Below are 57507 nucleotides of genomic sequence, written 5' to 3'. Positions count from 1 at the left end.
GTCGATCAGGGCCTTGGCGAAGCCACGCGGCGCATCGGCGAGCCTGGCGAGGTTCTCGAGTTCCGCCAGGGAAACCCGCGCGCTGCGCTCGGCAACCTCTTCAACCTTGCGGGCAAGGATCTTTTCCAGCACGGTCGGTACGCTCATGCTTCATTCTCCTGCTTGAATACTGCGGTAAAGGCGCCGAGCTCCTGCAATTTTTCCCAGGCAAGGCCGGTATGCAGCACGTCATGGGCCAGCTCGACGCCGGCCTTGAGGCTCATCGCCTCGTCCGCCGCATACAGGGCGGCACCGGCATTGAGCACGATCATTTCAGCCGCCTTCTGGCCGATTTCGGTCTTGCGACGGCCCAGGGCATCGCGGATCAGTTCAAACGATGCCTGCGGACCGTCGACCGCCAAGCCATGCAAGCTCTGGCTTTTCATGCCCAGGTCTTCCGGCTCGACCCAGTATTCGGTGACCTGGTCATTTTTCAATTCCGCCACGAAAGTAGGCGCGGCCAGGCTGAACTCGTCCAGGCCATCCTTGGAGTGGACCACGAGTACATGCTTGCTGCCCAGGCGCTGCAGGACCTCCGCCAGCGGGCGGCACAGGGCCTGGTTGAACACCCCGACCACCTGGTGCCTGACGCCGGCCGGATTCGTAAGCGGGCCCAGCATGTTGAACAGGGTGCGCAGGCCCAGGTCACGTCGCGGGCCGGCGGCATGTTTCATGGCCGAGTGGTGGGTCTGGGCAAACATGAACCCGATCCCCAGGCTGTCGATGCAGCGGGCTACCTGGACGGGTGTGAGGTTCAGGTAGATACCTGCCGCTTCCAGCAGGTCGGCACTGCCGCTCTTGCCCGACACCGCGCGGTTGCCGTGCTTGGCCACCTTGCAACCGGCGGCGGCCAGGACAAAGGACGAAGCGGTGGAAACGTTGAAAATATTGGCGCCATCGCCACCAGTGCCGACGATATCGACCACACCGTCAAGGCTTTGCAGTTCGACCTTGTGCGCCAGCTCACGCATCACCGACACAGCACCGACGATCTCGTCGATGGTCTCGCTTTTCATGCGCATGCCCATCAGGAAGGCGCCGATCTGCGCCTCGGTGCATTGTCCGGTCATGATCTGACGCATGACGTCGCGCATTTCTTCGGTGGTCAGGTCCAGCTGGGCAACCACACGGCCCAGCGCGCTCTTGATATCCATGATCGATCCTTAGCGGCGGCCGCCGGTCTGCTTGAGGAAGTTGGCGAACAGTTCGTGGCCCTGCTCGGTCAGGATGGACTCGGGGTGGAACTGCACCCCTTCGATGTTCAGGGTCTTGTGGCGCAGGCCCATGATCTCGTCGACCGAGCCGTCTTCCAAGGCCGTCCAGGCGGTCACTTCAAGGCAATCGGGCAAGGTGTCGCGCTTGACCACCAGCGAGTGGTAGCGGGTGACTGTCAGCGGATTGTTCAGCTCGGCGAATACGCCGAGGTCGCGGTGCAGCACCGGGCTGGTCTTGCCATGCATCACCTGGCGGGCACGGACCACCTCGCCTCCAAAGGCCTGGCCAATGGACTGGTGCCCCAGGCACACACCCAGAATCGGCAACTTGCCGGCAAAGTGCAGGATGGCCTCGATGGAGACCCCCGCTTCGCTGGGCGTGCAAGGCCCTGGGGATACGACGATGCGTTCGGGGTCGAGAGCTTCGATCTGGGCAATGGTCATTTCGTCGTTGCGAATGACCTTGACCTCTGCCCCCAACTCGCCGAGGTACTGCACGACGTTGTAGGTAAAGGAGTCGTAGTTGTCGATCATCAGTAACATCTGGGGTCAACCTCTTGAATCTACTGACCTGGAATTCGCACCTTCTTGCTGCCGGCCACGACCGTGGACATCCCGCGCGAGGCGGTGGGAAAGCAGGAAGGCAAGGGAGGACGGGCCGGACAGACCGGCAAAGATAAAGTCAGGCGCGCCAACGCCAACGGGCGTGGGCCTTGATTACGCGCATCAAGAGTTTGCTGACGATCAACACGGGGTAGTTCTCGCTCATACGTGACCGCACAGTAGCCTACCGGGGCGGCGGGCGCAATATGGCCGGGAATACGGCGCGGCGAAGGGACTTCCTTGCAATGCCCGGGCCTTTGCTATGTTTAGTCGGTTCACGCCGAAAACAACAATGAAAAGGATCCGCCGCATGCGCAAACCTCCACTCTTGCGTTCCCTGCTCGGCCTGCTCACTTTGGCCTGCAGCCAGGCGATGGCCGCGCCCTCGCCCTACTCCACCCTGATCGTATTCGGCGACAGCCTCGCCGATGCAGGGCAGTTTCCCGACCTTGCGGGTTTATCCGACGGTTTGCGCTTTACCAATCGGGATGCCAACGGCCGCTACGCGCCGGTTTCGCCGATGATCCTAGGGTCGCGGTTGGGCTTTTCGGCGACTGAACTCGGGCCATCCACCTCGGTATTGAACGAAATCACAGGCCTGCCCGATGGCAACAACTGGGGGGTCGGCGGCTATCGCACCGACCAGGTACTCGACTCGATCACCGACACATCCGAAGTCGCCTTGCCTAACGGGTTCGTCCTGCGAGACCGCGACGGCTACCTGGCCAACGGCCTGCGCGCAGACCCCAACGCCCTCTACTACCTGACTGGCGGCGGCAATGATTTCCTCCAGGGCCTGGTCAACAGCCCGGCCGAGGCGGCGGCAGCCGGGACCCGTCTCGCGGCCAGCGCCCAGGCGTTGCAACAAGGCGGCGCGCGCTACATCATGGTCTGGATGCTGCCGGACCTGGGCCTTACCCCGAACTTCAGTGGCACGCCCAACCAGGGCGCAGTCTCGCAGTTGTCCCAAGTGTTCAACCAGGCGCTGCTCAGCCAGCTCGGGCAGATCGATGCCGAGATCATTCCGCTCAACATCCCCTCCCTGCTCAATGAGGCGGTCTCCGACCCAGCCCGCTATGGCCTGGCCACCGGCCAGAACCTGATCGGTACCTGCTACAGCGGCAATGACTGCGTGGAAAACCCGGTCTACGGAATCAGCGGCGCAACACCTGACCCTACCAAGTTGCTGTTCAATGACTCGGTGCACCCGACCATCGCCGGCCAGCAACTGATCGCCGACTATGGCTATTCGATCCTCTCGGCCCCGTGGGAGCTGACCCTGTTGCCGGAAATGGCCCACGCCAGCCTGCGCGCGCAACAGGATGAACTGCGCAACCAGTGGCAGACTCCGTGGCAGCAAGTCGGGGAGTGGCAGGCGATCGTCGCCGCCGGCGCCCAGGACCTGGATTACGACAGTCAGAACAGCGCCGCCAGCGGTGATGGCCGGGGCTACAACCTGACACTCGGCGGCAGCTACCGCTTGACCGAGGCCTGGCGCATTGGCTTGGTGGCGGGTGCCTACCAGCAGAAACTGGAAGCGGGCCCGGCCGACTCGGACTACAAGCTGGACAGCTACCTTGCCACTGTCTTCGCCCAGTTCCAGTACAACCGCTTGTGGGCCGATGTGGCACTGACGGGCGGCCACCTGGACTTCAACGACCTCAAGCGCACCTTTGCCCTGGGCGTCAACGACCGTACCGAAAAGGGTGATACCGATGGCGAAGCCTGGGCTGCGGCCGGGCGCCTGGGCTTCAATCTGGCCGCCAGCGGCAGCGCCTGGCAACTCTCGCCGTTCATCAGCGCCGACTACGCGCGGGTGAAGGTCGACGGTTATACGGAACAGAGCGATCGCTCGACCGCCTTGGCATACGATGAGCAGGACCGGACTTCACGCCGGGTCGGTGCCGGGCTGCTGGGTAGTGTGATGTTTGGCCGGAGCACCAAGCTGTACGCCGAGGTGGCGCGAGAGCATGAGTTCGAGGACGACAGTCAGGACCTGACGATGCACCTGGTCTCGGTGCCGGGCAATGATTTCACCCTGGTTGGCTACACCCCCGAGAGCAACCTGACCCGCGCCAGCCTGGGCTTGAGCCAGGCGCTTGCGCCCGGCCTTACCCTTCGCGGCAACTATACCTGGCGCAACAGCGACGAGCTGACCCAGCAAGGCGCGAGCCTGGCCCTCAGCCTGGACTTCTGATCGGTGCAGAAACAAGAACGGCGCTCACCTGGAGCGCCGTTTTCGCTTATGCCTTGGGCGGCTGTTCCGCCAGCGCCACCGCGCGGAACATCGCGCGGCGCTTGTTGATGGTTTCTTCCCACTCCAGCGCAGGCACCGAGTCGGCGACAATGCCGCCACCGGCCTGCACATGCAGCTCGCCGTCCTTGATCACCGCGGTGCGGATGGCAATGGCCGTGTCCATGTTGCCGTTCCACGCCAGGTAGCCCACGGCCCCTCCGTACACACCACGTTTGACCGGCTCCAGCTCGTCGATGATCTCCATGGCACGGATCTTCGGCGCGCCGGATAACGTACCCGCCGGCAGGATCGCCCGCAGTGCGTCCATGGCCGTCAGGCCCTGGCGCAATTGCCCGGTGACATTGGAAACGATGTGCATCACGTTGGAGTAGCGCTCGATGACCATCTTCTCGGTCAGGCGCACCGAACCAGTCTCTGAGACCCGCCCGGTGTCATTGCGGCCCAGGTCGATCAGCATCAGGTGTTCGGCAATTTCCTTTTCGTCCGAGAGCAGGTCGTCTTCGAGGGCCTGGTCGGCCTCTTCGGTCGCGCCGCGTGGCCGGGTACCGGCGATCGGCCGCACGGTGACCATCTTGTCCTCGACGCGGACCAGCACCTCGGGCGAGCTGCCGACCACATGGAAGTCGCCGAAGTTGAAGAAGTACATGTACGGCGTCGGGTTGAAGCAGCGCAGCGCCCGGTACAAGTCGATGGGCGCGGCCTTGAAGTCGATGGACATGCGCTGCGACGGCACCACCTGCATGCAGTCGCCGGCCAGGATGTATTCCTTGACGGTGTCCACCGCGCGCTCATAGTCCTGCTGGGTGAAGCTGGAGCGGAAGGCAGGCTCCGCGGCAAGCGGACCGCTCAGGTCCAGGCCACGGCGCGGGGTGATCGGCTCGCGCAGCTTGGCCAGGAGTTGTTGCAGGCGCGCTTGGCCCTGCTCGAAGGCCTGTTCGTCAGCGGGGTCGACAAGGACGATGGCGTGCATCTTGCCTGCCAGGTTGTCGAACACCACTACCGCGTCCGAGACCATCAGCAGGATGTCCGGCACGCCCAAGGGGTCGGGATTCGGGCACTTGCCCAAGCGTTTTTCAACGTAGCGCACACAGTCGTAGCCGAAGTAGCCGACCAAGCCACCGTTGAAGCGCGGCAAGCCAGGGATGTCGGCAACCTTGTAGCGGTCCTTGAAGGTCTCGACAAAGGCCAGCGGGTCTTCCACTTCAAGGCTTTCGATCTCTTCACCGTCATGGGTGACGCTGACCTGGTGATCGTGCACGCGCAGCACGGTGCGCGATGGCAGGCCGATCATCGAGTAGCGGCCCCACTTCTCGCCGCCCTGGACCGATTCGAGCAGGTACGAGTTGGCCTGGTCGGCCAGCTTGAGGTAGATCGACAGCGGGGTGTCGAAGTCGGCCAGGGTTTCGCAGGCCAGGGGAATGCGGTTGTAGCCGGCAGCGGCCAGGCGCAGAAATTCTTCGCGGATCATGGGTAGCCTCGGAGGCAAGCAGCAGTGGGTCGGGCAAGCGGACGGGCCGGCGGGCGCCAGCAGGCGGTTGTCAGGCTCGCCAGCGCCAACGCGCCAGGGCCTTGATGACTTTCATCCAGAATTTGCCGGTCACTGCCACGGTGGACTCTCTGTCTGCTGAGGCTTGAAGATCCGTCAACGTTATCCCAGTGGCAGAACGTACGCAACCAGGCAGCAGCGTGCGCAGGTCATCGATGACCAGGCTGGGCGATTCGTCGTTGATCGGACGACCATGGTTGTAGCCGTAGGTCAGGCCAACGCACTTGACGCCGGCTGCCTTGGCCGCCAGCACATCGCTGCGCGAATCACCCACGAACAGCGACTGCTCGGCCGACACGCCGGCCATCTGCATGACGAACAGCAGGGCCGCAGGATCGGGCTTTTTCTGTGGCAGGGTGTCGCCGCCGATGATCCAGCGAAAATGCCGGCCGATCTTCATCTGGTCCAGCAAGGGGGCGACGAATCGCTCGGGCTTGTTGGTGATCAGCGCCATTTCCACGCCTTGCTTGCTCAGCCACTTGAGGGTGTCGCGCACCCCCGGGTAGACCACGGTCAGTTCATGGCTGTCGGCATAGGCCTGCATGAACAGCTCAAGACCCCGCTCGGCCTCTGTGTCATCTACCGACTCATGCTCCTGGGCGCCGGCCAGGGCACGGCGCACCAGGATCTGGGCGCCGTTGCCGACCCAGTGGCGGACCGCCTCGAGACCTGCTGGCGGGCGCCCCATTTCGAGCAGCATGCGGTCCACGGCCGCAGCCAGGTCAGGCACGGAGTCGATCAGGGTACCGTCCAGATCGAACATCACAAGCCTGGGCAGCGTTCCGGGAAACAGCTGCTCGAAGCCGCTCATGGGCGGGCCTGGGCCAGCTCGGCGCGCATCCGGTCGATCACTTCGCGGTAGTCGGGCGCGTTGAAGATCGCCGAACCGGCCACGAAGGTATCGGCGCCAGCCGCGGCGATTTCGCGGATGTTGTTGACGTTGACGCCGCCATCGATCTCCAGGCGGATATCACGGCCGCTGGCATCGATCAGCGCACGGGCTTCGCGCAGCTTGTCGAGGGTGCCAGGGATGAACTTCTGGCCGCCGAAGCCTGGGTTGACGCTCATCAGCAGGACCATGTCGACCTTGTCCATCACGTACTTGAGTGCATCCAGGCTGGTGGCCGGGTTGAACACCAGGCCCGCCTTGCAGCCGCCGTCACGAATCAGCTGCAGCGAGCGGTCGACGTGCTGGGACGCTTCAGGGTGGAAGGTGATGTAGGTCGCGCCCGCTTCGATGAAGTCGCCGATGATGCGGTCGACCGGGCTGACCATCAGGTGCACGTCGATCGGCGCGGTCAGGCCGTACTTGCGCAAGGCGGTGCAGACCATCGGGCCGATGGTCAGGTTGGGTACATAGTGGTTGTCCATCACATCGAAGTGAACGATGTCGGCGCCAGCGGCGAGCACTTTGTCGACGTCCTCGCCCAGGCGGGCAAAGTCGGCGGAGAGAATGGAGGGGGCAATAGCGTAGGGCTGCATGGCGCACCTGTAGGGCAGAAATCACGGTGGCGCGCATTGTAACCCAGGCGGGGGGATTGGCGCTGACTGGTGTCAACCATGGACTCTATGTTGAGACCACTGGCCTCTTCGCTGGCAAGCCAGCGAAGAGAGCAGCACCGATCAGGCAGGCTGCTGCGTCCTCAGCTTCTCGCTCCGCCCGCGCAGCCATTCCAGCGTCAGCAACAACACGACCGAAAACGCGATCAACAGCGTTGCCGCCGCGGCAATCGTCGGGCTTAGGTTCTCTCGAATCCCGCTGAACATCTGCCGTGGCAGGGTCGCCTGCTCGGGCCCGGCCAGGAACAGCGTCACCACCACTTCATCGAACGAAGTGGCAAAGGCAAACAGCGCCCCCGAGATCACTCCGGGGGCAATCAGCGGCAAGGTGACCCGGCGGAAGGTGGTCAGCGGCGAAGCACCGAGGCTGGCCGCTGCGCGCACCAGGTTCTGGTTGAAGCCCTGCAGGGTCGCCGAGACGGTGATGATGACGAACGGCACACCCAGCACCGCATGCACCAGGATCAGCGAGATGAAGCTGTTGCCCATTCCCAACGGCGCGAAGAAGAGGTAGCTGGCAACACCGATGATCACCACTGGCACCACCATCGGTGAAATCACCAGCGCCATGACCAGCGACTTGCCGGGGAAATCGCCACGGGTCAGGCCGATCGAGGCCAATGTCCCGAAGACCATCGCGAGCGCCGTTGCCGCAGGCGCAACAATGATGCTGTTGGTCAGTGCGCGCATCCACTCGGCCGAGCCGAAGAAGTCCTGGTACCACTGCAGCGAAAAGCCTTGCAGCGGGTACACCAGGAAGCTCCCGCTGTTGAACGACAACGGGATGATCACCAGTACGGGCAGCACCAGGAACAGGAGGACCAGGCCGCAGAGAATGCGCAGGGTATAGAACCAGACCCGCTCGACGGGCGACATGTACGGACTCAGCATGACAAGGCTCCTCAACTCAGGCGCAGGCGGCTGGCGCCGACCAGCCAGCTATAGATCAGGTACAGCAGCACCGTCGCCAGCAGCAACAGCCCGCCCAGCGCGGTGGCCATGCCCCAGTTGATGCTGGTGTTGGTATAGAACGCCACGAAGTAGCTGACCATCTGGTCGTTCGGGCTGCCAAGCAGCGCAGGGGTGATGTAGTAACCGATGGCCAGGATGAACACCAGCAGGCAGCCTGCGCCGACACCGGCATAGGTCTGCGGGAAGTACACTCGCCAGAAGCTGGCGAACGGATGGCACCCTAGCGAGATCGCCGCCCGCATGTAACTTGGCGAGATACCTTTCATGACGCTGTACAGCGGCAGGATCATGAACGGCAGCAGGATATGGACCATCGAGATATAGACCCCGGTGCGGTTGAACACCAGTTCCAGCGGCTGATCGATGATACCTGTGGCCATCAGCGCGCTGTTGATCAGCCCTCCCGATTGCAGCAACACGATCCACGCCGCCACCCGCACCAGGATCGAGGTCCAGAACGGCAGCAGCACGAGGATCATCAACAGGTTGCTCTGGCGTGTCGGCAAGTTGGCCAGCAGGTACGCCAAGGGGTAGGCGAGGACCAGGCTGATCACCGTGATCACAACGCCCATCCACAGGGTGCGGGCAAAGATATCAAGGTAGATGGCCTGGTCGGGCGTGGCCTTGGCCAGCTCGCCCAGGTCATCGATGCGATGGTCGACCGAGGCCAGCAGGTAATAAGGAGTGACAGTACTGGTGTTGCGGCGGATGGCCTGCCAGTAGGCCGGATCACCCCAGCGCTCGTCGAGGGTCTGCAAGGCTTCTTTATAGGAAGCGGGTTCGCTCTTGAACGGCAAGGCGCGGGCGGTCTTGGACAGCAGGCTGCGATAGCCGGCCAGCTCCATGTTCAGCCGCTTGGACAGGTCTCCCAGGGTCTGGTTCTTGCGCGCCTCGGCCAGGTCCTGGCCCAGTGCCTTGTAGACATCCTCACCGGGCAGGCTCTTGCCGTCCCACTGAGCCACGGCCTCGACGGTGCGCGGCAGCCCGGCTACCACCTCAGGGTTGCCCACGCTCTTGTACAGCAGCGCGGCGATCGGGACGAGGAACACCAGCAACAGGAACAGCGCCAGTGGGGCGATCAACGCCTGCGCCTTCCAGCGGTTGACCCGCTCGGCACGCGCCAGGCGCTGCTTGAGGTTTGAACCGGCGCCTTCTTTGAGGGGCACTGCGATGGCCATAGCGAACTCCGGAAATCGGGAAAACAGGGAGCGCCACCCCAACGGAGGGCGCCCCAGAGGTGCGGCTTACTTGCGGGCTGCCCAGGCGTTGAAGCGCTGTTCCAGCTGCTCGCTGTTGTCGGCCCAGAAGGCCACGTCGATCTGTACCTGGTTGGCGATGTTTTCCGGGGTGGTCGGCATGTCCTTCTTCACGTCGTCCGACAGCAGGCTGACGGCCTTGGTGTTGGCCGGGCCGTAGGCGATGTTCTGCGAGTAGATCTTCTGCTGCTCGGGCTGCACGCTGTAGGCGATGAACTGCTTGGCCTGCTCGGCAGACTTGGCACCCTTCGGAATGGCCCAGGCATCGAAGTCGTAGATGCCGCCATTCCACACCACCTTGAGGTTGCTCTCCTTCTGCACCGCGGCGATGCGGCCGTTATAGGCCGAGCTCATGACCACGTCACCCGAAGCCAGGTATTGCGGCGGCTGGGCGCCGGCTTCCCACCACTGGATGCTCGGCTTGAGCTCGTCGAGCTTCTTGAAGGCGCGGTCCTGGCCTTCCTTGGTGCCCAGCACCTTGTAGACTTCCTTGGGCGCCACGCCGTCGGCCATCAAGGCAAACTCCAGGGTGTACTTGGCACCCTTGCGCAGGCCGCGCTTGCCCGGGAACTGCTTGGTGTCCCAGAAATCGGCCCAGCTGGTGGGAGCGGTCTTGAGCTTGTCGGCGTTGTAGGCCAACACCGTGGACCACACGAAGAAGCCTACGCCGCATGGCTGGATGGCACCGGGCACGTAGTCGGCTTCATTGCCGAACAGCGCCGGGTCGAGTTCTTCGAACATGCCTTCGTCACAGCCACGGGCCAGCTCAGGCGATTCGACCTCCACCAGGTTCCACGACACGCTCTTGGTATCGACCATGGCCTTGACCTTGGCCATTTCACCGTTGTATTCGCCAGCGACGATCTTGCCCTTGCCGGCTTTCTCCCACGGCTCGTAGAACGCCTTGACCTGGGCGGCCTTGTTGGCGCCACCGAAAGAGATCACCGTGAGGTCGGCGGCCAGGGCTTGGCCTGCGGCGAACAGGCCCAGAGCCAGGGCGGTCAGTTTCAACTGCTTGCGCATTATTATTCTCTCCACAGTACAGGGTTGGTGAAGCTGTCGATCAGTGAGCTTCGCCAAGCGGGTCGAGCGCGCGGGCGTGCTCTACCTCCCAGCCAAGCGGTACCACATCGCCCACCGCCAGCGCTGGATCAAGCTCGGCGATGGGCTGTTTGACGAAGAAATCGGTCTTGCCGCAGACCTCCAGACGCACCCGCACGTGGTCGCCCAGGTAGATGAACTCGGCCACCCGGCCCGAGAAACGGTTGATGCAGCTCTCGCTGTGGCCATTGAGGCGCACCCGCTCGGGACGGATCGACAGGGTGACCGGCTCGCCGGCCTCGCCCACATTGACCGCCAGCGCCTCGACCCGCTCGCCACGGGGCAACTGGACCTGGCAGCGGCCACCATTGCGGCCGAGCAGGATGCCGTTCAGGCGGTTGTTCTCGCCGATGAAGTTGGCCACAAACGTGTTCCTGGGCTCTTCATACAGGGTACGGGGGTCGGCGATCTGCTGGATCTCGCCCTGGTGGAACACCGCAACGCGGTCGGACATGGTCAGTGCTTCGCCCTGGTCGTGGGTCACATAGACCACGGTCACGCCCAGGCGCTGGTGGATATGCTTGATCTCCATCTGCATGTGTTCGCGCAGCTGCTTGTCCAGCGCCCCGAGCGGTTCGTCCATCAGCACCAGCTGCGGCTCGAACACCAGCGCCCTGGCCAGCGCCACACGCTGCTGCTGGCCGCCGGAAAGCTGGCCTGGGTAGCGCTTGGCGAAAGCATCGAGCTGCACCATGCCCAGCACCCGTTTGACGCGCTCGCTGATGTCGGTCTTGCTCAGGTTGCGCACGCTCAAGGGGAAAGCCAGGTTCTCGGCCACGGTCATGTGCGGGAACAGCGCGTAGTTCTGGAACACCATGCCGATGTCACGCTTGTGCGGCGGCACGTTGTTGATCGAGCGCCCGCCCAGTTGGATCTCCCCGGCGGTCGGTGTCTCGAAGCCCGCCAGCATCATCAGGCTGGTGGTCTTGCCCGAGCCGGACGGGCCGAGCAAGGTCAGGAATTCGCCCTTGCGGATATCCAGGTTGAGGTCTTTGACGATCAGCGATTCGCCGTCGTAGCTCTTCTGCACACCACGGAAGCTGACCAGCACCTCACCGGTCGCAGCATTCGAATTCGCCTCGCTCATACCCGTACCTTCTTGTTGGATGACTGCTGGGCGAAGACTAGACAGGCCTCAGTACCGGCGAAATCGGGAGGACTGAGAGAATGACGTAGGGATTGCCCTACAGTGATGACGGTTTTCAGCATCTCCAACCCGCCCGCGGTCCCTTGTAGGAGCGGCCTTGTGTCGCGAAACGGGCCCAAAGGGCCCGCTGGGTCAGTCACCGCAATGTGTCAGACAGACTGCGATTGCAGACCCAGCGGGCCATTCGGGCCCGTTTCGCGACACGAGGCCGCTCCTACAAGGGGGGGTGGGGGACGATTGCAGTCGTGTCGCTTTCAGAACACCTACACCAGCTTGTGCTCCATCGCATATTTCACCAGCTCCGCCAGCGAACTGACCTTCAGCTTCTGCATCAGGCGCGCCTTGTGGGTGCTGATGGTCTTGTTGCTCAGCGCCAGCTGCTGGGCGATGTCGTTGACGTTGGCGCCCTGGGCCAGACGCTCGAATACCGAATACTCGCGCTGCGAGAGCAGCGTGTACAACGGCCGGGTCTCGGTCAGGCCAACCTCGAAGACCATGCGGTCAGCCAGCGCCGGGTCGATATAGCGACTGCCGCCCGCCACCCGGCGAATGGCCGTGAGCAGCAAGGCAGGATCACTGTCCTTGGTGGCGTAGCCGGCGGCGCCGATCTTCAGGGCGCGCGCCGCCATCTGCGCCTCGTCATGCATCGACAGCACCAGGATCGCCGGCGGATTGGTCAATGCGCGTATCCTCGGGATCGCCTCAAGACCGTTCACCCCCGGCATCGAAATATCCAACAAGACAACTTCGCACAAGGTGTGGCGCAGGTTCTCCAGCAACTGCTCGCCATTCCCGGCCTCGCCCACGACCTGCATGTCCTTGGCCAGGCCGATCAACTGCTTGATACCTTCGCGGACAATCGTGTGGTCTTCGGCTACAAGCACTCGAATCACGTTCGCACTCCCAATTCCATGCCCTGATCCAGGGGGATAGCCACGCTCAGGCTTGTGCCCTCCCCTGGCTCGCTGTCCAGGGTCAGGCTCCCGCCGAGCATCAGTACTCGCTCGCGCAGGCCTACCAGGCCGAAAGACGCCGGCCGCGTCTGCTGCATGTTGAAGCCCAGACCGTCATCGATGACCGTCAGTTGAAGACGAGACCCCTGCAGCACCAGCTCGATCTGCACCGTATGGGCCTGGGCGTGGCGCATGACGTTGGTCAGCGCCTCCTGCAGGATGCGGAACAGACCGGTGGCCTTGGCATCGCTCAGGGCTGGAAGAGTATCCGGAACCCGCACCAGGCAGGGAATCTGCGTGCGCGCCTCGAAACGGCGGGCCTGCCATTCGATGGCAGAGGCGATGCCCGCGTCGAGGATCGGTGGGCGCAGTGCACTGGCCACATCGCGTACCTGCTGGAACAGCTGGGCGATCAGGCGCTTCATGCTGGACAGGCGCTCGTTCAGCCCTGGGTCCAGCTCGGCGTAGGCCAGTTCGCACATCGACACTTCCAGTTTGAGCACGGTCAGCATCTGCCCCAGTTCATCATGTACCTCACGCGCGATGCGCGCCTTTTCCTCTTCGCGCACGCTTTCCAGGTGAGCCGACAGTTCGCGCTGCGCCGCCAGGGCGCGGAGCCGCTCAGTGATATCGGTGAGGAACACTACCAGGTACTCGGCATCACGAAACCGCAGGAAACTCAGCGACAGATCCACCGGCAGCAGTGCACCGTCAGTGCGCAGGCAATAGGTCTCGAAATGTTCCGCCTCTCCCCCGGCGGCCCTGGCGCGGTTCCAAACCTCGAGCCAGCGGTCCATCTGCAGGTTGGGTTCGAAGTCGGTGAAGGGCCGATCGAGCAACTGGCCCTCGGGGTAGCCAAGCATGCGTTCGGCGGCGTGGTTGGCGTAGCGCACGTGGCTATCCCAGTTGACCCAGAGGATGCCGAGCGCGCTCTGGTCGATGGAGAACTGGCTCAGCCGCAGCGCCTCCTCGCGTGATTGACGCTCATTGAGCGCCTCCCTCGCTGCCAGCAGGCTACGCTCCAGGCGACGCTGCTGTCGGCGTTGCCAGGCAAGGGTAGCGAGGGCGCAGAGGAGCAACAACGCAAGCCCTATGGCGAAGTTCCTCCACAGGCCGGTCGAATCGTTCAGGCGCGGATAGGTGGGTTGTAGCCAGCGCTGGTGCAATTGTTCCAGGTCCTTGGCCGGGATCGCCTGCAGGCCGCGCTGGATGATATCGCTGAGCATCGGCCAGTCGCGCCGAGAACCAACGCGCAGCAGTTGCGGCAGGCCGATATCACCGACCACGGCCAGCTCGGTGAATTCGTTCTCCCGCGAGAGGCGGCTGAGCTGTGCCTCATCGATCACGGCAAAGCTTGCCTGGTCGCTGAGCACCAGCTGGAGCGCCTGGCGCTCTTCAGGCACCCCCTGCAGGTTGAGCGCCGGATAGTTCGCCTGGAGATAGTCCGCCAGGGCACTGGGCATGCGTACCGCCACGCGCTGGTTGTCAGCGAGCGTTTCAAGGTCGACGGCGACCGCGCCATTGCGCGGGCCAACCACCCGTTGCGGCACACGCATGTACGGATCGCTGAACAGCCAGAGGCGCAGGCTCCTGGGGGTCTGGGTCAATCCAGGCGCCAGGTCCACCTCGCCCGCCTGCAAGGCATGTTCAAGGGCGGCCTGGTCGGGGAAATTGCGCCAGGTAAGGTCCAGCCCGAGGCCCCGCCCCAGCCAGTTCATCAGCTCGACGTTGACCCCATACAACTGCTGCAGGCGACGGTCGAATTGAGCGTAGGGGGCCTGCAGAACCAGCCCGACCCGCAGGCTGCGGTGCGCATCCAGCCATTGCTGCTGTGCGGGCTCCAACGCTACCGGAGACGGCGCAGGCGGAGCGGCCCAGGCCATCAAGGGCAGCCACAACCAGCCGATAACCCACAGGCGACGCACTCGTTTCATCTGACTCTCGTCTGGCAAGGACGGCCATGCGTGGCCGTCTCGGACAAATACCATTAGGCTGCCAGTACTATTCTGGCTTGGGTCGATCCATGTTCCTACTCTATCGCACGACGCTGGCAGCGTTCTGCCTGGCTTCGATATTACCCGTGACCGTCACTGCGGCCGAAAGCGACGCGGGCGCCGAGGCGCCAGCCGCGTCTACCCAGGCACCTTCGCCCCGCTTGCCTCTGGCGGAACGCAGCCAGGAGGACGCCCAAGCGCTGGAGCGCCAGGTGCCCAAGGTCGAGCAGCAGACATTGCAAGCGGGTAGCGAGAGCTTCCTGGCCTTGTGGAAGCCAGCCAATGACAGCGACCCGAAGGGTGCGGTGATCATCGTTCCAGGTGCGGGCGAGACTGCCGACTGGCCGAAGGCAGTAGGCCCATTGCGGCGCAAGTTTCCCGACGTCGGCTGGCACAGCCTGAGCGTCAGCCTGCCCGACCTGCTGGCCGACAGCCCGCAGGCACGCGCCGAGGCCAAGCCTGCAGCCACGCCTGAAAAAGGCGAAGGCCAGAGCGCACCTGCCAAGGACACCCCGGCCGACGCCAATGCCAACGTTGCCCAAGCCACCGCCGCCGAGGCCGATACCGCGCAAGGCACCGACGCCGTGGAGGCCAGCGACAAAAACGATCCAGCGGACGCCGAGCGAATCTTTGCCCGCCTGGAGGCCGCCGTGGCCTACGCCCAGCAACACAACTCGCGCAGCATCGTTTTGCTCGGCCATGGCAGCGGCGCCTATTGGGCGGCACGCTACGTCAGCGAACGCCAGCCGCCCCAGGTGCAGAAGCTGGTGATGGTGTCGGCGCAGACCCCGGCGCGGGTCGAGCACGACCTCGAGAGCCTGGCCCCGACGCTCAAGATCCCCACCGCCGACATCTACTACGCCACCCGCACCCGCGACCGCCACGCAGCCGAACTCCGCCTGCAGGCCAGCAAACGGCAGAAGGACAGCCAGTACCGCCAGATGCTGCTGATAGCCATGCCCGGCAACCCCTCGGCGGACCAGGAGCAGCTGTTCAGGCGCGTGCGAGGATGGTTGAGTCCGAGCGCGAACTGACCCCGGAGCGCTGCGGTGTTCTCAGAACCCGCGGCGCTTGCGGACCAGCGCGTAGGCCAGGTGCAGCTCCCGCGTGCGCTCCGTCGCTTCCCGCACCCGTGCTTCGCTTGCACCAATGCCCACCAGCTTGTCGGGGTGATGCCGGCTGACCAGCCGCCGGTAGGCCTGCTTGACCCGCTCCGCCTCGGTATCGACCTCGACGCCAAGCAGGCGCAACGCAGCGGCATAGGTCAAGGCAGCGCTCGCCTGGGGCGCCTTGCGTGGCTCGTACTCATGAGCCAGGGCCTGGACCTGCGGCCGAGTCAGCCCCAGTTCCTGACCCCACCCCAGCAGCAGCTCGCGCTCGTGCTGCCCTGCCTTGCCATCCGCCCAGGCCATCCGCCAGCAAGCCCGCAAGGTACCTTCTGCCGCGTGCGGCTGCTGCTTGAGGCGGCGCAGGTAGTGTCCAAGGCCAGCCTTGCCTGACTTGCCCCGGTTGAACGCAGCGATTGCCCGCAGGCGCGCAGGCTCGCTCATGCCCATCTGCTTCATTTCCTGGCGCGCCTGCTGGATATGGCCCTCGAGCACCCGTCCATCGCTCTTGGCCAGACGCCCCAGCAGCACGAACAGCACTTCGTCATCACCCAGGGCCGGCCGGCCTCCGAGCTTCTCGCGCATGTCCTCCCAGCCTTGCAACCGCAGTCGGCGGTCCATCGCCTGGCCCAGCAATGCACCTAGCAGCGCACCGGGGATGCTCGCCACGGCGAAGCCGGCACCTGCACCGATCACCGTGCTCGGCCACCACACGTCAGCCGCGCTCGCCGAGCAGGTGCTCGACTTCTGACAGGCGCTCAAGGGTGCCGACGTCGACCCAGTGTCCGGCGTGACGCTCCCCGCTCACCCGGCCGTTGGCCATGGCCTGACGCAGCAGCGGCGCAAGCTTGAAAGCACCGGCCTGACAATCAGCGAACAGCGCCGGGTCGAGCACCGAAATGCCGCTGAATGTGAAGTTCTCGGCGGTGTCATCGCCGTCGTGCACCTGCCCCCCGTCCAGGCGGAAGTCGCCTTTGTCATGGTGCCCCGGGTTATCCACAAGAACCAGATGCGCCAGCCCGGCCAGTGGCACCCGCAGCCTCGCGAAGTCGTAGTCCGTCCAGATATCGCCGTTGACCAGCAGGAACGGATCCTCCCCCAGAAGCGGCAGGGCCTTGAAGATGCCCCCACCCGTCTCCAACGGCTCGCCCTCGGCCGAGTAGCGGATACTCAGGCCGAAGCGGCTGCCGTCGCCCAGGTGATCCTCGATCTGCTGGCCGAGCCAGGCATGATTGATCACCACTTCGGTGAAGCCCGCCTGCGCCAGGGCACGCAGGTGATATTCGATCAACGGTACCCCCGCCACCGGCACCAGCGGCTTGGGCGTATGCAGGGTCAAGGGGCGCATGCGCTCGCCCTTGCCAGCGGCCAGAATCATTGCCTTCATGGACGCGACCCTGTGGTGGCCTGCAGTTCGGCGATCAACTGGCGGAGTTCGGCCAGCTCCGGACGCCGGCCGATCACTTCATCTATATAGGCAAAGAAACGAGGCACGTCGGCCAGGTAGCGCGGCTTGCCATCACGGTGACAGATGCGCGCGAAGATCCCGATGACCTTGAGATGGCGCTGCACACCCATCAGGTCGCTGGCACGCTGGAACGCCTCGAAGTCGGCCTGCACCGGAACGCCGGCCGCCTTGGCGTGCTGCCAGTAATCGCGCAGCCAGCCCTCGACGCGTGCCTGTGGCCAGCTGAGGAAGGCGTCTTTGAACAGGCAGGTGATGTCGTAGGTCACTGGCCCGTACACCGCGTCCTGGAAGTCCAGCACGCCGGGGTTGGGGGTGCTCTGCATCAGGTTGCGTGGCATGTAATCGCGGTGCACCAGCACTTTGGGCTGCGCCAGCGCACTGTCGATCAGCAGCGCGCTGATCCGCTGCCAGGCGGCCTGCTGGGCATCATCCAGGGTCAGGCCCAACTCGCGGCCGACATACCACTCGGGAAACAATTCGATCTCGCGGCGCAGCAGGGCGACGTCGTAGCTGGGCAGCGGCGCGTCCATTGGCAGGTGCTGGAAGGCCAGCAGGGCGTCGATCGCATCGGCGAACAGGGCGTCCGCGTTGTCAGCGTCGATGACGTCCAGGTAGGTCTGGTGGCCCAGGTCGCCAAGCAGCAGGAAACCGCGCTCCAGGTCCTCGGCATGGAGGGTCGGCACGTTCACCCCAGCGCTGGCGAGCAGGTGATCGATGGCGACGAAGGGGCGGCAGTTTTCCTGCGGGGGTGGCGCGTCCATGACCACGAAGCTGCGGCCTGCGGCCTGCCAGCGGAAATAACGGCGGAAACTCGCATCGCTGCTGGCAGCGGTCAGCTCGCCTTCGGGAACCGCGCCCCAGCCTTGTTTCCGATAGAGCGATTGAAGCTGTTCATCAAGCCAGACAGTCAGTTGTTGCAGGCGTGCATCATGATCGGGCATTACAAGGGTCTCCGACGGCCCTAGCCGTCAAGCGGGTCATGCTTTATTATCCAGCATCTTTTTCAGACCATCGAGAGGCGTGCGGCCCCACACGCGGGCAGATGGCACGCAGGAAGCCCGGACTAATAAGATGGCATTGAAATCCCCCGCGTTTCGTAGAAAATTTCCGTTGCTGGTGACCGGCGGTCTGCTGGCCCTGCAACCCTTTGCCACCTCTTACGTCGTGGCAGCCGAGCAGTTCGACTGCCAAGTGTCCGCCGCCGGTGGCTGGGACTGCAAGCCCAAGACTTCCGCGACCTCCCTGCCGCCGCGCCCGGTCCATGAGGGCGCAGCCGTCAGTTCCAGTGGCGAGGCCGCGGCCGAAGGTGGCGAAGCCGCCACCACGGACAGCGAGTCCAAGCCGGTGCTGGTCACCGAGAGCAAGGGCCGTGGCCTGAAGTCGCGCAGCGCCGACTACAGCCACCTGGACTGGGTCCCGCGCGACCAGCTCACTCCTGCCCAGCTGGCCGAGACCGGCCCGTACTGCGGTGGTGCCTATATCGAGCCGGTCCGCCCGGGCATGGCCGACACCACGCCCAAGGACGAGTCGCCGACCTACCTCAACGCCAAGGTTTCCAAGTACCAGCAGGAGCAGCAGATCGCGACTCTCGCCGGCGACGTGGTCATGCGCCAGGGCAGCATGCAGGCCGAGGCCGACGAGGCCAATCTCTACCAGGCCGAGAACCGCGGCGAGCTCAAGGGCAACGTCAAGATCCGTGACAACGGCTCGCTGGTAGTGGGCGATCGCGCCGAGATCCAGCTCGACACGGGCGAGGCCCAGGTCGACAACGCCGAGTACGTGATGCACAAGTCGCGCATACGCGGTAATGCCCTGTACGCCAAGCGTGCCGAAAACGCGGTCATTCGCCTCAAGGATGGTACCTACACCACCTGCGAGCCGAACAGCAACGCCTGGCAGCTCAAGGGCAACAACATCACCCTGAACCCGGCCACCGGCTTCGGCACCGCGACCAACGTCACGCTGCGGGTCAAGGACATTCCGGTGTTCTACACACCGTATATCTACTTCCCGATCGACGACCGCCGCCAGTCCGGTTTCCTGCCGCCGTCGTTCAGCACCAGCAGCGACACCGGCTTCATGCTGGTCACCCCGTACTACTTCAACCTGGCGCCCAACTACGACGCCACGTTGTATCCACGCTACATGACCAAGCGCGGCCTGTTGATGGAAGGCGAGTTCCGCTACCTGACGGAATCGAGCGAAGGCCAGGTCGGTGGCGCGTACCTGAACGACAAGGACGACGACCGCAAGGATCAGACTGATTACAAGGATCAGCGCTGGATGGTCAACTGGCAGCACAAGGGCGGCCTGGATTCGCGCCTGCTGACCGAGGTCGACTACACCGATATCAGCGATCCGTTCTACTTCCAGGACCTGGAGTCGGAGCAGATCGGGGTAGAAAGTCGCGACTTCCTGAATCAACAGGGTGCGTTGACCTACCGTGGCGAAAGCTACACGGCTCGCTTGAATGCGCAGGCTTACGAGCTGGCAACCATTTCGCAGATCACACCGTACGACAAACTCCCGCAGATCACTTTCAACGGGATGCTGCCGTATCATCCGGGTGGCCTGGACTTCAGCTACGAGACCGAAGCCGTGCGCTTTGATCGTGACCTGAAGGATGACCTGGTCTTCAACGAAGACGGTGAGCTCGATACCAGTATTGGAGGCGCGCCGGGGCGTCGCCTGGACGAGAGTGTCACGGGCATCGCGCGCGCCAACGGCACCCGTCTGAACGCTGCACCGGCCATCAGCCTGCCGATGCAGGCCAGCTATGGCTTCATCACACCCAAGCTCAAGTACGTCTACACCAAGTACGACCTGGACCTGGACAGCCAGGGTAGAGAGCAGGCGGTGGCCCAGTCTGCCAACTCGGCATATGGCAGCTACAGCAGCTCCATCAACCGCAGCATCCCGGTCTTCAGCGTCGACAGCGGCCTGTACTTCGACCGCAACACCCAGTGGTTCGGCAAGAATTACCGCCAGACCCTCGAACCGCGCCTGTTCTACCTCTATGTCCCATACGAGGACCAGAAGGACATCCCGCTGTTCGATACCGGCGAGTCGACCTTCAGCTATTCCTCGCTGTTCCGCGACAACCGCTTCAGCGGCACCGACCGCATCGGCGACGAGAACAAGCTGTCGCTGGGCGTGACCAACCGCTGGATCGAGGAAAACGGCTTCGAGCGCCAGCGCCTCAGCGTCGGCCAGGCCTATTACTTCAAGGACCGCAAGGTCCAGCTGCCTGGCATCGACTTCGATACTCGCCAGGACGCCCAGTCCGATGTCTCGCCGTACGCACTCGAGTACGAGTACAACTTCAACCGCGACTGGCGCTTCAATTCGGACTTCAACTGGGACCCGGACAGCCGCAGCACCCGTTCGGGCAGCGCGATGTTCCACTACCAGCCTGAAGACAATCCGAACAAGGTCGTCAACCTGGGCTACCGCTACCGCAACGACCAGATCACCTACGACTCGCTGACGGGTACCTGGAAGGTGGGCGGCGGTGACTACGGCACCCCGGGCGATCCGAACTACATCAAGGACTACTACAAGATCCAGCAGCACGACTTCTCGGTCATGTGGCCGATCGTGCCGCAGTGGTCCGTCATCGCCCGCTGGCAGCACGACTACAACCGCAACCGTACCCTGGAAGCCTTCGGTGGTTTCGAGTACGACAACTGCTGCTGGAAGCTGCGCGTGATCAACCGTTACTGGATCGACTACGACGACTTCAGCCAGGCTACGCCGCAAAACGAAAAAGGCGACCACGGTGTCTTCCTGCAGATCGTGCTGAAAGGCCTCGGTGGTGTAGTGGGCAACAAGGTCGAATCGTTCCTCGACCAAGGCATTCAAGGTTACCGTACACGTGAAGACCAAGCTTATTGATCGTCTGCGCCCGCTGATGCTGGGCGCCGCAATGCTGAGTGGCGCGGTGCATGCCGCGGTGCAACCGCTGGACCGTGTCGTGGCCATCGTCGACAACGACGTGGTCATGCAGAGCCAGCTCAACCAGCGTACCCACGAAGTGCAGCAAACCATCGCCAAGCGTGGCGGTGGCGTGCCGCCGGCCAGCGCACTGGAGCAGCAGGTGCTGGAGCGCCTTATCGTCGAGAACCTGCAACTGCAGATCGGCGAACGCTCCGGCATCCGCATCACCGACGAGGAACTGAACCAGGCCATCGGCACCATTGCCCAGCGCAATGGCATGAGCGTGGAGCAGTTCCGCGCCGCGCTGGCCCATGACGGCCTGTCGTATGATGACGCTCGCGAGCAGGTCAAGCGCGAGATGGTCATCAGCCGTGTTCGCCAGCGCCGGGTGGCCGAGCGTATCCAGGTCTCAGAGCAGGAAGTGAAGAACTTCCTCGCCTCCGACCTGGGCAAGGCTCAGCTCTCCGAGGAGTTCCGCCTGGCCAACATCCTGATCCCCACGCCGGAAAGCGCCAGTTCCGATGCTATCCAGGCTGCGGGCAAGCAAGCCGTCGAGACCTACAAGCAGCTCAAGAGCGGTGCGGACTTCGGTCAGCTGGCCATCGCTCGCTCGGGCAGCGAAAACGCCCTGGAAGGCGGCGAGATGGGCTGGCGCAAGGCAGCCCAGCTGCCACCTCCGTTCGATCGCCTGCTCAGCTCCATGGCCGTGGGCGATGTGACCGAGCCGGTACGCACTCCAGGCGGCTTCATCATCCTCAAGCTGCAGGAAAAGCGCGGCGGTGGGCAGATGCTGCGTGATGAAGTGCATGTGCGCCACATCCTGATCAAGCCTAGCGAGATCCGCAGCGAGGCCGCCACCGAGCAATTGGCCGACCGCCTCTACGAGCGTATCCGCAATGGCGAAGATTTCGCCGAACTGGCGAAGAGCTTCTCGGAAGACCCGGGCTCAGCGCTCAATGGCGGCGACCTGAACTGGGTCGATCCGAACAGCCTGGTGCCGGAATTCCGCGAAGTGATGGCCAACGCACCGCAAGGCGAGGTCTCCCGTCCGTTCAAGACCCAGTACGGCTGGCACGTGCTCGAAGTGCTTGGCCGCCGCGCGACCGACAGCACCGAGCAGGCTCGCGAGCAACAAGCCATGAATGTGCTGCGCAACCGCAAGTATGACGAGGAGCTGCAGACCTGGCTGCGCCAGATCCGCGACGAAGCCTACGTCGAGATCAAGCTGCCTGGCGCCGACCAGGCCACCCAGTGAAACATCCGCGCTTCGCCCTGACCCCGGGCGAGCCGGCCGGCATAGGTCCCGACCTGTGCCTGCTGCTCGCCGCCGGGGCCCAGCCCCACCCTCTGATCGCCATCACCAGCCGTGACCTGCTCGCCGAGCGGGCCATGCAGCTGGGGTTGGCGGTCAACCTGCTACCCGTCGCGCCGGGTGCCTGGCCAGATGTCCCGGCGCCCGAAGGCAGCCTGTACGTGTGGGACACACCGCTGGCCACGCCTGTCGTCCCGGGGCAACTGGACAAGGCCAACGCCGCCTTTGTCCTGCAGACCCTCACTCGTGCTGGCCAAGGCTGCCTGGACGGGTCGTTCGCGGGGATGATCACCGCCCCGGTGCACAAGGGCGTGATCAACGAAAGCGGCATCGCTTTCTCAGGTCATACCGAATTCCTTGCCGAGCTGACCCACACCTCCCAGGTGGTGATGATGCTTGCCACGCGCGGCTTGCGCGTGGCGCTGGTCACCACCCACTTGCCGTTGCGTGATGTGGCCGATGCGATTACCGCTGAGCGCCTGGAGCGAGTCACGCGGATCCTGCATGCCGACCTGCGTGACAAGTTCGGCATCGCCAAACCGCGCATCCTGGTCTGCGGTCTCAACCCCCATGCTGGGGAAAGCGGCCATCTGGGCCGTGAAGAAATCGAAATCATCGAGCCGGCGCTCGATCGCTTGCGCAGCGAAGGCATTGACCTGCGCGGCCCGTTGCCGGCCGACACCCTGTTTACCCCCAAATATCTGGAGCACTGCGACGCAGTGCTGGCGATGTACCACGACCAGGGCCTGCCCGTGCTCAAGTTCAAAGGCTTTGGCGCGGCGCTCAACGTGACCCTGGGGCTGCCAATCATCCGTACCTCGGTTGATCATGGCACTGCCCTGGACCTCGCCGGTACCGGCAAGGTCGACACCGGCAGCCTGCAGGTCGCGCTGGAAACCGCTTACCAGATGGCCGAGACCCAACTATGAACGAGCAATACCAACACCGGGCGCGCAAGCGCTTCGGGCAGAACTTCCTGCACGACGCGGGCGTGATCGACCGTATCCTGCGCGCGATCAACGCCAAGGCGGGCGAGCACCTGCTGGAGATCGGCCCGGGCCAGGGCGCCCTGACCGAAGGCCTGCTGGGCAGCGGCGCGCAGCTGGACGTGGTCGAGCTGGACAAGGACCTGGTGCCGATCCTGCAGCACAAGTTCGCCAATAGCGGCAATTTCCGCCTGCACCAGGGCGATGCGTTGAAATTCGATTTCAACCAGCTGGGCGTTCCCGCCCGCAGCCTGAAAGTTGTCGGCAACCTGCCGTACAATATTTCGACACCACTGATCTTCCACCTCCTCAAGCACGCAGACCTGATCCGCGACATGCACTTCATGCTGCAGAAGGAAGTGGTCGAGCGCCTGGCCGCGGGCCCTGGCGGCGGCGACTGGGGTCGCCTGTCGATCATGGTCCAGTACCACTGCCGGGTCGAACACCTGTTCAACGTCGGCCCTGGCGCGTTCAATCCACCGCCAAAGGTCGACTCTGCCATCGTGCGCCTGGTGCCGCACGAAACCTTGCCGCACCCGGCCAAGGACCCACGCATGCTTGAACGCGTTGTTCGCGAAGCCTTCAACCAGCGCCGCAAGACCCTGCGCAATACCCTCAAGGGCCTGCTCGACAGCGCCGCTATCGAAGCAGCAGGCGTCGATGGCAGCCTGCGGCCCGAACAACTGGACCTGGCCGCGTTCGTGCGCCTGGCCGACCAGTTGGCGGAGCAGGCTCCAGAAGCCTGATTCATCGGCAACGACGCCGCAACCGGTGGGAGCAGGCCAGTCACGACTGGCCTCCTCCCCCGCCAATGTCCTAGACTGCAGGCATAGCCGTATCCGCGTCTGTTTGTCCAAGGCCCCTTGCATGTCTGATCCTCGCTACCAGATCGACGTCAGCGTCGTGACCCGCTACCTCAAAGAACAATCCGATCCCGAGAACGAGCGCTTCGCCTTTGCCTACACCATTACCGTGCAAAACAACGGCAGTGTGTCGGCCAAGCTGATGTCGCGTCACTGGCTCATCACCAATGGCGATGGCCAGGTCGAAGAAGTCCGTGGGGCTGGCGTGATCGGCCAGCAGCCGCTGATCGAGCCCGGTCAGAGCCATACCTACAGCAGTGGCGCGGTCATCAGTACCCGGGTTGGCGCCATGCAGGGCAGTTACCAGATGTTTGCCGAAGACGGCAAACGCTTCGACGCCACGATAGCCCCATTCAGCCTGGCGGTTCCTGGAGCCTTGCACTGATGGCGGTGTATGCCGTGGGCGATCTGCAGGGTTGCTTGCAGCCGCTGAAGTGCCTGCTTGAGCGGGTTGGCTTCAACCCCTCCGTCGACCGCCTGTGGCTGGTCGGCGACCTGGTCAACCGCGGGCCGCAATCGCTAGAGACATTGCGCTACCTGTACGCCATGCGCGACTCGCTGGTCTGCGTGCTGGGTAATCACGACCTCCACCTTCTGGCCGCCTGGCACGACATCGAGCGCCTGAAGAAAAGCGATACCCTGCGCGAGATCTTCGAGGCACCCGATGCCGACCAGTTGCTCGACTGGCTGCGACGGCAAAAGCTGCTGCATTACGATGAAGCGCGAAGTGTCGCCCTGGTGCATGCCGGCATTCCGCCTCAATGGACCCTCGGCACGGCACTGGCGCTGGCAGGAGAGGTGGAGGAAGTACTGCGGGATGACACCCGCCTGAAGCTTTACCTCGATGGCATGTACGGCAATGAGCCGAACAAGTGGAGCAAGCAGCTGAGCGGCGTTGAACGCCTGCGGGTCATCACCAACTATTTCACGCGCATGCGTTTCTGCACGGCCGAAGGCAAGCTGGACCTCAAGAGCAAGGAAGGCCTGGACACCGCGCCAAAAGGCTACAAGCCGTGGTTCGCCCACAAGGGCCGGCGCTCACGCCATGTCGACATCATTTTCGGCCACTGGGCGGCCCTGGAAGGGCGTGTCAGCGAGCCAGGCGTCATCGCGCTCGACACCGGTTGCGTCTGGGGCGGTGCCATGACCTTGTACAACGTCGATACCGGCGCGTATCACCGCTGCGAATGCACCGGCGACGGCATGCCGCGCGTATCGCCTCAACCCGCTAGAATCAACGGCCAGTCCTGAAGGAGACCGCCCCCATGAGCGAATTCAAACGCATCCCTCCCGAGCAGGCCCACATACTGCGTGAGCAAGGCGCGGTCGTGGTCGACATCCGCGATGCCCAATCCTATGCCGCCGGCCACATCACTGGCGCGCAGCATCTGGATAACCACTCGGTCGCGGAGTTCATCCGCGCCGCCGATCTCGATGCACCGACGCTGGTGGTCTGCTACCACGGCAACTCCAGCCAGAGCGCCGCCGCCTACCTCGTCGCCCAAGGCTTTTCGGATGTGTACAGCATCGATGGCGGCTTTGAACTGTGGCGCAGCACCTACCCCGCGCAAACCGCCCAAGGCACCGCCGAATAAATTTTTCAAATTCCTGCAGCCCGCGTCCCGTACGGGCTGGCAGCCAAGCTGACGAACGGTCATGGGCAACTTCTCGGCGCCATGACCTTGACCTTGCGCAGAACCAACTATCCTTAAGCCCAGGCCATCCAAAAAGGGGAGAGCCGGTACACCGGCGTGCGGGTCATCGGTAGCGTTTCGAAGGTGTTCTGGGGGGTAAACAGCAACCGGCAACCCGGTTGCATGCCAGCATCAAGCTGACTGATCCGGCGTCGGCTCCACGTATCGAGCGAGGTGACGTCATGAGTATTTTTAGCCACTTCCAACAACGTTTCGAGTCAACACGCCAGGAAGAACTCACGCTGCAGGAGTACCTCGAGCTCTGCAAAGAGGATCGCAGTGCCTATGCTTCGGCGGCCGAACGCCTGTTGCTGGCAATCGGGGAGCCAGAGCTGGTCGACACCTCCAGCAATTCACGTTTGTCGCGGATCTTTTCCAACAAGGTGATACGCCGCTATCCGGCCTTTGCCGACTTCCATGGCATGGAAGAATGCATCGACCAGATCGTCTCCTACTTCCGCCATGCCGCGCAGGGCCTGGAAGAAAAGAAACAGATCCTCTACCTGCTGGGTCCGGTGGGTGGCGGCAAATCTTCGCTGGCCGAAAAACTCAAGCAGCTGATCGAGAAAGTGCCCTTCTATGCGATCAAGGGCTCACCGGTATTCGAGTCGCCGCTGGGGCTGTTCAACGCCACCGAGGATGGCGCGATTCTCGAAGAAGACTTCGGCATATCCCGACGCTATCTCAACACCATCATGTCGCCATGGGCGACCAAGCGGCTGGCAGAGTTCGGGGGCGACATCAGCCAGTTCAAGGTAGTGAAGCTCTACCCTTCGATTCTCAACCAGATCGCAGTAGCCAAGACTGAGCCCGGTGACGAGAACAACCAGGACATCTCGGCCCTCGTGGGCAAGGTGGATATCCGCAAGCTCGAGGAATTCCCGCAGAACGACGCCGATGCCTACAGCTACTCGGGCGCACTGTGCCGGGCCAACCAGGGCCTGATGGAATTCGTCGAGATGTTCAAGGCGCCGATCAAGGTCCTCCACCCATTGCTGACCGCCACTCAGGAAGGCAACTACAACAGTACCGAAGGCCTGGGGGCCATCCCCTATTCCGGCATCCTGCTAGCCCACTCCAACGAATCGGAATGGCACAGCTTCCGCAACAACAAGAACAACGAAGCTTTCATCGACCGTATCTATATCGTCAAGGTCCCCTACTGCCTGCGGGTCAGCGACGAGATCAAGATCTACGACAAGCTCCTGTTCAACAGCTCGCTGTCCAAGGCTCACTGCGCACCAGACACCCTCAAGATGCTGGCCCAGTTCACGGTTCTGTCGCGCCTCAAGGAGCCGGAAAACTCCAACATCTACTCGAAGATGCGTGTCTATGACGGCGAGAACCTGAAAGACACCGATCCGAAGGCCAAGTCGATCCAGGAGTACCGCGACTCGGCTGGCGTCGACGAAGGCATGAACGGCCTGTCGACCCGCTTCGCATTCAAGATCCTGTCCAAGGTGTTCAACTTCGACCCGCACGAGATCGCAGCCAACCCTGTGCACCTGCTCTACGTGCTTGAGCAGCAGATCGAACAGGAGCAGTTCCCGGCTGAAGTGCGCGAGCGCTACCTGCGCTACCTCAAGGAGTACCTGGCGCCACGCTATATCGAGTTCATCGGCAAGGAGATCCAGACGGCATACCTGGAATCCTACAGCGAGTACGGCCAGAACATCTTCGACCGCTACGTGCTGTACGCCGACTTCTGGATTCAGGATCAGGAATACCGCGATCCCGAAACCGGCGAGATCCTCAATCGGATCGCCCTCAACGAAGAGCTGGAGAAGATCGAGAAGCCGGCGGGTATCAGCAATCCGAAGGACTTCCGCAACGAGATCGTGAACTTCGTATTGCGCGCACGGGCCAACAACAACGGCAAGAATCCGACTTGGCTGAGCTATGAAAAACTGCGGGTGGTGATCGAGAAGAAAATGTTCTCCAACACCGAGGACCTGCTGCCGGTCATCAGCTTCAATGCCAAGGCGAGCAAGGAGGACCAGCAGAAGCACAACGACTTCGTCACCCGCATGGTGGAACGTGGCTATACCGACAAACAGGTACGCCTGCTTTCGGAATGGTACCTGCGGGTCAGGAAGTCGCAGTAAGCGGCAAGCTACAAGCCTCAAGCTGCAAGCCGAGCGTCGTGAAATCGAGATCCACGCCCGGCTTGCGGCCTTTGCGGTTGTCTTGTCTTGTAGCTTGCAGCTTGCAGCTTGACGCTGCCTAGCACCGGAGAGCCTATGAGTTACGTTATCGACCGACGCCTGAACGGCAAGAACAAGAGCACGGTCAACCGCCAGCGTTTCTTGCGGCGGTACCGCGATCACATCAAGAAGGCCGTCGAAGAGGCGGTCAGCCGCCGCTCGATCACCGACATGGAGCACGGCGAGCAGATCAGCATTCCGGGACGCGATATCGACGAGCCCGTGCTGCATCATGGCCGTGGCGGCAAGCAGACCGTGGTGCATCCAGGCAACAAGGAATTCACCGCTGGCGAGCATATTCCCAGGCCACAGGGTGGCGGGGGTGGTGGTGGACGTGGCAAGGCGGGCAACTCTGGCGAAGGCATGGACGAATTCGTCTTCCAGATCACCCAGGAAGAGTTTCTCGAGTTCATGTTCGAAGACCTGGAGCTGCCTAACCTGGTCAAGCGTCACCTCACCGGCACCGATACCTTCAAGACTGTGCGTGCGGGTATCGCCAACGAAGGCAACCCATCGCGAATCAACATCATCCGTACCCTTCGCTCCGCACATGCCCGGCGCATCGCGCTGACCGGCAGCAGCCGCGCCAAGCTGCGCGAGGCCCAGGCCGAACTGGCCCGCCTGAAGGTGGAAGAGCCCGACAACTTCACGGACATCCAGGAAGTAGAAGTCGAGATTGCCCGCCTCAGTGCGCGAATCAACCGCCTGCCCTTCCTCGATACCTTCGACCTCAAGTACAACCTGCTGGTCAAGCAACCCAACCCGAGCTCCAAGGCCGTGATGTTTTGCCTGATGGACGTGTCCGGCTCGATGACCCAGGCCACCAAGGACATCGCGAAGCGCTTCTTCATCCTGTTGTACCTGTTCCTCAAGCGTAACTACGAGCGCATCGAGGTGGTATTCATCCGCCACCACACCAGCGCCCGGGAAGTCGACGAGGAAGAGTTCTTCTATTCCCGGGAAACCGGCGGCACCATCGTCTCCAGCGCGCTGAAGCTGATGCAGGAGATCATGGCCGAACGCTACCCGGCCAACGACTGGAACATATACGCTGCCCAGGCTTCCGACGGCGACAACTGGAACGACGATTCGCCAATCTGCCGGGAGATCCTGACCAAGCAGATCATGCCGTTCGTCCAGTATTACACCTACGTGGAAATCACTCCCCGCGAACACCAGGCGTTGTGGTACGAATACGAGCGTATCGGTGACAGCTTCGCCGATACCTTCGCCCAGCAGCAGTTGGTATCGGCCGGAGATATCTATCCGGTCTTCCGTGAACTCTTCCAGCGCAGGTTAGCCACATGACCTCCAGAGCGCAGAAACGCCAACACCTCTCCACCGGGTCCGAGTGGACATTCGAGCTGATCCAGTCCTACGACCGCGAGATCAGCCGCCTGGCCGCGCGCTATGCCCTTGACACTTATCCCAATCAGATCGAGGTGATCACCGCCGAGCAGATGATGGATGCCTACGCTTCCGTCGGCATGCCGCTGGGCTATCACCACTGGTCATACGGCAAGCAGTTCCTCAGTACCGAGAAATCCTATACCCGCGGGCAGATGGGCCTGGCGTACGAGATCGTGATCAACTCCGATCCCTGCATCGCCTATCTCATGGAAGAAAACACCATGTGCATGCAGGCGCTGGTGATCGCCCACGCATGTTATGGGCACAACAGCTTCTTCAAGGGTAATTACCTGTTCCGAACGTGGACCGACGCCAGCTCGATCATCGACTACCTGGTGTTTGCCAAGCAATACATCAGCCAGTGCGAAGAGCGCCACGGCATCGATGCGGTGGAAGACCTGATCGACTCCTGCCATGCCTTGATGAACTATGGCGTCGACCGCTACAAGCGCCCCTACCCCATTTCCGCCGAAGAAGAACGGCGTCGGCAGAAGGAGCGAGAGGAGCATCTGCAACGCCAGATCAACGACCTCTGGCGGACCATTCCCAAAGGCGCGGACAAGGCAAGCGATCGTGATGGCGCACGCTTCCCCGCCGAACCTCAGGAAAATATCCTCTATTTCATCGAAAAGCATGCCCCGCTACTTGAGCCTTGGCAGCGCGAGATCGTCCGGATTGTCCGCAAGATTGCCCAGTATTTCTATCCACAGCGTCAGACCCAGGTCATGAACGAAGGTTGGGCCACGTTCTGGCACTACACGCTGATGAACGACCTGTACGACGAGGGCCTGGTGACCGATGGATTCATGATGGAATTCCTGCAGTCGCATACCAGCGTGGTATTCCAGCCAGGTTTCGACAGCCCCTACTACAGCGGTATCAACCCCTATGCACTGGGCTTTGCCATGTACCGTGACATTCGCAGGATCTGCGAACATCCCACGGACGAAGACCGGCGCTGGTTCCCCGACATTGCCGGCAGTGACTGGCTGTCGACCATCAAGTTCGCCATGAGCAGCTTCAAGGACGAGAGCTTCATCCTGCAGTATCTGTCGCCTACCGTGATTCGCGACCTGAAGCTGTTCAGCATCCTCGACGATGACCAGCGCGATGACCTGCTGGTCCCGGCGATCCATGATGACGACGGCTATCGCATCATCCGCGAAACCCTGGCAGCGCAGTACAACCTGGGCAACCGCGAACCCAACGTGCAGATCTGGAGCATCGACCGCCGTGGCGACCGCTCGCTGACCCTGCGCCACCAGCAGCACAACCGCAAGCCCCTGGGCGACTCTACCGATGAAGTGCTCAAGCACCTGCACCGCTTGTGGGGGTTCGACATCCATCTGGACACCGTGCAAGGCGACCAGATCATGAAGACCCACCACATGCCGCCCCGCGGCGAGCATGGCGAAGGCGGCGACTACGGGCGCATGGATCTGGCCGTGGTTCATCTGTAGCAGCCCTGCGTTGTTGCCCACGGGTTATCCTGTGGGCAACAACGGAGGCATTTCATGCAGATCTACAAAGTTGGCGGCGCCGTGCGCGATCGCCTGCTCGGCCGCCCGGTCCACGACATCGACTGGCTGGTCGTCGGGTCCAGTGTCGAGCAGATGCAGGCCTTGGGCTATCGCCCGGTCGGGGCAGACTTCCCGGTATTCATCCATCCCAGGAGCGGCGAGGAGTACGCCCTTGCCCGCACCGAACGCAAGAGCGGGCGAGGCTATGGCGGCTTCACTTTCCACGCCAGTCCCGACGTGACCCTGGAAGAAGACCTGACCCGCCGCGACCTGACCATCAATGCCATGGCCGAGGACGAACAGGGCAACGTCTGTGATCCGTACCAGGGACAGAAAGACCTTGAGGACCGTTTACTGCGCCATGTGTCACCGGCCTTTGCCGAGGACCCTTTGCGCGTTCTGCGCGTGGCCCGCTTCGCGGCGCGCTATGCCCCGCTGGGGTTTCGCGTAGCGGATGAAACGCTGGCACTGATGCGCCAGATCAGTGAGTCCGGCGAGTTGCAGGCTCTTACCGCCGAACGCAGCTGGAAAGAGATCGAGCGCGCGCTGATGGAGACCCAGCCGCAGGTATTCATCCAGGTGCTGCGTGATTGCGGCGCGCTGGGAGAACTGATGCCTGAAGTGGACGCGCTGTTCGAGTCGCCCGACAGGGGCATGCATACCCTCGCGGTACTGGAGCAGGCGGCGCTGTCCGAGCAGCCATTGAACGTGCGCTGGGCTTGCCTGCTGATCGGCCTGGGTGAAGGAATCGACGCGGTCAGCAAGCGTTTCAAGGCCCCGCGCGAGTGCCAGGAGCTGGCTGCGCTGGTCGGAGAGTATCACGCGGATTGCAACCGAGCCGAAGAGCTGCCGGCCGCTGCCCTGCTGGACATGCTTCAGCGATTCGACGTGTACCGGCGTCCGCAGCGGCTTGAGGACTTCATTGCAGTTTGCGAGATGGACGCGCGGGCGCGAGACAGGAGTTATCCACAAGCTGACTACCTGCGGGGCGCGGTGGCTGCGGTGAAGGCGGTGCAGGTGCAGGCATTGGTAGAGCGGGGGCTGACGGGGCAGGCGCTGGGGGAGGCGATCAAGGCGCTGCGGCTGGAAGCCTTGGATAAACTCCGGCAAGGCCTCTAGCTCCTATGCAGGCCTCTTCGCTGGCAAGCCAGCGAAGAGGCCTGGACAGACGGCAAAAATCTCGATCAGGCTCGAGTCAACTGCACCCCACGCCACTCGAACGCCACCGGCGCCAGCACCTGGTCGATCCGCGCCTCCCGCCACAACTGCTCCATGCTCTTCCCCTCCCCCGGATGCACCAACTCAGGCGCAATCAAGGACAACGGCCACAACACGAAGGCATTCCTGAGGATCTCCGCCCGCGGCAAGGTCAGCCCATCGAAGCTACCGTGCAGATCGTCATACATCAGCACATCGATATCCAGCGGCAAACCCTTGCGGTCCGGCGCGTACCGGCCATTTTCAGCTTCGATGAACTTGAGCCGGCGGTCCAGCTCCAGCAAGGGCAACCGCGTCTGTCCAGTCACTACCAGGTTGTAGAACGGCCCGCTCTTGATCCCCACCGCCTGGCTCTCGAACACCGCCGAGCAACGCATGCCGTCAAGAATGCCGGCCAAGGCATCAAGCCCGGCGCGCAGGTGCGCCTCGCGGTCGATATTGCTGCCAAGTCCCAGGTATACCGTGCTCAGAGACATCCGCGCTCGATCTCCACGCCAACCCCACCGCGGGCCGCTGGCACCGCACCAGGCTTGGTCAGTTTCAACCGCAGCCAGGGAATGTCGAATTCGCTCATCAGCACGGCGGCGAGGCGTTCGGCAAAGGTTTCGACCAGCTCGAACCTCGCCTGCTCGGCAAATGCCTGGATGCGCGCGCTCACGCTGGCATAGTCCAGCGCCAGGTTGAGATCGTCACCCGCCGCGGCTGGGCGGTTGTCCCAGGCGAAACTCAGGTCCAGGCGCAGGCATTGGCGAATATCCCGCTCCCAGTCATAGGCACCGATGACGGTATCGACTTCCAGGCCTTCGATGAACACTCTGTCCAAGCACTTCTCTCCACAGCACGACAAGGGCGACTTGCGCCGTTAGAATCAGGGCGTCCTCGCCCGGAATAGTAAGCATGTTTTGGTTACTGGCGCTGCTCGCCTACCTGCTTGGCTCGCTGTCCTTTGCCATCCTCCTGAGCCGCCTCACGGGCAGCCCGGATCCGCGTTCCTGCGGTTCGGGCAACGCCGGGGCCACCAACATGCTGCGCCTGGCAGGCCGCAGACTGGCGATCCTGACCCTGCTCGGCGACCTGTGCAAGGGCCTGTTGCCCGTGCTGGCGGCGCGCCTGGCCGGTCTTGACCTGCAGGAACAGGCCTGGATAGGCGTCTGCGCCGTGCTCGGCCACCTGTTTCCTCTGTATTTCCGCTTCCAGGGCGGCAAAGGCGTGGCAACAGCGGCAGGCTTGCTCATGGGGTTGTACTTTCCGGCCGCGGTGCTGGCGATTCTCGCCTGGGTGCTCACCTTCTGCCTTACCCGCACCAGCTCGCTGGCCGCCCTCATTGCAACGCCACTGATACTGCCGCTGCTGGCCTGGCGCGAGCCCGAGGCACTGCTGCCGATGACCGTGCTGACGGCAATGATCGTGTGGCGTCACCGCAGCAATCTACGCGACCTTTTTGCAGGACGCGAACGGCATTTCTGAATCGACTCCCTGAGCCCGGCTCACGCTTGCAAGGCTGGCAGTTGCTCCATCGGCCAGCGCGCCTGCACGCTGATCGCCAGGTCCTGCCGCTGCCCCGCCATCAGGCGTTGACAGCCGGCGTAGGCGATCATCGCGCCGTTATCGGTGCAAAACTCCGGGCGGGCGTAGTACACGTTGCCACCCAGGCTGCCCAGCATGTCCTCCAGAGAGGCGCGCAGGGCCTTGTTCGCACTGACGCCGCCAGCGATCACCAGGCGCTTGAGGCCGGTCTGCTTGAGCGCGCGCTTGCACTTGATGGTCAGCGTATCCACCACCGCCTGCTGGAACGCCAGCGAGACGTCGCAACGGGTCTGCTCGCCATCGTCCCCGGCATTGCGGCATTGCTGCCAGGTATTGAGGGCAAAGGTCTTCAGGCCGCTGAAGCTGAATTCGAGGCCCGGACGGTCGGTCATCGGCCGCGGGAACACGAAGCGGCCAGGCACGCCGCTTTCGGCCAGGCGGGCGATCTCGGGGCCGCCGGGGTAGTTCAGGCCGATCATCTTGGCTGTCTTGTCGAACGCCTCGCCTGCAGCGTCATCCAGGCTTTCGCCGAGGAGTTCGTACTGGCCGATGCCATCCACACGCACAAGCTGCGTATGTCCACCCGACACCAACAATGCGACGAACGGGAATTCCGGCGGCTGTTCTTCGAGCATCGGCGCCAACAGATGGCCTTCCATATGATGCACGCCCAAGGCCGGAATGCCCCAGGCAAACGCCAGTGCCTGGGCGCAGGAAGCACCAACCAGCAGTGCGCCAACCAGGCCAGGACCCGCGGTATAGGCGATGGCGTCGATCTCGGTGGCGACGCAGCCGGCCTCGTCGAGCACCTGGCGGATCAGCGGCAGCATGCGCTTGACGTGGTCACGCGAGGCGAGCTCGGGGACTACACCGCCATAGGCGCGGTGCAGGTCGATCTGGCTGAACAGCGCGTCGGCCAGCAGGCCCCGTTCACTGTCGTATAATGCGACGCCAGTTTCGTCGCAGGATGTTTCCAATCCCAGTACTAGCATGGGTCCGTGCCTTGTTTAGGCTGAATTCGAAGGCGCGCATGATAGTCCCCGTGTTCAGTGCCGACCAGCGGTTTTCGATCAGAGGCTTTGCATTCCGGCTGGGTAAGGGTTAACATCCGCAACCCTTAAAAACCGACGTTCTCCAGCACACCTTTGTTTTGTAGGAGTCGTCTACCCCGGTCATGAATGAAGGTAGCCCTGGATGCCAGCCGTCAAAGTTAAAGAGAATGAACCCTTCGACGTAGCTCTGCGTCGTTTCAAGCGCTCCTGCGAAAAAGCCGGTGTACTGGCTGAAGTTCGTAGCCGCGAGTTTTACGAAAAGCCAACTTCCGAGCGCAAGCGCAAGGCTGCTGCTGCCGTAAAGCGTCACGCCAAGAAAGTACAGCGCGAACAGCGCCGCGCCGTTCGTCTGTACTGATACAGACGTTCATCGCAAGCTTCTGCCCGCCCGGCCCCAAGCCGGGCTGCCGGCAGCAAGTGGTTTGAAACCTTTGGCCTCGTGCCAGAGGCGCTCCATGCTCCCGCATGCGGGCAAACTGTACGAACACGTCAGAACTGGCTTTATCGCCAGCTGTGCACGTCCTGTCTGACGAGCCCTTGTGGCTGGCGACGAGCACGCTCCCTACCCGTTCCCGGGTGCCGCTATACGACACGCCTCGACCCGCAGCATTAGCGATTAGACTTGGCTTTTGCCTGATGACGAGAATGCCATGGCCGGGCTGATTCCCCAGAGCTTTATCGACGACCTTCTCAACCGCACCGACATTGTCGACGTGGTGAGTTCGCGCGTCCAGCTGAAAAGGGCCGGCAAGAATCTCACCGCCTGCTGTCCGTTCCACAAGGAAAAGACACCCTCTTTCAGTGTCAGCCCCGACAAACAGTTCTACTACTGCTTTGGTTGCGGCGCTGGCGGCAATGCTCTTGGCTTCATCATGGACCACGACAACCTGGATTTCCCACAGGCTGTCGAGGAACTGGCCAAGGCCGCTGGGATGGAAGTACCGCGGGAGGAAGGCCGCCGGGGGCAGAAGCCCCGTCAACCCACGGATTCGCCGCTCTATCCGCTGCTCGATGCGGCTGCCGAGTTCTACCGGCAGTCGCTGCGCAGCCACCCGAGCCGCAAGGCAGCGGTGGAATATCTGAAAGGACGCGGCCTGTCAGGTGAAATTGCCCGCGACTTTGGCCTTGGCTTCGCGCCCCCTGGCTGGGACAACCTGTTCAAGCACCTGGCCAGCGACACGTTGCAACAAAAGGCCATGATCGATGCCGGCCTGCTGATCGAGAATGCCGAGTCCGGCAAGCGCTACGACCGGTTCCGCGACCGGGTGATGTTCCCGATCCGCGACAGCCGCGGGCGCATCATCGCCTTTGGCGGACGCGTGCTTGGGGACGACAAGCCCAAGTACCTGAACTCGCCCGAAACTCCGGTCTTCCACAAGGGCCAGGAGCTCTACGGCCTGTTCGAGGCGCGCAAGTTCAACCGCAACCTCGACGAGATCATCGTGGTCGAGGGCTACATGGACGTCATCGCCCTGGCCCAGCAAGGCCTGCGCAACGCGGTGGCGACCCTCGGCACCTCCACCAGCGAGGAGCACCTCAAGCGCTTGTTCCGCGTGGTGCCGAGTGTGCTGTTCTGCTTTGACGGCGATCAGGCCGGCCGCAAGGCTGCGTGGCGCGCACTCGAGGCGGCCCTGTCCAGCCTGCAGGACGGGCGCAAGGCGCGCTTCCTGTTCCTGCCAGAGGGCGAGGACCCGGACAGCCTGGTCCGCGCGGAAGGCACCGATGCTTTCCGCGCGCGCATCAACCAGCATGCGCAGCCCTTGGCGGACTATTTCTTCGAGCAGTTGAGCAACGAGGCTGATCCACGCTCGCTCGAAGGCAAGGCGCATATGGCGACGCTTGCCGCGCCGTTGATCGAAAAGATTCCCGGCGTGAACCTGCGTGCGTTGATGCGCAACCGCCTGAAGGAGATCACCGGCCTGGACCACCAGCAGATGGAACAGCTGGCCCACAGTTCGCCCGCTGAAAGCGTGCCGGACTACGACCCGGGCCTGGACTACGATGCCATGGCCGGCTACACGCCGGACTACGGCGACTACCAGCAGGCCGACCCGTCGCACGCTCAGCAGCAGCGCCCCTGGACACCGAACAAGGGCGGCGGAAAGAAGCAGTGGGACGGCAAGCCCTGGGACAGGAAGGGCGGCAAGCCATGGCAGCGCGATGGCCAGCGCCAGGATGCCCCACCCAGGGTGCCCGCACCCGTGGAACCCCCGACCCTGAGCGCCCTGCGGACCCTCTTGCACCATCCGCAACTGGCCCGCAAGGTCGAGGGCGCCAGCCATTTCGCAGCGGAGGAACATGTCTACGCCCAACTGCTGGTAGCCCTGCTCGAGGCCTTGCAGAAGAATCCTGAGCTACGCTCTCTACAGCTCATCGCGCGCTGGCACGGTACCGAGCAAGGACGCCTGTTGCGCGCGCTGGCCGAAAAGGAATGGCTGATCGATGCCGATAACCTTGAACAACAGTTTTTCGACACCATAACTAGCTTGTCCGCTCGCCAGCGCGAGCGAAGCCTGGAACATCTGCTCAGGAAAGCACGTCAAAGTGAGTTGAGTGCAGACGAGAAAAACGAGCTGCGCGAATTGCTGAGCCGTAATGTTCCTGCACAAAGCCCGACCTCAACTGGCGCGTGAGGTCAATGCTCGGGTATAATCCTCGGCTTGTTTTTTGCCCGCCAAGACCTTCAGTGGATAGGGTGTTATGTCCGGAAAAGCGCAACAGCAGTCTCGCATCAAAGAGTTGATCACCCGCGGTCGTGAGCAGGGCTACCTGACTTACGCGGAGGTCAACGACCACCTGCCAGAGGATATTTCAGATCCGGAGCAGGTGGAAGACATCATCCGCATGATCAACGACATGGGGATCAACGTATTCGAGAGTGCTCCGGATGCGGATGCCCTTTTGTTGGCCGAAGCCGACACCGACGAAGCCGCAGCTGAAGAAGCCGCAGCAGCGTTGGCGGCTGTGGAAACCGACATCGGCCGCACGACTGACCCGGTGCGCATGTATATGCGCGAAATGGGTACCGTCGAGCTGCTGACCCGCGAAGGCGAGATCGAAATCGCCAAACGCATCGAGGAAGGCATCCGTGAAGTCATGGGCGCCATCGCTCACTTCCCGGGTACTGTCGACTACATTCTCAGCGAATACGACCGCGTCACCAGCGAAGCTGGCCGCTTGTCCGACGTTCTCAGCGGCTACATCGATCCGGACGACGGCATTGCCCCTCCGGCCGAAGTACCGCCACCTGTCGATGCCAAGGCTGCAGCCGCCAAGGCCGATGACGACGAGGAAGAAGACGGCGACGACAGCGACGAAGAGGAAGAGACCGAAAGCGGTCCGGATCCTGAAATCGCCCGTCAGCGTTTCGGCGCTGTTGCCGACCAGCTAGTCGTTGCCAACAAGTCGCTGAAGAAGCACGGCCGCAGCAACAAGGAAACCATCGCTGAACTGCTGCTTCTGGCAGAGCTGTTCATGCCGATCAAGCTCGTGCCAAAGCAGTTCGAGGTTCTGGTCGAGCGCGTTCGCGGTGCCCTTGACCGTCTGCGCGCCCAGGAACGCGCCATCATGCAACTGTGCGTCCGTGACGCCCGCATGCCACGTGCCGACTTCCTGCGCCTGTTCCCGGGCAACGAAGTCGACCAGACCTGGAGCGGTGACCTCTCCAAGCGCAGCACCAAGTGGGCTGCTGCCCTGGGCGAGAAGGACGCGGCCATCGTCGCCTGCCAGCAGAAGCTGGTCGACCTCGAGACCGAGACAGGCCTGACTGTCGCTGAAATCAAGGACATCAACCGTCGCATGTCGATCGGTGAGGCCAAGGCCCGCCGCGCGAAAAAGGAAATGGTCGAGGCCAACCTGCGTCTGGTGATTTCCATCGCCAAGAAGTACACCAACCGTGGCCTGCAGTTCCTCGATCTGATCCAGGAAGGCAACATCGGCCTGATGAAGGCGGTGGACAAGTTCGAATACCGTCGCGGCTACAAGTTCTCGACCTATGCCACCTGGTGGATCCGCCAGGCGATCACCCGTTCGATCGCCGACCAGGCGCGCACCATCCGTATTCCGGTGCACATGATCGAGACGATCAACAAGCTCAACCGTATTTCCCGCCAGATGCTGCAGGAAATGGGCCGCGAGCCTACCCCGGAAGAGCTGGGTGAGCGCATGGAGATGCCTGAGGACAAGATCCGCAAGGTATTGAAGATCGCCAAAGAGCCGATCTCCATGGAAACTCCGATCGGTGACGACGAAGACTCGCACCTGGGTGACTTCATCGAAGACTCGACCATGCAGTCGCCAATCGATGTCGCCACGGTCGAAAGCCTCAAGGAAGCAACCCGTGACGTGCTCTCGGGCCTGACCGCCCGCGAAGCCAAGGTGCTGCGCATGCGCTTTGGCATCGACATGAACACTGACCACACCCTTGAAGAGGTCGGCAAGCAGTTTGACGTGACCCGTGAGCGGATCCGTCAGATCGAAGCGAAGGCGCTGCGCAAGCTGCGCCACCCGACGAGAAGCGAACACTTGCGTTCCTTCCTCGACGAGTGATGACAAACCCCGGCCCAGGCCGGGGTTTTTCTTGCATGATGAAAAAATGCCATTACGGCCCTGATCGCCCTCCCCCCTTGCAAAATGCCCGTCTACACTCGAATCAGTCCAACTGATCGAGAGGCCGCTATGCCTTCTATGCCGGCCCTTCTGTTGTTGCTCCTGATAGCTTGGAACACAACCGCCGGTGCGCTTACCCTGACAGATGAGGAGCAAGCCTGGCTCAGCGCGCACCCGCAGCTGCGCCTGGGCGTTGACGCCGCCTGGCCCCCTTTCGAGTATCGGGATCAGGAAGGGCGATACCAGGGATTGGCCGCCGATTACATCGCATTGATCCAGGATCGCCTCGGCGTCGCTCTCGAGCCGGTTCCATCGACCAGGTGGGCCCAGGTGCTTGAACAGGCTCGGAGCAATGACCTGGAACTGCTGCCCGGCGTCATGTCGACGCCAGAGCGCGAGAGCTACCTGTCGTTCACCCGCCCCTATCTCGATTTCCCCATTGTCATCCTGGCACGTGACCGCGGCCCGCAACCGCGCGCGCTCGAGGACCTCACCGGGTTGAAGATCGCCGTGGTGGAAAACTACGCGCCCCATGAACTGCTGCGCACCTACCATCCGGACTTGAGCCTGACCGCACTGCCTAATGTAAGCGCCGCGCTGCAGGCTTTGGCTACCGGCGAAGTGGACGCCGTGGTCGGTGATCTCGCGTCTTGTATCTGGAGCCTGCGCGAGCTCAAGCTCGATGGCTTGCATGTCAGTGGCGAAACGCCTTATCGCTATCAGCTCGCCATGGCGGTCCCGCGTGAACACAAGGTGCTGGCCGGCATCCTCGACAAAGTGCTGGCTGACCTGAGTCCTGGCGAAGTCAGCACGATACAGGAGCACTGGGTGGGCAACGTGTTCGATCAGCGCACCTTCTGGCACAACATGCTGACTTATGGCTTGCCCGCCATACTGGTGCTGGTGGTCATACTGGGCGCCGTTATCCGCATCAACCGGCGCCTGAGCTCGGAGATTTCCCGGCGTATCGCGTTGGAGCAAGAGCTTCGCAGCAGTGAGTACCACTACCGCGGACTGGTCGAAAGCCTGTCGGCCATCGCCTGGGAAGCGGATGCCAACGATTTTACCTACAGTTACGTCTCGCCCCACGCCGAAGGTCTGCTCGGCTACCCGCTGAACGAGTGGCTCAAACCCGGCTTCTGGCGCAGCATCCTGCACCCCGAGGACGCGTTGTGGGCGCAAGCCTACTGCGACAGCGAGACGGCGGCGGGACGCGATCACAGCCTCGACTACCGTGTGATACGCGCCAACGGTCATACCCTGTGGGTGCGCAACATCGTCAGCATGATCGAACACGGCCACAAACCAGTGATGCGCGGGCTGATGATCGACATCAGCGAAACCAAACATATCGAAGACGCCTTGCGCCTATCGGAGCAGAAGTTCGCCTCGGTATTCCAGCAGTGCCCCGACATTCTGGTCATCGCTCGCCACAGCGACGGCTGCCTGCTGGAGGTCAACGAAGCATTCGAAGAGCAGATCGGCCTGAGCTCATCCCAAGTGATTGGCCGAACGTCCACCGAACTCAACCTCTGGGGCGTGTCAGGCGCTGGTCCGGCAGTGCTCGAACGCCTGCAGCAAGGGGGCATGCGCAATCTCGAAATGACCTTCCGGCGCAGCAACGGCCAGGTTTTCACTGGCCTGACGTCCGCCGAAACCTTCGAGCTCGACAGCACGCTGGCATTGGTAGTGGCCGTGCGTGATATCAGCCAGCTCAAGGAAACCCAGGAGCAGTTGCAGATATCCGAGGAGAAATTCGCCAAGGCTTTCCATGCCTCTCCCGACGGGCTGCTGCTGTCGCGCCAGAGCGATGGGCTGCTGATCGAGGTCAACGAAGGCTTCTGCCGCCTCACCGGCTACGACCTGAATCCCAGCCTCGACCAGACCTCGATGGACCTCGGCATCTGGGTCGACCTGAACGAGCGCAAGCGACTGGTCGATATGCTCCAGCGTGATGGCTTCGTGCGTGACTTCAGCTGCCATATCCGCCGCAGTGACGGTCAGATCCGCCTGTGCGAGCTGTCGGCCCGGCCGCTGCCGATTGCCGGTGTCGAATGCATCCTGACCATTGCCCGCGACATCACCGAACGCCACCTCATGCAGGAAAAACTGCAACTGGCCGCCACCGTGTTCGAGAACACCGCCGAGGGCGTGCTGATCACCGATACTGATCAGCGCATCACCGCGGTCAACCGCGCATTCAGCGAGATCACCGGCTACAGCGAGGCCGAAGCACTTGGCCAGACGCCCCGCCTGCTGGCCTCGGGTCAACACGACAGCGCTTTCTATGCCGCCATGTGGCACCAGCTGACTGCCGAAGGTCACTGGCAAGGCGAAATCCACAACCGCCGCAAGAACGGCGAGTTGTACCCGGGGTGGTTGACCATCAGCGCGGTGCGCAACCTGGAGCGGGAAATCACCCATTTCGTCGCAGTCTTCGCCGACATCTCCAGCCTCAAGCATGCCCAGGCCAAGCTTGACTACCAGGCCCACCATGACCCTCTGACCGGCCTGCCCAACCGCACCCTGTTCGAGAACCGCCTGGAAGCCGCACTGACCAGCGCACAGGTTTCCAATCGCCAGGGCGCAGTGCTGTTCCTTGACCTGGACCGCTTCAAGCACATCAACGACAGCCTGGGCCACCCCGTGGGCGACCTGCTGCTCAAGGGTATCGCCCAGCGCCTGAAGGATCAGGTGCGCGACGTCGATACCGTGGCCCGCCTCGGGGGTGACGAGTTCATCATCCTGCTGCCCGGCCTCCACAAGTCCAGCGATGCCAACGCCATCGCCAACAAGCTGCTGATGTGCTTCAGCGCGCCATTCCAGGCGGGCGAGCACGAGTTCTTCACCAGTGCGAGCATCGGCATCAGTCTTTATCCACAGGATGGCTGCGACGTCGCCTCGCTGATCCGCAACGCCGACGCCGCTATGTACCGTTCCAAGGCCAAGGGTCGTAACCGCGTCGAGGCCTACACCCGCGACCTCACCGCCCAGGCCAGCGAACGCGTTGCGCTGGAGCATGAACTGCGCCGGGCGATCGAGCGAAACGAGCTCAGCTTGTGCTACCAGCCAAAATTCAGCCTCAAGACACAGAGCCTGGTGGGTGCCGAAGCGCTAATCCGCTGGACCCATCCCACCTTCGGCGAAGTCCCGCCGGAGCATTTCATTCACCTGGCGGAAGAGAATGGCACCATCCTGCAGATCGGCGACTGGGTACTCGAACAGGCGTGTCGCCAGATGTATAGCTGGCAGAAAACCTACGAACCATTTGGCCCGTTGTCGATCAACCTGGCCGGTGCCCAGCTGCGCCAGCCCAACCTGGCCAAGCGAATCGAACACCTGCTCAAGGCCTACCAGCTCAAACCGGGAGACCTGCAGCTGGAGATCACCGAAAACTTCATCATGAGCCAGGCCGAGGAGGCCCTCGCGATCCTGCACCAGCTCAAGCAACTGGGCGTGCAGCTGGCCATCGACGATTTCGGCACGGGCTACTCGTCGCTGAGTTATCTCAAGCGCTTGCCGCTGGATATCCTCAAGATCGACCAGTCCTTCATCCGCGGCCTCCCCGACGATCCCAACGACGCCGCCATCGCCCGCGCCATCATTGCCCTGGGCCGAAGCATGCAGTTGACCATCATTGCCGAAGGTGTCGAGAACCACCCACAGCAGCAATTCCTGGCCGCGGAAGGCTGCGAGCAGATCCAGGGGTATATCGTCAGCCTGCCATTGCGGCCAGAAGAATTCGCATCCGCGTTTTTACGCATAGCACTTTCCGATCTTTCGGATAGCACCGCATCGAAACCCTCGCTATAATCCGGCCTCCTTCTGGGGCCTATAGCTCAGTTGGTTAGAGCAGAGGACTCATAATCCTTTGGTCCACGGTTCGAGTCCGTGTGGGCCCACCAAACTCAAAGCCGCGCATTGCGCGGCTTTTGTGTTTCTGACGGAGCGCCGTAACGACAAAGATTCTAGAACAGACCCTGTGCCGCCCCGCAGATAACGGCTTCCACCGTAACTACAATTGTTAAGCTGTGTAAAAATCGAGGCTTGATCATCGTCGACGGAAAAACAAGCACCTGATGAATGCTTATGTATCTGGTATCAATGTGAACATTCATGGCTTTGACCACTGCCGAAACATTACCGACGGACCGGTCATTCTCCTGGCCTCGGGAGCGTCTGCCAGAGACTTCCCCATGGCCGAGTTTGCGCACATACCGGTTATCGCGATGAATGGCTCAATCGCCATGCTGCAGGCCACTGACACTGATCCGTTTTTCTACGCCTGCACTGACAAGGACTTCCCCAATCAACAGCCTGCATTGTTTGCCGACGCCATGCGCCGCAGTCAACGGGTTGCGATCTGGGAAGAGTTCGCACAAGCGGAGCACGCCTCACCACAGGGTGAGGTGTATTGGCTGAGCAAGGCCCGCAACCTGACGTTTCTGCAAACCCTGCTGCGCAAGCAGGAACCGCTGGTACGCAACGCCAACAGCCTGGACAAACGCACGCGCTCGATCGGCTTCAGCCTTGACCTCGAGCATGGTTTTTTCGATGCCCGTACGGTCGCCTTCCTGGCGCTGCAGCTCGCCTACCATGTCGGCTTTCGGCAGGTATTCCTGGTTGGCGTCGACCTGGATCAAACTGCGGGCCGATTCTATGAAGATGAAAAGGGTGAGCGCTCGCCCTGCGGGCTGGATCAACACTTCGAGAAGCGCATCCTGCCTTCGCTCAAGTTGATGGCGGACCGGGTCGTCGGCGAGCGGTTTCGCGTCTACAACCTGTCGCCGAACTCGAGAATACCCAACGAGGTCATTCCCAAGATCGATCTCGAGACGATGCGGTCGATGCTCTAGCCAACAGGACCATCATCCCTTGGCATCGGCCGCAGCTCGGACGTGCGCTGGTTGTAGAACACACACTCGGACGGCAGGTCCCGATTGACCAGGGTCATTGCACCGATCGCGACGTTGTCACCGATGCTCAGTCGATCGGCGATGATGCAGCTGCAAGCGCCCATGCTGACGTTGTCGCCAATCCTCAGGTCATAGTGATCCAGGCCAAGTGTCTTGATGCCGATGGTGGCGTTCTGGCGGATGAGGAAGTTACGACCTATATGGGCATGACGCGTGATGACGACCCCTGGCAAGTGGGCGATACGCAGGCCTGGTCCGATCGTCGCCCCCATGTCGATGTCCACGGCGTACTTGAGATTGAGCTTCTGTTGCAGGCGCTTCGAATAGCGTTCCCGCAGGCCACCCTTCCCGACCAGATACTGACCCAGGCGAAACGCAAACAGGAACCGCAGCTTGTTGTCCTTGCGTGCTCTGCGCAGGATATTGAAAAAGAGGCTGATCCTGCGCCCGGGTTGCTTCTTGTTGGAGACTTCCACTCGCCAACATTCCAGTAGCTCTTCAAGTGTCACGGTACAGATCTCGTCAGCGATGAATCGTTACGGCAATCATTTGACCGCGCCCAGGCGAAAAGTTGTCAGGCACCTCGCTTGCACTGTTTCCCACCGCCTGATTAGGCTGGACGTCGAGATGCCTCTCCTATACTCAGGCTCCGCCCACGCGCAGCCCCTGGCCAAGGTCATTCATGAACAAGAACAACAACGATCGCCATCCCGCTGACGGCAAGCCACCCGTCACCATGTTCGGCCCGGACTTCCCTTTCGCTTTCGACAGCTGGCTGGAGCATCCTGCCGGGCTGGGCAGCATTCCCGCTGAACGCCTGGGCGAGGAAGTGGCGATAGTCGGCGCCGGCATTGCCGGGCTGGTGGCAGCCTACGAGCTGATGAAGCTCGGCCTGAAGCCGGTGGTCTATGAAGCCTCGAAGCTTGGCGGCCGTCTGCGCTCACAGGCATTCAACGGCACCGATGGAATTGTCGCGGAACTCGGTGGCATGCGCTTCCCGGTGTCCTCTACGGCCTTCTATCACTATGTCGACAAGCTCGGCCTGGAAACCCGGCCCTTCCCAAACCCGCTGACGTGCGCCTCGCCCAGCACCGTGATCGATCTTGAAGGCCAGACCTGGTACGCCGAGACTGCAGCCGACCTGCCTGCGGTGTTTGCCGAAGTCGCCAACGCCTGGGCCGATGCGCTGGAAGACCGTGCGCAGTTCGGCGACATCCAGCAGGCCATCCGCGAACGCGACGTTCCGCGCCTCAAGAGCCTTTGGGATACGCTGGTGCCGCTGTGGGATGACCGTACCTTCTATGATTTTGTCGCAACGTCCAAAGCGTTCGCCAACCTGAGCTTCCTGCACCGTGAGGTGTTTGGCCAGGTGGGCTTCGGGACAGGCGGCTGGGACTCGGACTTCCCCAACTCGATGCTGGAGATCCTGCGCGTGGTGCTGACCAACTGCGACGATCACCAGCATCTGGTGGTCGGCGGTGTCGAGCAGGTGCCCCAGGGGATCTGGCGCCACGCCCCGGAACGCTGTGCCCACTGGCCGGCAGGCACCAGCCTCAAGTCGCTGCACAACGGCGCGCCGCGCCCTGGGGTGAAGGGAATTGCCCGTGCCGCCGATGGCCGCCTGACGGTCACCGACAACTGGGGCGACACCCGCCATTATGCCGCCGTGCTGACCACCTGCCAGAGCTGGCTGCTGACCACCCAGATAGAATGCGAAGAGTCGCTGTTCTCACAGAAACTGTGGATGGCCCTGGACCGCACCCGCTACATGCAGTCATCGAAGACCTTCGTCATGGTCGACCGGCCGTTCTGGAAGGACAAGGACCCGGAAACCGGCCGCGACCTGATGAGCATGACCCTCACTGACCGTCTGACCCGTGGCACCTACCTGTTCGACAACGGCGACGACAAGCCGGGGGTGATCTGCCTGTCGTACTCGTGGATGAGCGACGCCCTTAAGATGCTCCCGCATCCGGTCGAGAAACGCGTGAAGCTGGCCCTCGATGCGCTGAAGAAGATCTACCCGAAGCTGGATATCGCCGGCCACATCATCGGCGACCCGATCACCGTGTCGTGGGAGGCCGACCCGTACTTCCTCGGCGCCTTCAAGGGCGCGCTGCCGGGACACTACCGCTATAACCAGCGCATGTACGCGCACTTCATGCAGCAGGACATGCCGGCCGAACAGCGCGGCATCTTCATCGCCGGCGATGACGTGTCGTGGACACCCGCGTGGGTCGAAGGGGCCGTGCAGACATCGCTCAATGCGGTGTGGGGTATCATCAATCACTTCGGTGGGCAGACCCACCCGGATAACCCTGGCCCTGGCGATGTCTTCAACGAGATCGGACCGATCGCCCTGGCCGACTGATCGAGGAGAGCTGCGATGCGCATCGCATTGTTCCAGGCCGCGCCCCATCCGCTGGACGTGCCTGGCAATCTCGAGCGCCTGCACCAGCAGGCGCAACTGGCCGCCGAGCGAGGGGCGCAGCTGCTGGTGTGCCCGGAAATGTTCCTGACCGGCTACAACATCGGCAGCGATGCCGTCGACCGGCTGGCCGAAGCCGAGGATGGACCCTCGGCGATGGCGGTGGTCGAGATCGCCCAGGCGCACCGGATCGCCATCGTCTACGGCTACCCCGAACGCGCCATCGACGGCCAGGTGTACAACAGCGTGCAACTGATCGACGCCCATGGCAGCAGCCTGTGCAACTACCGCAAGACCCACCTGTTCGGCGATCTGGACCGCAGCCTGTTCAGTGCGGGCGCCGATCACTTTCCCGTGGTCGAGCTCGATGGCTGGAAGCTCGGCCTGCTGATCTGCTACGACATCGAGTTCCCGGAGAACGCCCGGCGCCTGGCGCTGGACGGCGCCGAGCTGATCCTGGTGCCGACCGCCAACATGACGCCCTACGATTTCATCTGCCAGGTGACCGTGCGCGCCCGCGCCCAGGAGAACCAGTGCTACCTGGTCTATGCCAACTATTGCGGTGCCGAGCACGATATCCAGTACTGCGGGCAGAGCAGCATCATCGGTCCGGACGGCAGCCTGCTGGCCATGGCCGGACATGATGACTGCCAACTGCTGGCCGACCTGGACCGCGAGCGCGTGCTGCGGGGTCGCCGGGACTTCCCCTACCTGGTGGACCTGCGCCGCGAGCTGCATGCCATGCCGCGCAAGGACTGATTTTCCGCCATGCCTGACACTCCTTGTCACCTGACTCTGGAAAACGGCCTGCAGTTGACCCTGCGTCATGCCCCACGCCTCAAGCGCTGCGCCGCCGCGTTGCGGGTCAGTGCCGGCAGTCACGATGCTCCGCCCGCCTGGCCAGGGCTGGCGCATTTTCTCGAGCATCTGTTCTTCCTGGGTACCGTCCGCTACCCGCTCGAAGACGGCCTGATGCGCTTCGTGCAGAACCAGGGCGGACAGGTCAATGCGAGCACCCGCGAGCGTTACACGGAATTCTTTTTCGAGGTGCAGCCTGCGGCGCTGGAAGGTGGACTTGCGCGCTTGTGCCAGATGCTTGCCGAGCCGGACCTGGGCATTGAACGCCAGCGCCGAGAACGCGAAGTGATCCATGCCGAGTTCATCGCCTGGTCGCGCAATCCGCAGGCGCAACGCCAGTTCACCTTGTTGCAGGCAGTCTCGCCACGCCATCCCCTGAGCGGCTTCCACGCGGGAAACCGGCATAGCCTGGCGCTGCAGGACCCTGCATTCCAGCAAGCCTTGCAGGGCTTTCACCAGCGCTTCTATCGCGCCGGGCAGATGACCCTGAGCCTGTGCGGACCCCAGCCGCTGGAGGCGCTTGAAGCCCTGGGGCGGCAATACGGCAGCCTCTTCGCCGACGGGCAAAAGGTCACGCAAAGCGAGCCTCCCGTCCTGATCGAAAAGGCTATGGACATCATCCCCCGTCCGGGTGAACTGGACCTCTTGTTCGCTCATGAGCGTTTGCCCAAAGGTGCTCAGCCGGCCCTGGAACTGCTGACCGCCTGGCTCGAAGACAGCCGTCCGGGCAGTTGGGTCGCAGCGCTACGTGAGCGGGGCTGGTTGCGCGGGCACGGCGTCGAGGTGCTGTATGCCTTTGCCGGGCAGTTGCTGTGGCATGTCCAGGTCAAGCTGGAAGCTGGCGCACCGCAGGATGAAGTCCGTGATCTGCTCCACGGCTGGTTTGGCGCCTTGCGCCAGGCCGATGCCGCGCAGTTGAATGTGGAATTCGCCCGCCTGCAAGGCAGTCGCGAGCAAGCCGCCAGCGCGCTTGAGCTGGCGCGTCGGGACAGCAGTGGCCAGCCCTTCAGAGCCTTGGACAAGGCGGAGCTTGAGGCGCTGCGCACGCTGCTCGACGATCTGCCCCTGAGTCACAACGACCGCTGGCAATTGCCCGGCCCGGACCCTCTGCTCCTGACCGAGACGCTTGAGCGCAAAGGCGCACCCCTGCCGACAGGCCTCTCCGTCAGTACCTTGCTTCCATCGTCCCGTGAGTACGGCGCCCTCTATCTGCGCTGGCAGGTAACCCGTCCTCTGCGCCAGCGCCTGCACGATGTTCTGGAATGCGGGCTACGGCCACTCACCGAACAGGCCCGGCGCGCCTCTGTGCAACTGCAGTTCAGCGCCAGCGGCGATGCATGGCAACTGCGGTGCGCAGGCTCGCCGGCAGCGGTGCTGCAGGTGGTCCAGGCCGCGCTGAAACTCCTCGGCAATCCTCCGGCTGCGAGCTGGCGGGAGACAGACAGCCCGCACCCGCCGCTGATCCCCATCCGTGCGCTGCTCAAGCGCTTGCCAGACGCCCTTCTCGATATCGCCGAAAACCCTCAGCCTGCGGACACACTCGCCCCCTCCCTGCTCGACAGCGTGTGGCAGGATGCGCGCTGGCACGGGTTGGCCGTTGGCTTCGGCGAACCCGAGCAGCGGGCCTTGGGGGCGGCGCTGGGCAAGATTCCAGGACTGCCGGCGGCGCCGGCCTCCATTGCGTTGGCATCTGGCCGGCGCTGGCAGGTGTGTCCGGTATCCGGTAGCGAGCAGGCGCTGCTGCTGTTCTGCCCAGTGCCGCCTGTACATGAGGCTGCCGGACGCTTGCTCGCCCAGTTGCTGCAAGGCCCTGTGTACCAGCGCCTGAGGGTCGAGCTGCAACTGGGCTATGCGGTGTTCAGTGCCTTTCGTCAGATCGAGGGACGCTGCGGCCTGTTGTTCGGTGTGCAATCACCCAGCGCCAGCCATGGCGAGATACTTGGCCACCTGGAGCAGCTCCTGCACCGTGGCGTGCGGCTGGACAGATCCGTGCAGCAGAGCCTGGCGGCTCAATTCAACGAAGCGGCCATGGCCAATCCCGAGGTCGCCGAGTGGGCATGGCAGACACACCTTGCGACACAAGCGGAAGATCTCGCCTTGGTTGGCGAGTCTATCCTGGCTATGGAGCAACAGGATGTGACAGATCTTCTGCAGCGTTTGCTGGAGGCGGAATGGGGTTGGCTATGCCTCGCCAATGGCCCCGCGCCAGAGGCCGGCTGGCACTCATGACGGCAGAATTGTTACGGAAGAGGTAACAGCGCTTATCGAATAATTAACCTTTCGGTACACAAAATTCTTGTAAGATAGCGCAATCCCTGTTGTGGAACCCTTGGCTACGAATGACGCACTAACCAGTAGCTGACAACCCCAAACCTGCCCGGAAGGAGTCATCCCATGTGGACCAAACCTGCTTACACTGACCTGCGTATCGGCTTTGAAGTGACCATGTATTTCGCAAGCCGCTGAGTCTGCTTGCGGTACAACGCCTCGGCTTGCCGGGGCGTTTTCATTTTTGCAGACGGAGTAGCCATGTACATCCAGATTCTCGGCTCGGCGGCCGGCGGTGGTTTCCCCCAGTGGAACTGCAATTGCGTGAACTGCAAGGGCTACCGTGAGGGCACCCTGCGGGCCACGGCGCGCACCCAGTCATCGATAGCCTTGTCCGATGACGGCGAGCACTGGATCCTGTGCAACGCCTCGCCGGATATCCGCGCCCAGCTGCAGGCCTTCGCACCGATGCAACCGGCCCGGGCCCTGCGTGATACCGGCATCGATGCGATCATTCTGCTCGACAGCCAGATCGACCACACCACCGGCCTGCTCAGCCTGCGCGAAGGCTGCCCGCACCAGGTGTGGTGCACCGAAATGGTCCACCAGGACCTGTCCACCGGCTTTCCGCTGTTCAACATGCTCAGCCACTGGAACGGCGGCCTGGCCTGGAACCGCATCGAACTCGACGGCAGCTTTGTCATCGACGCCTGTCCGAATCTCAGGTTCAGCCCCTTCCCGCTGCGCAGCGCTGCCCCGCCCTACTCGCCGCACCGCTTCGACCCGCACCCGGGCGACAATCTCGGGCTGATGGTCGAGGACCTGCGTACCGGTGGCAAACTGTTCTACGCCCCAGGCCTGGGCCAGGTCGACGACGCGCTGCTGCGCAGGATGCACGACGCCGATTGCCTGCTGGTCGACGGCACGCTCTGGGAGGATGATGAAATGCAGCAGCGCGGTGTTGGTACCCGCACCGGCCGCGAGATGGGCCACCTGGCGCAGAATGGCCCAGGCGGCATGCTTGAAGTGCTGGACGGTTTCGAACGCCAGCGCAAGGTGCTTATCCACATCAACAACACCAACCCGATTCTCGATGAAGACTCGCCCGAGCGGGCCGAGGTCAACCGCCGGGGCGTGGAAGTCGCCTTCGACGGCATGAGCATCGAGCTGTAGGAGCCCTGATGAGCGACGCCACGCCGATGTCCCCTGCCGAGTTCGAGCAGGCCTTGCGCGCCAAGGGCGCCTATTACCACATCCATCACCCCTACCACGTGGCGATGTACCAGGGCCGCGCCACCCGCGAACAGATCCAGGGCTGGGTAGCCAACCGCTTCTACTACCAGGTGAACATCCCGATGAAGGATGCCGCGATCCTGGCCAACTGCCCCGACCGCGAAGTACGCCGCGAGTGGATCCAGCGCCTGCTCGACCACGATGGTGCTCCTGGCGAGGACGGCGGCATCGAGGCCTGGCTGCGCCTGGGCCAGGCCGTGGGCCTCGATCCCGATCAGCTACGCTCGCAAGAACTGGTGCTGCCCGGAGTCCGTTTCGCCGTCGACGCCTACGTCAACTTCGCGCGCCGTGCCAGCTGGCAGGAAGCAGCCAGCAGCTCGCTGACCGAGCTGTTCGCTCCGCAGATCCATCAGTCGCGGCTCGACAGCTGGCCGCAGCACTACCCATGGATCGACCCGGCCGGCTATGAATACTTCCGCACCCGCCTGGGCCAGGCGCGGCGGGATGTCGAGCACGGCCTGGCGATCACCCTGCAGCACTACACCACGCGTGACGGCCAGGAGCGCATGCTCGAGATCCTCCAGTTCAAGCTGGATATCCTCTGGAGCATGCTCGATGCCATGACCATGGCCTATGAGCTGAACCGTCCGCCCTACCACAGCGTCACGCCCGAGCGGGTGTGGCACAAGGGGATCGCGTTATGAGTTTCAACCGAGAGCAGGTGCCCAGCTGGCGCCCCGGTTACCGCTTCCAGTACGAGCCTGCGCAAAAAGGCCACGTGCTGCTGTACCCCGAAGGCATGATCAAGCTGAACGAGAGCGCAGCCTTGATCGGCGGCCTGATCGATGGCCAGCGCAGCGTGGCGGCAATCATCGCCGAGCTCGCGCAACAGTTTCCCGATGCGCCCGAAATCGGCGACGACATCGAGCAGTTCATGGAGGTGGCCCGTGCCGAACACTGGATCGTCCTCGCCTGAGATGCCCGGCAAGCCGCAGGTCGGCTTGCCGCTGTGGCTGCTGGCCGAGCTGACCTACCGCTGCCCCCTGCAGTGCCCTTACTGTTCCAACCCCCTGGACTTCGCTGCCCAGGGCAAGGAGCTGAGCACCGAGCAGTGGTTCCGGGTGATGGCCGAGGCGCGTGAGATGGGCGCGGCGCAGCTAGGGTTTTCCGGCGGCGAGCCACTGGTACGGCAAGACCTTGCCGAGCTGATCGGCGAAGGCCGGCGGCTGGGCTACTACACCAACCTGATCACCTCCGGCATCGGCCTCACGGAGCAGAAGATCGCTGCGTTCAAGCAGGCCGGGCTGGATCACATCCAGATCAGCTTCCAGGCCAGCGACGAGCAGGTCAACAACCTGCTGGCGGGTTCGAAAAAGGCCTTCGCGCAGAAGCTGGAGATGGCACGTGCGGTCAAGGCCCACGGCTATCCGATGGTGCTCAACTTCGTCACCCACCGGCACAACATCGACAAGATCGACCGCATCATCGAGCTGTGCGTCGCGCTCGAGGCAGATTTCGTCGAGCTCGCCACCTGCCAGTTCTACGGCTGGGCGCACCTCAACCGCGCCGGCCTGCTGCCGACCCGCGCGCAACTCGAACGGGCGGAGCGCATCACCAACGAGTACCGGGAAAAACTCAAGGCCGCGGGCAACCCGTGCAAGCTGATCTTCGTCACCCCGGACTATTACGAAGAGCGTCCCAAAGGCTGCATGAACGGCTGGGGCAGCGTGTTTCTCACCGTTACCCCCGACGGCACCGCCCTGCCCTGTCATGGTGCCCGCCAGCTGCCGGTGGAATTTCCCAACGTGCGCGAACACAGCATGCAGCACATCTGGTATGACTCGTTCGGCTTCAACCGCTTCCGTGGCTACGACTGGATGCCCGAGCCCTGCCGCTCGTGCGACGAAAAGGAAAAGGACTTCGGCGGCTGCCGCTGCCAGGCCTTCATGCTCACCGGCGATGCCAGCAAGGCGGACCCGGTGTGCGCCAAGTCAGCCGACCACGGCATCATCCTCAAGGCCCGCGAGGAGGCCGAGCATGCCCACCTCGCCATTGAAGAGCTGACCTTCCGCAATGATCGAAACTCACGCGTCATCGTCCGCGGCTGACCCCTTCAGCTCCGCCCAGGCCGTCGCGGCCGGTACCGACTTCGCCGAACTCAAGGTGGGTGCGGCCGGGGTGTTCTGGAATGAATTCCGTCCCGCGGACGGTGCGTGCCGGATATGGCACTGGCACCGGCAACAGCCCCGGTGCCTGACGCCCGATGGTTTCAGCGCGCGCAGCCGCGTGTACGAATATGGCGGTGGCAGTTTCTGCATCGGCGGGGATGGCGTGCTGTTCGTCAATGAATCGGACCAGCAGATCCATACCCAGGACCTTGAAGGCGGGGCGCCGCGCGCACTGACCCAAGGGCATTCGCGCTATGGCGATCTGCAGTGGCATGACGGACAGGTCCTGGCGGTAGAAGAGACCCAGACGGACGATGCGGTAGTGCACCGCCTGGTGTCGATCACGGGCGAGACTCGCGCCGTTCTGGCCGAAGGCTCGGACTTCTACGCCTCGCCGACGCTCAGCGAGGATGGCCAGCGCCTGGCGTGGATCGAGTGGTCACGGCCTGCCCAGCCCTGGACGCGGACCCGGTTGCTCTGCACCGACAGGGATCCCAGCGGTGATTGGGGGCCGGTGCACTGCATCGCAGGTGACAGCGAGGCGGAGCAGTCACTGCAGCAGCCCCGTTTCGATTCCACCGGCCGGCTTTATTGCCTGTCGGACCTCAATGGCTACTGGCAACCCTGGGGCGAGGTCGATGGCCAGTGGCAGCCCCTGCCCGCCGCCCCCGCCGATCACGCCGCCGCGCCCTGGCAGCTGGGCGCCAGCACCTGGCTGGCGATCAGCGGCAACGAGTACCTGGCCACCTGGTTCGAGCAAGGGTTTGGCCGCCTGGGTCTGCGCAAGGCCGGCGCCAGCGTGGAGCACTACACAAGCGATTACACCCGTTTTCGCAGCCTGGCGATGGACCATGAGCATATTTATGCGATCGCGGCTTCAGCCGTGAGTCCACCGGCAATCATTGCTATTTCCCGTGCGGATGGCGGCGTGAAAATACTTGCCGGTGGAAGCCTGGCGCTGCCCCTTGATCGCATCAGCCGCCCCCAGCCAATCAGCTATCCCAGTGGCGACGGGATTGCCCACGGTTTCTTCTATCCAGTGATGGGCAGTGAAACCCCCTCGCCGCTGGTGGTCTTCATCCACGGGGGGCCCACCTCGGCCTGCTACCCGGTGCTCGACCCGCGCATCCAGTACTGGACCCAGCGCGGCTTCGCCGTGGCCGACCTCAACTACCGGGGCAGTACCGGCTACGGCCGCGCCTATCGCCAGGCCCTGCACCTGCGCTGGGGGGAGATCGATGTAGAGGACGCCTGTGCGGCCGTCGCTCATCTGGTCGGGCTCGGTTTGGTCGATCCTGAAAAGGCGTTCATTCGAGGCGGCAGCGCCGGCGGCTACACCACACTCTGTGCCCTGGCCTTCCACGACGTATTTCGCGCGGGCGCCAGCCTGTACGGGGTCAGCGATCCAGTGGCCCTGGCCCGCGCTACGCACAAGTTCGAAGGAGACTACCTCGACTGGCTGATCGGCGATCCCGAGCGCGACGCGGAGCGTTACCGCCAGCGTACGCCTCTGCTGCATGCCGCCCGGATCAGCGTTCCGGTGATCTTCTTCCAGGGCGAACTGGATGCCGTGGTGGTACCCGAGCAGACCCGGGCCATGCTGGCGGCGCTTGAGGCCAATGGCATCCCGGCCGAAGGGCATTTTTATGCGGGAGAGCGGCATGGGTTCAGGAAAGCGGAGAACCTGGCCCATGCGCTGGAGGAAGAGTGGCGGTTTTACTGCCGGGTGTTGACGAACGGGTCTAGCGCTTCGCGATGATGTACACCGCATGCACGATCCCTGGGATGTAGCCCAGCAGGGTCAGCAGGATATTCAGCCAGAAGGCACCAGCGAAACCGACCTGCAGGAACACGCCCAACGGGGGCAGGAGAATGGCGATGATGATACGGATCAGGTCCATGAAAAATGCTCCTAAAGGTGAGTAGTGATAATGACTGCGGGGGCGCAGGAGAGGTTCCCCGCGCCCCCGCCACACCCTTGTCCCTGCCAAAAAAAACGCCCCGGGCCAAAAAATGCAGGCCAGGGGCGATGCGCAGAAACGCGAGACGGTTCTTCAATTCTGGGGCCCTTTACCTCACGCCGGCACCACGCGGCGCTTCTGCTGCTGGCCATGCAACCGGGTGAAAGCCCGCGCCAGGCGCAGCAGCATCTCGTCGATATTGCCCCTGCTCACCGTCAACGCCGGTGACAGACGCACCACATCAGGCTGCGGGGCGTTAAGCAGCAACCCTTCCTCAAGCGCAGCCTGGACCAGCTCCTGGGCGGTGTCCTCATGCAACTGCATGGCCCAGAGCAGCCCCTGCCCGCGCACTTCGCCCTGGCCATAACGACCGGCCAGGCGGGCCAGGCCATCGCGCAGGTGGCGGCCGCTGTCCTGTACCTGCTCGAAGAACCCGGGCTCGAGCACGGTCTCCAGCACCGCAAGGCCAGCGGCGCTCATCAACGCGTTGCCGTGATGGCTGCCTTCGAGCTCGCCGGGCGCCGCGCAGCAGGCGGTGCCGCGGGCCAGCAGGGCGGCCAGGGGCACGCCGCCGCCCAGCCCCTTGCCCAGCGTGATGATGTCCGCACGCACGCCATAGGTCTGCTCGGCCAGCAACGCACCGCAACGGCCTACGCCCGTCTGCACTTCATCGAGAATCAACAAGATGCCCAGCTCACGGCACAGCCGTTCGACACCCTGGAGATAGTCCCGTGTAGCCGGGATGACCCCGGCCTCGCCCTGGATTGGCTCGAGCATGATTGCCACGGTGCGCGAATCAACCGCGGCATGCAGCGCTTCAAGGTCGTTGAACGGCACCTTGCTGAAACCTGGCAGCCCTGGTTCACAGCGATTGCAGGGCGATGGGTCCGATGCTGACAAGGCTCCCAGGCTACGTCCATGGCAACTCTGGCTGGCGGTGATGATGTGATAGGCGCCGTTGCGATGAAGCTGGCCCCATTTGCGCGCCAGCTTGATCGCGCCTTCGCAGGCCTCAGCACCGCTGTTGAGGAGATAAGCCTGGTCGCTGCGAGTGCTCTGGCACAGGCGGTTGACCAGCGTCAGCAGGCCACGGCTGTGAAATCCGGAGCCCGGGTTGATCAGCGCCTGCACCTGACTGCTCAGTGCCTCGACCAGCACGCTGGGGCTGTGCCCAAGGCTGTTGACCGCGCAGCCTTGGGTGAAGTCCAGAAAGGCGTTACCTTCGCTGTCCCACAGCCACGAACCCTGGCCACGGACAAACACTTGAGAGGCACGCTCGGTGCCGGGCATCAGGCAATCCCGTGACAGCGGCAAGGCCTCGGGCACGGCAACGGGCGTGCGCTCGGCGACAGCAGGCGTCTGTCGGCGCAGGTTGAACAGGTTCATGCAGGCTCCAACGAATCACGGTATCGAGTGCCAAGGCCCCGGTCACAAGCCAGGAAATGTTGCTGATCAGCTCAAGACTGATTTTTTGCCTTGCCTATCTATAAATCCATTGCTGTCCGGGCCAGGAACGTCTCTGCGCATCCTGCAAGGCACCGGAATGCGGGATAGACTAGGGCTCTAGCGGGCCTTGGGCCATTTGGTTTTTCCAGCTTTTTCGATAAGTGCTACTTATGGATTTTCGCCAACTGCGTTATTTCGTCGCGGTGTATGAAGAAGGACATGTCGGACGGGCAGCCGAACGCCTGTCGCTGTCTCAGCCTGCCCTGTCGCAACAGATCCGTCAGCTGGAGCACAGCCTCGATGTCAGCTTGTTCGAGCGCAGCAACAAGCGACTGCTGCCGACCCTCGCCGCTCATACCCTCTACAACCATGCCCTGCCCTTGCTGGACGGTTTGCAGCGGGCCCGCGAGGCACTGGGAAACTTCAAGGGCCAGTCGCTCCGCACCCTGGCCATCGGCGTGCTCCAGACCGTGCGGCCAAGCCTGGTACCGCGCCTGCTCGAGCGGGTGCGCAAGGCGCAGCCGCATCTGGTGGTGCAGATCTACGAACTTTCGGGCCTGGAGATCGAGCGACGTTTGCTCAATGGCGGGCTGGACATCGGCATCAGCTATCTGCCCCCACGCCAACCTGGGCTGCATGGGCTGCTGCTGTACGAGGATGAGCTGCAACTGGTCATCCCCAAC

At 62.9% G+C, this 57507-nt stretch carries 50 protein-coding genes and 1 tRNA gene (2 of these 51 running past the window's edge); 30 read left to right on the top strand and 21 right to left on the bottom strand.

All coding sequences use genetic code 11. From position 1 onward, the window contains the following. The 3 genes in view from trpC to AC0ZZU_RS08285 are tightly spaced (at most 9 nt apart) and all read right to left on the bottom strand, a layout consistent with a single transcriptional unit that may run on beyond the window. Positions 1-147, bottom strand: partial view of an indole-3-glycerol phosphate synthase TrpC gene (gene trpC, locus AC0ZZU_RS08295; protein WP_476340023.1) — the start only. Its footprint begins 687 nt before the window's first position; only the first 147 of its 834 coding nucleotides appear in the window; its start codon is at positions 145-147; its stop codon lies off the left edge, out of view. Further along, positions 144-1193, bottom strand: coding sequence for an anthranilate phosphoribosyltransferase (trpD, locus tag AC0ZZU_RS08290; protein WP_476340022.1), 1050 nt, complete (start codon positions 1191-1193; stop codon positions 144-146). The genes trpC and trpD overlap by 4 nt, the downstream gene beginning before the upstream one ends. 9 nt (positions 1194-1202) lie before the next feature. Next, a complete protein-coding gene (locus AC0ZZU_RS08285) occupies positions 1203-1796 on the bottom strand; it encodes an aminodeoxychorismate/anthranilate synthase component II (RefSeq protein WP_476340021.1) in 594 nt (197 codons plus the stop codon). A 370-nt stretch (positions 1797-2166) separates the two neighbouring features. On the opposite strand from AC0ZZU_RS08285, the gene estP reads away from it, so the two are divergent. Then, positions 2167-4053 (top strand): esterase EstP, encoded by a 1887-nt coding sequence (gene estP, locus AC0ZZU_RS08280; RefSeq protein ID WP_476340020.1) that lies wholly within the window; start codon positions 2167-2169, stop codon positions 4051-4053. A gap of 46 nt (positions 4054-4099) precedes the next feature. Here estP and trpE read toward each other — a convergent pair whose 3' ends face one another. The 9 genes from trpE to AC0ZZU_RS08235 form a co-directional block, all read right to left on the bottom strand. After that, positions 4100-5581, bottom strand: coding sequence for an anthranilate synthase component I (trpE, locus tag AC0ZZU_RS08275; RefSeq protein ID WP_476340019.1), 1482 nt, complete (start codon positions 5579-5581; stop codon positions 4100-4102). Positions 5582-5651: 70 nt separating this feature from the next. After that, the gene (locus AC0ZZU_RS08270) at positions 5652-6470 is read right to left on the bottom strand and encodes a phosphoglycolate phosphatase (RefSeq protein ID WP_476340018.1); all 819 of its coding nucleotides are present in this window, start codon (positions 6468-6470) and stop codon (positions 5652-5654) included. After that, positions 6467-7141 (bottom strand): ribulose-phosphate 3-epimerase, encoded by a 675-nt coding sequence (gene rpe / locus AC0ZZU_RS08265; RefSeq protein WP_476340016.1) that lies wholly within the window; start codon positions 7139-7141, stop codon positions 6467-6469. Before rpe ends, AC0ZZU_RS08270 begins: the two co-directional genes overlap by 4 nt. Before the next feature lie 141 nt (positions 7142-7282). Then, positions 7283-8110: an ABC transporter permease gene (locus AC0ZZU_RS08260; protein ID WP_476340014.1), complete on the bottom strand. Its 828-nt coding sequence runs from the start codon at positions 8108-8110 to the stop codon at positions 7283-7285. Between the two features lie 11 nt (positions 8111-8121). Beyond that, positions 8122-9369, bottom strand: coding sequence for an ABC transporter permease (locus tag AC0ZZU_RS08255; protein WP_476340013.1), 1248 nt, complete (start codon positions 9367-9369; stop codon positions 8122-8124). A gap of 66 nt (positions 9370-9435) precedes the next feature. Next, positions 9436-10470, bottom strand: coding sequence for an ABC transporter substrate-binding protein (locus AC0ZZU_RS08250; protein WP_476340012.1), 1035 nt, complete (start codon positions 10468-10470; stop codon positions 9436-9438). Between the two features lie 40 nt (positions 10471-10510). After that, positions 10511-11635, bottom strand: a complete 1125-nt coding sequence (locus tag AC0ZZU_RS08245) for an ABC transporter ATP-binding protein (protein ID WP_476340011.1) — start codon at positions 11633-11635, stop codon at positions 10511-10513. Positions 11636-11958: 323 nt separating this feature from the next. After that, positions 11959-12588 carry a response regulator gene (locus AC0ZZU_RS08240; protein ID WP_476340010.1) on the bottom strand — a complete coding sequence of 210 codons (630 nt, stop codon included), beginning with the start codon at positions 12586-12588 and terminating at the stop codon, positions 11959-11961. Then, the gene (locus AC0ZZU_RS08235; RefSeq protein ID WP_476340009.1) at positions 12585-14582 is read right to left on the bottom strand and encodes a PAS domain-containing sensor histidine kinase; all 1998 of its coding nucleotides are present in this window, start codon (positions 14580-14582) and stop codon (positions 12585-12587) included. Before AC0ZZU_RS08235 ends, AC0ZZU_RS08240 begins: the two co-directional genes overlap by 4 nt. 89 nt (positions 14583-14671) lie before the next feature. On the opposite strand from AC0ZZU_RS08235, the gene AC0ZZU_RS08230 reads away from it, so the two are divergent. After that, positions 14672-15676 (top strand): alpha/beta hydrolase family protein, encoded by a 1005-nt coding sequence (locus AC0ZZU_RS08230; protein ID WP_476340008.1) that lies wholly within the window; start codon positions 14672-14674, stop codon positions 15674-15676. A 21-nt stretch (positions 15677-15697) separates the two neighbouring features. Here AC0ZZU_RS08230 and AC0ZZU_RS08225 read toward each other — a convergent pair whose 3' ends face one another. Genes AC0ZZU_RS08225 through AC0ZZU_RS08215 form a run of 3 tightly spaced genes read right to left on the bottom strand, consistent with a single transcriptional unit; the run spans position 15698 to position 18157 of the window. After that, a complete protein-coding gene (locus AC0ZZU_RS08225) occupies positions 15698-16462 on the bottom strand; it encodes a TerB family tellurite resistance protein (RefSeq protein ID WP_476340043.1) in 765 nt (254 codons plus the stop codon). 1 nt (position 16463) lies between these two features. Beyond that, positions 16464-17135 carry an N-acetylmuramate alpha-1-phosphate uridylyltransferase MurU gene (gene murU, locus AC0ZZU_RS08220; protein ID WP_476340007.1) on the bottom strand — a complete coding sequence of 224 codons (672 nt, stop codon included), beginning with the start codon at positions 17133-17135 and terminating at the stop codon, positions 16464-16466. Further along, complete coding sequence (locus AC0ZZU_RS08215; RefSeq protein WP_476340006.1) at positions 17132-18157, bottom strand: aminoglycoside phosphotransferase family protein; 1026 nt, start codon at positions 18155-18157, stop codon at positions 17132-17134. The genes murU and AC0ZZU_RS08215 overlap by 4 nt, the downstream gene beginning before the upstream one ends. 130 nt (positions 18158-18287) lie before the next feature. Between AC0ZZU_RS08215 and AC0ZZU_RS08210 the strand changes: the two genes are divergently transcribed. The 11 genes from AC0ZZU_RS08210 to AC0ZZU_RS08160 all read left to right on the top strand — a co-directional run bounded on the left by AC0ZZU_RS08210 (position 18288) and on the right by AC0ZZU_RS08160 (position 32260). Continuing rightward, on the top strand, positions 18288-21110 hold the full coding sequence (locus AC0ZZU_RS08210) for an LPS-assembly protein LptD (RefSeq protein WP_476340005.1): 2823 nt from the start codon (positions 18288-18290) through the stop codon (positions 21108-21110). Next, positions 21091-22407, top strand: a complete 1317-nt coding sequence (locus AC0ZZU_RS08205; protein ID WP_476340004.1) for a peptidylprolyl isomerase — start codon at positions 21091-21093, stop codon at positions 22405-22407. The genes AC0ZZU_RS08210 and AC0ZZU_RS08205 overlap by 20 nt, the downstream gene beginning before the upstream one ends. Then, positions 22404-23393 carry a 4-hydroxythreonine-4-phosphate dehydrogenase PdxA gene (gene pdxA, locus AC0ZZU_RS08200; protein WP_476340003.1) on the top strand — a complete coding sequence of 330 codons (990 nt, stop codon included), beginning with the start codon at positions 22404-22406 and terminating at the stop codon, positions 23391-23393. Before AC0ZZU_RS08205 ends, pdxA begins: the two co-directional genes overlap by 4 nt. Next, the gene (rsmA, locus tag AC0ZZU_RS08195; protein ID WP_476340002.1) at positions 23390-24196 is read left to right on the top strand and encodes a 16S rRNA (adenine(1518)-N(6)/adenine(1519)-N(6))-dimethyltransferase RsmA; all 807 of its coding nucleotides are present in this window, start codon (positions 23390-23392) and stop codon (positions 24194-24196) included. Before pdxA ends, rsmA begins: the two co-directional genes overlap by 4 nt. Positions 24197-24317: 121 nt before the next feature. Further along, positions 24318-24698 carry a Co2+/Mg2+ efflux protein ApaG gene (gene apaG, locus AC0ZZU_RS08190; RefSeq protein ID WP_476340001.1) on the top strand — a complete coding sequence of 127 codons (381 nt, stop codon included), beginning with the start codon at positions 24318-24320 and terminating at the stop codon, positions 24696-24698. After that, positions 24698-25564 (top strand): symmetrical bis(5'-nucleosyl)-tetraphosphatase, encoded by an 867-nt coding sequence (locus AC0ZZU_RS08185; RefSeq protein ID WP_476340000.1) that lies wholly within the window; start codon positions 24698-24700, stop codon positions 25562-25564. Before apaG ends, AC0ZZU_RS08185 begins: the two co-directional genes overlap by 1 nt. Positions 25565-25578: 14 nt before the next feature. Beyond that, positions 25579-25908, top strand: a complete 330-nt coding sequence (gene glpE / locus AC0ZZU_RS08180; protein ID WP_476339998.1) for a thiosulfate sulfurtransferase GlpE — start codon at positions 25579-25581, stop codon at positions 25906-25908. Between the two features lie 281 nt (positions 25909-26189). Further along, positions 26190-28112, top strand: coding sequence for a PrkA family serine protein kinase (locus tag AC0ZZU_RS08175; protein WP_476339996.1), 1923 nt, complete (start codon positions 26190-26192; stop codon positions 28110-28112). A 135-nt stretch (positions 28113-28247) separates the two neighbouring features. Further along, on the top strand, positions 28248-29519 hold the full coding sequence (locus AC0ZZU_RS08170) for a YeaH/YhbH family protein (RefSeq protein ID WP_158465342.1): 1272 nt from the start codon (positions 28248-28250) through the stop codon (positions 29517-29519). Further along, positions 29516-31081, top strand: a complete 1566-nt coding sequence (locus AC0ZZU_RS08165; RefSeq protein WP_476339994.1) for a SpoVR family protein — start codon at positions 29516-29518, stop codon at positions 31079-31081. Before AC0ZZU_RS08170 ends, AC0ZZU_RS08165 begins: the two co-directional genes overlap by 4 nt. 54 nt (positions 31082-31135) lie before the next feature. Next, positions 31136-32260 (top strand): multifunctional CCA addition/repair protein, encoded by a 1125-nt coding sequence (locus AC0ZZU_RS08160; protein ID WP_476339992.1) that lies wholly within the window; start codon positions 31136-31138, stop codon positions 32258-32260. Positions 32261-32325: 65 nt separating this feature from the next. Here AC0ZZU_RS08160 and folK read toward each other — a convergent pair whose 3' ends face one another. Next, positions 32326-32835: a 2-amino-4-hydroxy-6-hydroxymethyldihydropteridine diphosphokinase gene (gene folK, locus AC0ZZU_RS08155; protein ID WP_476339991.1), complete on the bottom strand. Its 510-nt coding sequence runs from the start codon at positions 32833-32835 to the stop codon at positions 32326-32328. After that, positions 32826-33182 carry a dihydroneopterin aldolase gene (gene folB, locus AC0ZZU_RS08150; protein ID WP_476339990.1) on the bottom strand — a complete coding sequence of 119 codons (357 nt, stop codon included), beginning with the start codon at positions 33180-33182 and terminating at the stop codon, positions 32826-32828. The genes folK and folB overlap by 10 nt, the downstream gene beginning before the upstream one ends. A 74-nt stretch (positions 33183-33256) precedes the next feature. Here folB and plsY point away from each other — a divergent pair, with 74 nt between their 5' ends. Beyond that, positions 33257-33826 (top strand): glycerol-3-phosphate 1-O-acyltransferase PlsY, encoded by a 570-nt coding sequence (gene plsY, locus AC0ZZU_RS08145; RefSeq protein ID WP_476339989.1) that lies wholly within the window; start codon positions 33257-33259, stop codon positions 33824-33826. A gap of 20 nt (positions 33827-33846) precedes the next feature. Here the strand turns inward: plsY and tsaD are convergent, their stop codons facing one another. After that, on the bottom strand, positions 33847-34878 hold the full coding sequence (tsaD, locus tag AC0ZZU_RS08140; protein WP_476339988.1) for a tRNA (adenosine(37)-N6)-threonylcarbamoyltransferase complex transferase subunit TsaD: 1032 nt from the start codon (positions 34876-34878) through the stop codon (positions 33847-33849). Between the two features lie 202 nt (positions 34879-35080). Between tsaD and rpsU the strand changes: the two genes are divergently transcribed. The 6 genes from rpsU (at position 35081) to AC0ZZU_RS08110 (ending at position 44402) form a co-directional block, all read left to right on the top strand. Continuing rightward, the gene (gene rpsU, locus AC0ZZU_RS08135) at positions 35081-35296 is read left to right on the top strand and encodes a 30S ribosomal protein S21 (protein WP_002551877.1); all 216 of its coding nucleotides are present in this window, start codon (positions 35081-35083) and stop codon (positions 35294-35296) included. Positions 35297-35588: 292 nt separating this feature from the next. Then, positions 35589-37571 carry a DNA primase gene (gene dnaG, locus AC0ZZU_RS08130; RefSeq protein WP_476339987.1) on the top strand — a complete coding sequence of 661 codons (1983 nt, stop codon included), beginning with the start codon at positions 35589-35591 and terminating at the stop codon, positions 37569-37571. A 67-nt stretch (positions 37572-37638) separates the two neighbouring features. Then, complete coding sequence (rpoD, locus tag AC0ZZU_RS08125) at positions 37639-39486, top strand: RNA polymerase sigma factor RpoD (RefSeq protein WP_476339986.1); 1848 nt, start codon at positions 37639-37641, stop codon at positions 39484-39486. A 129-nt stretch (positions 39487-39615) separates the two neighbouring features. Further along, complete coding sequence (locus AC0ZZU_RS08120) at positions 39616-43359, top strand: bifunctional diguanylate cyclase/phosphodiesterase (RefSeq protein WP_476339985.1); 3744 nt, start codon at positions 39616-39618, stop codon at positions 43357-43359. 15 nt (positions 43360-43374) lie between these two features. Continuing rightward, positions 43375-43451: transfer RNA gene (locus AC0ZZU_RS08115), tRNA-Ile, on the top strand. Between the two features lie 174 nt (positions 43452-43625). Next, complete coding sequence (locus AC0ZZU_RS08110) at positions 43626-44402, top strand: lipopolysaccharide biosynthesis protein (protein ID WP_476339984.1); 777 nt, start codon at positions 43626-43628, stop codon at positions 44400-44402. On the opposite strand, the gene AC0ZZU_RS08105 is transcribed toward AC0ZZU_RS08110, so the two are convergent. After that, positions 44399-44971, bottom strand: a complete 573-nt coding sequence (locus AC0ZZU_RS08105) for a serine acetyltransferase (RefSeq protein ID WP_476339983.1) — start codon at positions 44969-44971, stop codon at positions 44399-44401. The two genes, AC0ZZU_RS08110 and AC0ZZU_RS08105, sit on opposite strands and share 4 nt — an antisense overlap. Before the next feature lie 173 nt (positions 44972-45144). Here AC0ZZU_RS08105 and AC0ZZU_RS08100 point away from each other — a divergent pair, with 173 nt between their 5' ends. The 9 genes from AC0ZZU_RS08100 to AC0ZZU_RS08060 all read left to right on the top strand — a co-directional run bounded on the left by AC0ZZU_RS08100 (position 45145) and on the right by AC0ZZU_RS08060 (position 55176). Next, positions 45145-46833 (top strand): flavin monoamine oxidase family protein, encoded by a 1689-nt coding sequence (locus tag AC0ZZU_RS08100; protein WP_476339982.1) that lies wholly within the window; start codon positions 45145-45147, stop codon positions 46831-46833. A 15-nt stretch (positions 46834-46848) separates the two neighbouring features. Further along, positions 46849-47649: a carbon-nitrogen hydrolase family protein gene (locus tag AC0ZZU_RS08095; protein WP_476339981.1), complete on the top strand. Its 801-nt coding sequence runs from the start codon at positions 46849-46851 to the stop codon at positions 47647-47649. A gap of 9 nt (positions 47650-47658) precedes the next feature. Beyond that, positions 47659-49977, top strand: coding sequence for a pyrroloquinoline quinone biosynthesis protein PqqF (gene pqqF / locus AC0ZZU_RS08090; RefSeq protein WP_476339980.1), 2319 nt, complete (start codon positions 47659-47661; stop codon positions 49975-49977). Between the two features lie 165 nt (positions 49978-50142). Then, on the top strand, positions 50143-50214 hold the full coding sequence (gene pqqA / locus AC0ZZU_RS08085; protein ID WP_008365141.1) for a pyrroloquinoline quinone precursor peptide PqqA: 72 nt from the start codon (positions 50143-50145) through the stop codon (positions 50212-50214). 63 nt (positions 50215-50277) lie between these two features. Next, complete coding sequence (pqqB, locus tag AC0ZZU_RS08080) at positions 50278-51189, top strand: pyrroloquinoline quinone biosynthesis protein PqqB (RefSeq protein WP_476339979.1); 912 nt, start codon at positions 50278-50280, stop codon at positions 51187-51189. A gap of 8 nt (positions 51190-51197) precedes the next feature. Continuing rightward, complete coding sequence (gene pqqC, locus AC0ZZU_RS08075) at positions 51198-51953, top strand: pyrroloquinoline-quinone synthase PqqC (protein ID WP_476339978.1); 756 nt, start codon at positions 51198-51200, stop codon at positions 51951-51953. Beyond that, on the top strand, positions 51950-52225 hold the full coding sequence (gene pqqD / locus AC0ZZU_RS08070) for a pyrroloquinoline quinone biosynthesis peptide chaperone PqqD (RefSeq protein ID WP_476339977.1): 276 nt from the start codon (positions 51950-51952) through the stop codon (positions 52223-52225). Before pqqC ends, pqqD begins: the two co-directional genes overlap by 4 nt. Continuing rightward, on the top strand, positions 52197-53357 hold the full coding sequence (gene pqqE, locus AC0ZZU_RS08065; RefSeq protein ID WP_158461413.1) for a pyrroloquinoline quinone biosynthesis protein PqqE: 1161 nt from the start codon (positions 52197-52199) through the stop codon (positions 53355-53357). Before pqqD ends, pqqE begins: the two co-directional genes overlap by 29 nt. Next, positions 53323-55176, top strand: a complete 1854-nt coding sequence (locus AC0ZZU_RS08060) for a S9 family peptidase (protein ID WP_476339976.1) — start codon at positions 53323-53325, stop codon at positions 55174-55176. The genes pqqE and AC0ZZU_RS08060 overlap by 35 nt, the downstream gene beginning before the upstream one ends. On the opposite strand, the gene AC0ZZU_RS08055 is transcribed toward AC0ZZU_RS08060, so the two are convergent. Continuing rightward, entirely contained in the window at positions 55160-55318 is a 159-nt protein-coding gene (locus AC0ZZU_RS08055) for a YqaE/Pmp3 family membrane protein (RefSeq protein WP_158461417.1), read from the bottom strand. The genes AC0ZZU_RS08060 and AC0ZZU_RS08055 overlap by 17 nt on opposite strands. A 174-nt stretch (positions 55319-55492) precedes the next feature. Next, a complete protein-coding gene (locus tag AC0ZZU_RS08050) occupies positions 55493-56764 on the bottom strand; it encodes an aspartate aminotransferase family protein (RefSeq protein WP_476339975.1) in 1272 nt (423 codons plus the stop codon). A 230-nt stretch (positions 56765-56994) separates the two neighbouring features. Here AC0ZZU_RS08050 and AC0ZZU_RS08045 point away from each other — a divergent pair, with 230 nt between their 5' ends. Further along, a protein-coding gene (locus tag AC0ZZU_RS08045) for a LysR family transcriptional regulator (RefSeq protein WP_476339974.1) crosses the window boundary here: on the top strand, positions 56995-57507 show its 5' portion. Its footprint extends 414 nt past the window's final position; the window shows 513 of its 927 coding nt (coding positions 1-513); the start codon lies at positions 56995-56997; the stop codon falls past the right edge of the window.

It is taken from the genome of Pseudomonas sp. JE3303 (assembly GCF_056312565.1).
This window is presented reverse-complemented; position numbering and strand designations above follow the sequence as displayed.

What these genes read in the sequence shown, in the direction of transcription:
- trpD (WP_476340022.1), bottom strand. Translation starts at nt 1,193, where the DNA reads ATGGATATCAAGAGCGCGCTGGGCCGTGTGGTTGCCCAGCTGGACCTG.
- AC0ZZU_RS08285 (WP_476340021.1), bottom strand. Translation starts at nt 1,796, where the DNA reads ATGTTACTGATGATCGACAACTACGACTCCTTTACCTACAACGTCGTG.
- estP (WP_476340020.1), top strand. Translation starts at nt 2,167, where the DNA reads ATGCGCAAACCTCCACTCTTGCGTTCCCTGCTCGGCCTGCTCACTTTG.
- trpE (WP_476340019.1), bottom strand. Translation starts at nt 5,581, where the DNA reads ATGATCCGCGAAGAATTTCTGCGCCTGGCCGCTGCCGGCTACAACCGC.
- AC0ZZU_RS08270 (WP_476340018.1), bottom strand. Translation starts at nt 6,470, where the DNA reads ATGAGCGGCTTCGAGCAGCTGTTTCCCGGAACGCTGCCCAGGCTTGTG.
- rpe (WP_476340016.1), bottom strand. Translation starts at nt 7,141, where the DNA reads ATGCAGCCCTACGCTATTGCCCCCTCCATTCTCTCCGCCGACTTTGCC.
- AC0ZZU_RS08260 (WP_476340014.1), bottom strand. Translation starts at nt 8,110, where the DNA reads ATGCTGAGTCCGTACATGTCGCCCGTCGAGCGGGTCTGGTTCTATACC.
- AC0ZZU_RS08255 (WP_476340013.1), bottom strand. Translation starts at nt 9,369, where the DNA reads ATGGCCATCGCAGTGCCCCTCAAAGAAGGCGCCGGTTCAAACCTCAAG.
- AC0ZZU_RS08250 (WP_476340012.1), bottom strand. Translation starts at nt 10,470, where the DNA reads ATGCGCAAGCAGTTGAAACTGACCGCCCTGGCTCTGGGCCTGTTCGCC.
- AC0ZZU_RS08245 (WP_476340011.1), bottom strand. Translation starts at nt 11,635, where the DNA reads ATGAGCGAGGCGAATTCGAATGCTGCGACCGGTGAGGTGCTGGTCAGC.
- AC0ZZU_RS08235 (WP_476340009.1), bottom strand. Translation starts at nt 14,582, where the DNA reads ATGAAACGAGTGCGTCGCCTGTGGGTTATCGGCTGGTTGTGGCTGCCC.
- AC0ZZU_RS08230 (WP_476340008.1), top strand. Translation starts at nt 14,672, where the DNA reads ATGTTCCTACTCTATCGCACGACGCTGGCAGCGTTCTGCCTGGCTTCG.
- murU (WP_476340007.1), bottom strand. Translation starts at nt 17,135, where the DNA reads ATGAAGGCAATGATTCTGGCCGCTGGCAAGGGCGAGCGCATGCGCCCC.
- AC0ZZU_RS08215 (WP_476340006.1), bottom strand. Translation starts at nt 18,157, where the DNA reads ATGCCCGATCATGATGCACGCCTGCAACAACTGACTGTCTGGCTTGAT.
- AC0ZZU_RS08210 (WP_476340005.1), top strand. Translation starts at nt 18,288, where the DNA reads ATGGCATTGAAATCCCCCGCGTTTCGTAGAAAATTTCCGTTGCTGGTG.
- rsmA (WP_476340002.1), top strand. Translation starts at nt 23,390, where the DNA reads ATGAACGAGCAATACCAACACCGGGCGCGCAAGCGCTTCGGGCAGAAC.
- apaG (WP_476340001.1), top strand. Translation starts at nt 24,318, where the DNA reads ATGTCTGATCCTCGCTACCAGATCGACGTCAGCGTCGTGACCCGCTAC.
- AC0ZZU_RS08185 (WP_476340000.1), top strand. Translation starts at nt 24,698, where the DNA reads ATGGCGGTGTATGCCGTGGGCGATCTGCAGGGTTGCTTGCAGCCGCTG.
- glpE (WP_476339998.1), top strand. Translation starts at nt 25,579, where the DNA reads ATGAGCGAATTCAAACGCATCCCTCCCGAGCAGGCCCACATACTGCGT.
- AC0ZZU_RS08175 (WP_476339996.1), top strand. Translation starts at nt 26,190, where the DNA reads ATGAGTATTTTTAGCCACTTCCAACAACGTTTCGAGTCAACACGCCAG.
- AC0ZZU_RS08170 (WP_158465342.1), top strand. Translation starts at nt 28,248, where the DNA reads ATGAGTTACGTTATCGACCGACGCCTGAACGGCAAGAACAAGAGCACG.
- AC0ZZU_RS08165 (WP_476339994.1), top strand. Translation starts at nt 29,516, where the DNA reads ATGACCTCCAGAGCGCAGAAACGCCAACACCTCTCCACCGGGTCCGAG.
- AC0ZZU_RS08160 (WP_476339992.1), top strand. Translation starts at nt 31,136, where the DNA reads ATGCAGATCTACAAAGTTGGCGGCGCCGTGCGCGATCGCCTGCTCGGC.
- folK (WP_476339991.1), bottom strand. Translation starts at nt 32,835, where the DNA reads ATGTCTCTGAGCACGGTATACCTGGGACTTGGCAGCAATATCGACCGC.
- plsY (WP_476339989.1), top strand. Translation starts at nt 33,257, where the DNA reads ATGTTTTGGTTACTGGCGCTGCTCGCCTACCTGCTTGGCTCGCTGTCC.
- tsaD (WP_476339988.1), bottom strand. Translation starts at nt 34,878, where the DNA reads ATGCTAGTACTGGGATTGGAAACATCCTGCGACGAAACTGGCGTCGCA.
- rpsU (WP_002551877.1), top strand. Translation starts at nt 35,081, where the DNA reads ATGCCAGCCGTCAAAGTTAAAGAGAATGAACCCTTCGACGTAGCTCTG.
- dnaG (WP_476339987.1), top strand. Translation starts at nt 35,589, where the DNA reads ATGGCCGGGCTGATTCCCCAGAGCTTTATCGACGACCTTCTCAACCGC.
- rpoD (WP_476339986.1), top strand. Translation starts at nt 37,639, where the DNA reads ATGTCCGGAAAAGCGCAACAGCAGTCTCGCATCAAAGAGTTGATCACC.
- AC0ZZU_RS08120 (WP_476339985.1), top strand. Translation starts at nt 39,616, where the DNA reads ATGCCTTCTATGCCGGCCCTTCTGTTGTTGCTCCTGATAGCTTGGAAC.
- AC0ZZU_RS08110 (WP_476339984.1), top strand. Translation starts at nt 43,626, where the DNA reads ATGAATGCTTATGTATCTGGTATCAATGTGAACATTCATGGCTTTGAC.
- AC0ZZU_RS08100 (WP_476339982.1), top strand. Translation starts at nt 45,145, where the DNA reads ATGAACAAGAACAACAACGATCGCCATCCCGCTGACGGCAAGCCACCC.
- AC0ZZU_RS08095 (WP_476339981.1), top strand. Translation starts at nt 46,849, where the DNA reads ATGCGCATCGCATTGTTCCAGGCCGCGCCCCATCCGCTGGACGTGCCT.
- pqqF (WP_476339980.1), top strand. Translation starts at nt 47,659, where the DNA reads ATGCCTGACACTCCTTGTCACCTGACTCTGGAAAACGGCCTGCAGTTG.
- pqqB (WP_476339979.1), top strand. Translation starts at nt 50,278, where the DNA reads ATGTACATCCAGATTCTCGGCTCGGCGGCCGGCGGTGGTTTCCCCCAG.
- pqqC (WP_476339978.1), top strand. Translation starts at nt 51,198, where the DNA reads ATGAGCGACGCCACGCCGATGTCCCCTGCCGAGTTCGAGCAGGCCTTG.
- pqqD (WP_476339977.1), top strand. Translation starts at nt 51,950, where the DNA reads ATGAGTTTCAACCGAGAGCAGGTGCCCAGCTGGCGCCCCGGTTACCGC.
- AC0ZZU_RS08060 (WP_476339976.1), top strand. Translation starts at nt 53,323, where the DNA reads ATGATCGAAACTCACGCGTCATCGTCCGCGGCTGACCCCTTCAGCTCC.
- AC0ZZU_RS08055 (WP_158461417.1), bottom strand. Translation starts at nt 55,318, where the DNA reads ATGGACCTGATCCGTATCATCATCGCCATTCTCCTGCCCCCGTTGGGC.
- AC0ZZU_RS08050 (WP_476339975.1), bottom strand. Translation starts at nt 56,764, where the DNA reads ATGAACCTGTTCAACCTGCGCCGACAGACGCCTGCTGTCGCCGAGCGC.